The sequence below is a fragment of the Collinsella aerofaciens genome (genome assembly GCF_015553355.1).
Taxonomy (GTDB): Bacteria; Actinomycetota; Coriobacteriia; order Coriobacteriales; family Coriobacteriaceae; genus Collinsella; species Collinsella aerofaciens_V.
The window spans coordinates 52833-110503 of the sequence record NZ_JADNGN010000002.1 but is presented as its reverse complement, the minus strand read 5'-3'; the positions used below and the strand labels follow the sequence as shown (position 1 = coordinate 110503).

General features: G+C 58.1%; 50 protein-coding genes and 1 riboswitch (1 of these 51 only partly in view). Of the genes, 31 read left to right on the top strand and 19 right to left on the bottom strand.

Annotated elements, in window-relative coordinates; translation table 11 throughout:
• On the bottom strand, nucleotides 1-71 hold the 5' portion of the coding sequence (locus I2D57_RS01400) for a hypothetical protein (protein ID WP_195361220.1). Its footprint begins 1237 nt before the window's first position; the window shows 71 of its 1308 coding nt (coding positions 1-71); the start codon lies at nucleotides 69-71; the stop codon falls past the left edge of the window.
• Between the two features lie 138 nt (nucleotides 72-209).
• Entirely contained in the window at nucleotides 210-1154 is a 945-nt protein-coding gene (locus I2D57_RS01395; RefSeq protein ID WP_195361219.1) for a hypothetical protein, read from the bottom strand.
• Nucleotides 1155-1648: 494 nt separating this feature from the next.
• Between I2D57_RS01395 and I2D57_RS01390 the strand changes: the two genes are divergently transcribed.
• The 9 genes from I2D57_RS01390 to I2D57_RS01350 all read left to right on the top strand — a co-directional run bounded on the left by I2D57_RS01390 (nucleotide 1649) and on the right by I2D57_RS01350 (nucleotide 12558).
• Entirely contained in the window at nucleotides 1649-1930 is a 282-nt protein-coding gene (locus tag I2D57_RS01390; protein ID WP_055251466.1) for a DUF2087 domain-containing protein, read from the top strand.
• On the top strand, nucleotides 1908-3092 hold the full coding sequence (locus I2D57_RS01385; RefSeq protein WP_229055561.1) for an MFS transporter: 1185 nt from the start codon (nucleotides 1908-1910) through the stop codon (nucleotides 3090-3092). Before I2D57_RS01390 ends, I2D57_RS01385 begins: the two co-directional genes overlap by 23 nt.
• Nucleotides 3093-3099: 7 nt before the next feature.
• Nucleotides 3100-4059, top strand: coding sequence for a radical SAM protein (locus I2D57_RS01380; RefSeq protein ID WP_195361217.1), 960 nt, complete (start codon nucleotides 3100-3102; stop codon nucleotides 4057-4059).
• A 3-nt stretch (nucleotides 4060-4062) separates the two neighbouring features.
• Nucleotides 4063-5421, top strand: coding sequence for a B12-binding domain-containing radical SAM protein (locus tag I2D57_RS01375; protein WP_324249179.1), 1359 nt, complete (start codon nucleotides 4063-4065; stop codon nucleotides 5419-5421).
• 312 nt (nucleotides 5422-5733) lie between these two features.
• The gene (locus I2D57_RS01370) at nucleotides 5734-7734 is read left to right on the top strand and encodes an NAD(+) synthase (RefSeq protein ID WP_195361215.1); all 2001 of its coding nucleotides are present in this window, start codon (nucleotides 5734-5736) and stop codon (nucleotides 7732-7734) included.
• A 118-nt stretch (nucleotides 7735-7852) separates the two neighbouring features.
• Nucleotides 7853-9016, top strand: coding sequence for a pyridoxal phosphate-dependent aminotransferase (locus I2D57_RS01365; protein WP_195361214.1), 1164 nt, complete (start codon nucleotides 7853-7855; stop codon nucleotides 9014-9016).
• Nucleotides 9017-9217: 201 nt separating this feature from the next.
• The gene (locus I2D57_RS01360; RefSeq protein WP_006234343.1) at nucleotides 9218-10168 is read left to right on the top strand and encodes an L-lactate dehydrogenase; all 951 of its coding nucleotides are present in this window, start codon (nucleotides 9218-9220) and stop codon (nucleotides 10166-10168) included.
• Nucleotides 10169-10282: 114 nt separating this feature from the next.
• Entirely contained in the window at nucleotides 10283-11443 is a 1161-nt protein-coding gene (locus I2D57_RS01355) for a DUF2974 domain-containing protein (RefSeq protein WP_195361213.1), read from the top strand.
• Nucleotides 11444-11553: 110 nt separating this feature from the next.
• Nucleotides 11554-12558, top strand: coding sequence for a nucleoid-associated protein (locus tag I2D57_RS01350; RefSeq protein ID WP_022094136.1), 1005 nt, complete (start codon nucleotides 11554-11556; stop codon nucleotides 12556-12558).
• A 253-nt stretch (nucleotides 12559-12811) separates the two neighbouring features.
• On the opposite strand, the gene dapD is transcribed toward I2D57_RS01350, so the two are convergent.
• From dapD to dapA, 3 genes are read right to left on the bottom strand one after another with little or no spacing between them, the layout of a single operon-like run.
• Nucleotides 12812-13531, bottom strand: a complete 720-nt coding sequence (gene dapD / locus I2D57_RS01345) for a 2,3,4,5-tetrahydropyridine-2,6-dicarboxylate N-acetyltransferase (RefSeq protein ID WP_229055553.1) — start codon at nucleotides 13529-13531, stop codon at nucleotides 12812-12814.
• A 39-nt stretch (nucleotides 13532-13570) separates the two neighbouring features.
• Entirely contained in the window at nucleotides 13571-14311 is a 741-nt protein-coding gene (gene dapB, locus I2D57_RS01340; protein WP_195361212.1) for a 4-hydroxy-tetrahydrodipicolinate reductase, read from the bottom strand.
• On the bottom strand, nucleotides 14304-16613 hold the full coding sequence (gene dapA / locus I2D57_RS01335) for a 4-hydroxy-tetrahydrodipicolinate synthase (protein WP_195361211.1): 2310 nt from the start codon (nucleotides 16611-16613) through the stop codon (nucleotides 14304-14306). Before dapA ends, dapB begins: the two co-directional genes overlap by 8 nt.
• A 65-nt stretch (nucleotides 16614-16678) precedes the next feature.
• Nucleotides 16679-16847: riboswitch (Lysine riboswitch) on the bottom strand.
• Nucleotides 16848-16991: 144 nt separating this feature from the next.
• Here dapA and I2D57_RS01330 point away from each other — a divergent pair.
• The 6 genes from I2D57_RS01330 (at nucleotide 16992) to I2D57_RS01305 (ending at nucleotide 21577) form a co-directional block, all read left to right on the top strand.
• The gene (locus tag I2D57_RS01330; RefSeq protein ID WP_229055552.1) at nucleotides 16992-18179 is read left to right on the top strand and encodes an amidohydrolase; all 1188 of its coding nucleotides are present in this window, start codon (nucleotides 16992-16994) and stop codon (nucleotides 18177-18179) included.
• 163 nt (nucleotides 18180-18342) lie between these two features.
• Complete coding sequence (locus I2D57_RS01325) at nucleotides 18343-18684, top strand: HigA family addiction module antitoxin (protein ID WP_055309779.1); 342 nt, start codon at nucleotides 18343-18345, stop codon at nucleotides 18682-18684.
• Nucleotides 18685-18767: 83 nt separating this feature from the next.
• Complete coding sequence (locus I2D57_RS01320) at nucleotides 18768-19037, top strand: hypothetical protein (protein WP_195361209.1); 270 nt, start codon at nucleotides 18768-18770, stop codon at nucleotides 19035-19037.
• Between the two features lie 164 nt (nucleotides 19038-19201).
• On the top strand, nucleotides 19202-19645 hold the full coding sequence (locus I2D57_RS01315; protein WP_195361208.1) for an FxLYD domain-containing protein: 444 nt from the start codon (nucleotides 19202-19204) through the stop codon (nucleotides 19643-19645).
• Between the two features lie 32 nt (nucleotides 19646-19677).
• The gene (locus tag I2D57_RS01310) at nucleotides 19678-20100 is read left to right on the top strand and encodes an XRE family transcriptional regulator (protein ID WP_195361207.1); all 423 of its coding nucleotides are present in this window, start codon (nucleotides 19678-19680) and stop codon (nucleotides 20098-20100) included.
• 346 nt (nucleotides 20101-20446) lie between these two features.
• A complete protein-coding gene (locus tag I2D57_RS01305; protein WP_195361206.1) occupies nucleotides 20447-21577 on the top strand; it encodes a serine/threonine protein kinase in 1131 nt (376 codons plus the stop codon).
• 37 nt (nucleotides 21578-21614) lie between these two features.
• On the opposite strand, the gene I2D57_RS01300 is transcribed toward I2D57_RS01305, so the two are convergent.
• The gene (locus I2D57_RS01300) at nucleotides 21615-22748 is read right to left on the bottom strand and encodes a coiled-coil domain-containing protein (protein ID WP_195361205.1); all 1134 of its coding nucleotides are present in this window, start codon (nucleotides 22746-22748) and stop codon (nucleotides 21615-21617) included.
• A gap of 234 nt (nucleotides 22749-22982) precedes the next feature.
• Nucleotides 22983-23615 (bottom strand): MOSC domain-containing protein, encoded by a 633-nt coding sequence (locus tag I2D57_RS01295; RefSeq protein WP_229055551.1) that lies wholly within the window; start codon nucleotides 23613-23615, stop codon nucleotides 22983-22985.
• 232 nt (nucleotides 23616-23847) lie between these two features.
• Between I2D57_RS01295 and I2D57_RS01290 the strand changes: the two genes are divergently transcribed.
• Both I2D57_RS01290 and I2D57_RS01285 read left to right on the top strand, forming a co-directional pair.
• Entirely contained in the window at nucleotides 23848-25104 is a 1257-nt protein-coding gene (locus tag I2D57_RS01290; protein ID WP_195361204.1) for a carboxylate--amine ligase, read from the top strand.
• Between the two features lie 84 nt (nucleotides 25105-25188).
• Nucleotides 25189-25935 (top strand): aspartate/glutamate racemase family protein, encoded by a 747-nt coding sequence (locus tag I2D57_RS01285; RefSeq protein WP_229055550.1) that lies wholly within the window; start codon nucleotides 25189-25191, stop codon nucleotides 25933-25935.
• Between the two features lie 125 nt (nucleotides 25936-26060).
• Here the strand turns inward: I2D57_RS01285 and I2D57_RS01280 are convergent, their stop codons facing one another.
• The 6 genes from I2D57_RS01280 to I2D57_RS01255 form a co-directional block, all read right to left on the bottom strand.
• Complete coding sequence (locus I2D57_RS01280; protein WP_195361202.1) at nucleotides 26061-26807, bottom strand: energy-coupling factor transporter transmembrane component T family protein; 747 nt, start codon at nucleotides 26805-26807, stop codon at nucleotides 26061-26063.
• A complete protein-coding gene (locus I2D57_RS01275; RefSeq protein WP_195361201.1) occupies nucleotides 26800-28551 on the bottom strand; it encodes an ABC transporter ATP-binding protein in 1752 nt (583 codons plus the stop codon). The genes I2D57_RS01280 and I2D57_RS01275 overlap by 8 nt, the downstream gene beginning before the upstream one ends.
• A 106-nt stretch (nucleotides 28552-28657) precedes the next feature.
• A complete protein-coding gene (locus I2D57_RS01270) occupies nucleotides 28658-29230 on the bottom strand; it encodes a hypothetical protein (protein WP_117840202.1) in 573 nt (190 codons plus the stop codon).
• A 399-nt stretch (nucleotides 29231-29629) separates the two neighbouring features.
• A complete protein-coding gene (locus tag I2D57_RS01265) occupies nucleotides 29630-30637 on the bottom strand; it encodes a hypothetical protein (protein ID WP_195361200.1) in 1008 nt (335 codons plus the stop codon).
• Between the two features lie 9 nt (nucleotides 30638-30646).
• The gene (locus tag I2D57_RS01260; RefSeq protein WP_195361199.1) at nucleotides 30647-31579 is read right to left on the bottom strand and encodes a C69 family dipeptidase; all 933 of its coding nucleotides are present in this window, start codon (nucleotides 31577-31579) and stop codon (nucleotides 30647-30649) included.
• A gap of 408 nt (nucleotides 31580-31987) precedes the next feature.
• Nucleotides 31988-32905: a diacylglycerol/lipid kinase family protein gene (locus I2D57_RS01255; RefSeq protein ID WP_156597430.1), complete on the bottom strand. Its 918-nt coding sequence runs from the start codon at nucleotides 32903-32905 to the stop codon at nucleotides 31988-31990.
• Nucleotides 32906-33003: 98 nt separating this feature from the next.
• Between I2D57_RS01255 and rnd the strand changes: the two genes are divergently transcribed.
• From rnd to I2D57_RS01210, 9 genes are all read left to right on the top strand, one after another.
• Nucleotides 33004-34137: a ribonuclease D gene (rnd, locus tag I2D57_RS01250; protein ID WP_195361198.1), complete on the top strand. Its 1134-nt coding sequence runs from the start codon at nucleotides 33004-33006 to the stop codon at nucleotides 34135-34137.
• A gap of 238 nt (nucleotides 34138-34375) precedes the next feature.
• Nucleotides 34376-35080, top strand: a complete 705-nt coding sequence (locus I2D57_RS01245) for a zinc metallopeptidase (protein WP_195361197.1) — start codon at nucleotides 34376-34378, stop codon at nucleotides 35078-35080.
• A 115-nt stretch (nucleotides 35081-35195) separates the two neighbouring features.
• Nucleotides 35196-36647, top strand: coding sequence for an exodeoxyribonuclease VII large subunit (xseA, locus tag I2D57_RS01240; RefSeq protein WP_324249178.1), 1452 nt, complete (start codon nucleotides 35196-35198; stop codon nucleotides 36645-36647).
• 42 nt (nucleotides 36648-36689) lie between these two features.
• A complete protein-coding gene (gene xseB / locus I2D57_RS01235) occupies nucleotides 36690-36956 on the top strand; it encodes an exodeoxyribonuclease VII small subunit (RefSeq protein ID WP_006234311.1) in 267 nt (88 codons plus the stop codon).
• 49 nt (nucleotides 36957-37005) lie between these two features.
• A complete protein-coding gene (locus tag I2D57_RS01230; protein WP_022094103.1) occupies nucleotides 37006-37341 on the top strand; it encodes a histidine triad nucleotide-binding protein in 336 nt (111 codons plus the stop codon).
• A gap of 41 nt (nucleotides 37342-37382) precedes the next feature.
• On the top strand, nucleotides 37383-38273 hold the full coding sequence (locus tag I2D57_RS01225) for a LysR family transcriptional regulator (RefSeq protein ID WP_195361196.1): 891 nt from the start codon (nucleotides 37383-37385) through the stop codon (nucleotides 38271-38273).
• Between the two features lie 119 nt (nucleotides 38274-38392).
• Nucleotides 38393-39553, top strand: coding sequence for an MFS transporter (locus I2D57_RS01220; RefSeq protein ID WP_195361195.1), 1161 nt, complete (start codon nucleotides 38393-38395; stop codon nucleotides 39551-39553).
• Between the two features lie 120 nt (nucleotides 39554-39673).
• A complete protein-coding gene (locus I2D57_RS01215) occupies nucleotides 39674-40852 on the top strand; it encodes an acetate/propionate family kinase (RefSeq protein ID WP_195361194.1) in 1179 nt (392 codons plus the stop codon).
• A 163-nt stretch (nucleotides 40853-41015) separates the two neighbouring features.
• Nucleotides 41016-42194, top strand: a complete 1179-nt coding sequence (locus I2D57_RS01210) for an acetate/propionate family kinase (protein WP_195361193.1) — start codon at nucleotides 41016-41018, stop codon at nucleotides 42192-42194.
• A 553-nt stretch (nucleotides 42195-42747) separates the two neighbouring features.
• Here I2D57_RS01210 and pta read toward each other — a convergent pair.
• Entirely contained in the window at nucleotides 42748-43728 is a 981-nt protein-coding gene (gene pta, locus I2D57_RS01205) for a phosphate acetyltransferase (RefSeq protein WP_006234296.1), read from the bottom strand.
• 231 nt (nucleotides 43729-43959) lie between these two features.
• Between pta and glf the strand changes: the two genes are divergently transcribed.
• Both glf and I2D57_RS01195 read left to right on the top strand, forming a co-directional pair.
• On the top strand, nucleotides 43960-45162 hold the full coding sequence (gene glf / locus I2D57_RS01200; protein WP_195361192.1) for a UDP-galactopyranose mutase: 1203 nt from the start codon (nucleotides 43960-43962) through the stop codon (nucleotides 45160-45162).
• Nucleotides 45155-46186, top strand: coding sequence for a glycosyltransferase family 2 protein (locus I2D57_RS01195; RefSeq protein ID WP_195361191.1), 1032 nt, complete (start codon nucleotides 45155-45157; stop codon nucleotides 46184-46186). The genes glf and I2D57_RS01195 overlap by 8 nt, the downstream gene beginning before the upstream one ends.
• Before the next feature lie 369 nt (nucleotides 46187-46555).
• Here I2D57_RS01195 and I2D57_RS01190 read toward each other — a convergent pair whose 3' ends face one another.
• From I2D57_RS01190 to ppk1, 5 genes are all read right to left on the bottom strand, one after another.
• Nucleotides 46556-47557: a P1 family peptidase gene (locus I2D57_RS01190; protein ID WP_195361190.1), complete on the bottom strand. Its 1002-nt coding sequence runs from the start codon at nucleotides 47555-47557 to the stop codon at nucleotides 46556-46558.
• 101 nt (nucleotides 47558-47658) lie between these two features.
• A complete protein-coding gene (locus I2D57_RS01185) occupies nucleotides 47659-48240 on the bottom strand; it encodes a Maf family protein (RefSeq protein ID WP_195361189.1) in 582 nt (193 codons plus the stop codon).
• Nucleotides 48237-48779: a DJ-1 family glyoxalase III gene (locus I2D57_RS01180; protein ID WP_195361188.1), complete on the bottom strand. Its 543-nt coding sequence runs from the start codon at nucleotides 48777-48779 to the stop codon at nucleotides 48237-48239. Before I2D57_RS01180 ends, I2D57_RS01185 begins: the two co-directional genes overlap by 4 nt.
• 178 nt (nucleotides 48780-48957) lie before the next feature.
• On the bottom strand, nucleotides 48958-50286 hold the full coding sequence (rlmD, locus tag I2D57_RS01175; RefSeq protein WP_195361187.1) for a 23S rRNA (uracil(1939)-C(5))-methyltransferase RlmD: 1329 nt from the start codon (nucleotides 50284-50286) through the stop codon (nucleotides 48958-48960).
• A 98-nt stretch (nucleotides 50287-50384) separates the two neighbouring features.
• Nucleotides 50385-52787, bottom strand: coding sequence for a polyphosphate kinase 1 (gene ppk1, locus I2D57_RS01170; RefSeq protein WP_229055548.1), 2403 nt, complete (start codon nucleotides 52785-52787; stop codon nucleotides 50385-50387).
• Nucleotides 52788-53342: 555 nt separating this feature from the next.
• Here ppk1 and arcA (I2D57_RS01165) point away from each other — a divergent pair.
• The 3 genes from arcA (I2D57_RS01165) to arcA (I2D57_RS01155) form a co-directional block, all read left to right on the top strand.
• The gene (arcA, locus tag I2D57_RS01165; protein WP_006234281.1) at nucleotides 53343-54584 is read left to right on the top strand and encodes an arginine deiminase; all 1242 of its coding nucleotides are present in this window, start codon (nucleotides 53343-53345) and stop codon (nucleotides 54582-54584) included.
• A gap of 149 nt (nucleotides 54585-54733) precedes the next feature.
• Nucleotides 54734-55858 (top strand): aminotransferase, encoded by a 1125-nt coding sequence (locus I2D57_RS01160; RefSeq protein ID WP_195361185.1) that lies wholly within the window; start codon nucleotides 54734-54736, stop codon nucleotides 55856-55858.
• A 573-nt stretch (nucleotides 55859-56431) separates the two neighbouring features.
• The coding region (arcA, locus tag I2D57_RS01155; RefSeq protein WP_006234281.1) for an arginine deiminase at nucleotides 56432-57671 on the top strand (1240 nt) is incomplete at its 3' end.

Below are 57671 nucleotides of genomic sequence, written 5' to 3'. Positions count from 1 at the left end.
TCGCGCAGCAGGCGATACAGATAGATGTGGTTGCCCAGCGATAGCGTGGGCTTAACTATTGTCTTGCTCATGGCAAATCTCCTCTTTACACACCAAAGCATCTTACCATCGCGCGGGGCTTGCCATCTCGTCGCCCAAGGCAAACGGGCGCGACCGTTGCCGGTTCGCGCCCGTTATGCAGGTCGGTTATCTATGAGGGGCAAACGTGCTTAGTTGCCCGATGCCGTGTCTTGGCTCGAGCTGTCTGATGCCGTGCCGGAAGCGGTTCCGCTCGAGCTGTTGGTGTTGCTATTGTCGGTAGATCCCGTGCCCGATGCATTGCCGCTCGTCTGGTCGCCTGTGCTCGGTTGAGAGCCGTCAGTCGTTTGGCTTGAGTCGGTCGTGCTGGATTGCGTGCCGCCGCTGTTCGCAGAGGAATCAGCGCTCTGCGACTGATCGGGGGTGTTCGAGGACGAGTCGGTGGATGCGGAGGCGCCCTGCGAGTCGTCCTGCTGGCTTTGCGATTGACCGGTGTTATCCGCGTCGTGCTCGGTCGTGCGCGACGAAAGGATTGGCTCGGGACGCTCGCCCAGACCCTCACCGGCAGTGGTGATAAGGATGGCGCCGGCGCAGGCGATGACCGCGACGATGGCGATGGCGATCGAGAAGACGATGACCTTCTTTTGTGTCTGGCTGCGCTCTGCCGCCGCCTTGGCGCGCAGGCTGTTGGGGGCGACGCGCGCCGTGGTCGCGCGTCCCGCAACCTGGCGCATCTCCTGCGTGGTCGCGGCGCCACCTAGGTGCTCCTCGACATCGGGCTCAACGGGCTCGTAGGCGCCGGCAGGGTAGTCGACAGCGGCATGCGTGCCCTTGATTGCTTCGGCGCTGGCGGAGATAAAGTGGCGATAGACCTGCGAGGACACAACAGTGATGACTGAGCTCACAGCGGCACCAATCACCGAGCCGGCAATGCCGATCTTTGAAGCAAGCGCCACGCTCGTGGCGGCAGCTGCGGCGCCGGCGATGATCTGGGGAATGGAAATGTCGTCGAACAGGCCCTTTTTGGGCGCGATGGCCATGGTCTGTCCAATGGAATGGTTCTCGTGTACGCCGTTGTTGAGCGATGCCGGCGTCATGACGCGCGTGCGCGGCGCGTCGGTGTACTTGGTTGTCATACGGGGTCCTCCCGGTGTAAATCTGCTTCGTTTCGTGTAGCCATCAGGGTACCCACCAGATGTGAATCGTACGTGACATTTAACAGATACCATCAACTCATCAAGGGGGGCTTGCTGTCTTTGGTGCAATAGCTTGATGCTAAACTGGATTTACGATTGCGAGGTGGTTTACGTGATGTACCCATATATGACATTCGAAGACGGTACCGAGGTCGTTCATTCTGACCTGATAACAGATGGGGATATCGAAAAGGTTATCGTGCATTTTGAACGACCGACGGCAGAGGGCTTCGACTCCGCTCGTTGTGAGTTGCCTTCCTGTTCGTGGACTGACTGGGAAGGGCATTTTACTCAGAGTGAAAAACGAGCTTTCGAAGAGTGTTTGAGCAAATCATTTAGATTAGTTCGAGTTTAGTTCGAATATAGAAGCCGAATGAGATGACCTAAAGCGTATGCATTTTTAGTATTAGATGCGTATGAAATGGAGGATGTGAATGGATGAGCTAATAGACTTTAAAAAACGATTTCTCAAGAATGGCGAGCTGGTTTCAATTCCAAAAAAGGAAAGCTATAAAAGAATCATGCTGCTATGGGCCGTCTCTTTCTTTGAATTAAATACAAGTTATACGGAGCTTCAGGTTAATCGTGTGCTGTCACAGCTCTATCCTGATTATGCCGTGTTGAGGCGGTACTTGGTTGATTATGGATTCCTATTAAGGGATGAACGAGGCCTGAAATACGAGGTTAATCGTGATGTTCACGGTATTGAGAGCTAGCCATCCGGTTCGGGTCCTATATATTGCTAGAGGGATAAGCGAAATAGGCAATTGGTGTGCGAATATTGCTTTGCCAATGCTGATTTACGAGGTAACTCACGATGTTTCTGCAACTGCTTTGATGGTCTGCTGCAGATTTGCCCCCTCTCTGTTTTCAGTTGCGCTCGCGCAGCTGCCTCAGAAGATGGGTATCGGGACACTGCAGGCCATGAGATTGGCAGACTTAATTCGCGCGGGATTATTCGTTTGCTATATTTTTGTTGATAGTAAATGGAGTATGTTTGCTATTACGTGCGCGGTATCGCTTTGCCGAACGGTTGAAATGCCCTGCTTTTACTCGTTGTTAAGAGCCAATACGAATAGTATCAATCGCGACGTAATTAATAATTCGTTTGGGTTTCTGCAGAATTTGATGATGGTTCTGGGGCCAGTTGCCGGCGGTTTTGTTGTCGCTCAATTTGGGGCGGAGGCTGTTCTTGCATTAGACGCGCTTTCTTTTGCCGCGTCGTTCTGGTTGCTGCGAGATGTTCCGTCGGTTATCGAGGTTAATGATAAAGAGGGGATAAGCAAAAATGAAAAAAACAGGACTGCATTTAGTGATCTTAGCGCGAAGCACTTGGCAATTGGTTTCCTATTAATCGATATTTCTAGTGGCGTGGCATTCGGCTCTCTGAATTCTCTTTTGCCAGCTATAGCGCAATTGCAATTTGACTCGTCATCGATACAATACGGATTCCTTCAGAGTAGTCTTACAATCGGACTGTTGTTCGGAAATACAATATATGGTCGTTTAATCAGTGGTTCCGATTGCGTTAAATCATATTGTTTTGTGACGTATCTTGCGCTCGGTGCGTATCTGGCGTTTGGCTATCGCTATGCGTCTGGGATATCGTTTATTTTCCTTTTTATCGTCGGTGCCGGAAACGCCATTCAAGATGTGCTTCTCATAACATCGCTGCAGGATTTGGCGAGAGACGGATCTGAATCGATAAGCCTGTTTTCAATTAGGGAGTCTTTGCAATCGGTTGCTGTTGTTATTTCAACACTCCTTGTTTCGCTGTTCACGAGCATCGCGATGTTCTCAATTCTCGTTACAGGACTTGGTGTATTTTCAATTATGATGGTAGTTGTGTTTCAATTGAATTATTTGCGAAAGATGTGACGTTGATATGCCTAAAACGCTTTTAGTATTTCCCCCAGGATGGAGTCCAGTGGGGCCGTATCTTGCCTTGCCTGTTTTGAAGTCATATCTTCAAGAGGTTGAACAATACAAAGTTGACATTGTTGACTTAAACGTGGAATTTTACGATGACCTCCTATCTTTTAGGCATGTCGAAGAGTGCTGTAAAAGGTATCGGGAATCAAAGGATTCGTTTAGTTCGAATGTTCAATTAACAATCGAGTTGATACAAAAGTCAGCACTTAATGTTGACGAAGCAAAAGATATTTTCAGATCAAAGAGATACTTTAATCTAAAAGAAAGACAATATGCTGAAAACATTTTTAGAAATGCACTCTATATCATAAATCACGTCTCATATGGAGTTAAATACACGTTCAACTCCATAGATCTGCCCTATGATTATTATTCGACACCAGAAATAATGAAATCGCTTGCGGATACCTTGCATAATCCGTTTATTTCCTTCTATGAAACTGCCTTTCTTAAGCGTATTCAGAGGGAAAAAATCGAGTTTATTGGGATTTCGGTGAGCGGCTGTTTCCAATTGATTTCTGCAGTTACGTTAGCGAAACTGATTAAAGAAGAATGTCCATCTGTTAAACACGTCTCATTGGGCGGCAATTACATTACTCGTTTAGCAGATGACTGCATGAAAGAATGGCATCCCTTTTTTGAATACATTGATTCGATAATGATGTATGACGGCGAAGAGCCGCTTGCACGTCTTCTTGAGGCTCTTGACTCTGGTGATGACAATCTCGACTGTGTTCCAAACCTTTGCCATGCTAAAGGTGGAAAGATATATAAAAACCATCGGATTGAGCAAACATTTATCAACGATACAGTTCCCGATTTCGATGGCTTCGCCCTTTCTAAATACTTCATGCCTGAGTTAATATTGCCGGTTTATTCCTCTAGGCAGTGTTTTAATCATTGCGCCTTCTGAACCATTCCCGGTGCTACCGGTGGTTGTTACCGAAAGATGCCCATATCGAGAGTATTTGAAATAATGTGTCGGTTAAATGAAAAATACGGCACGAGAGTTTTCTCTTTTGTGGATGAAACATTCGAAGGCAAAAGAATGGAGCAACTCGCGGATGAAATAAACGCATCGGGAAAAACGTTTTTCTGGCATGGAGAAACGAGGTTCTCTCCAACCCTAAGTACAGACGTTTTCAACAAGATATACCAAAGTGGATGTAGGCAGATTCAGTTTGGCCTCGAGTCATACAACCAAAGAGTTCTTGATCTAATGAAGAAGAACACGAGAGTTGATTGGATTGATCGCAATATCCATGATTGTCTCAATGCGGGTATTCCTGTTCATCTATTCTTTATGATTGGCTTTCCGACCGAAACTAAAGAAGAGGCTCTGAACACCTTAGCTTATACAGAGAATGTTTTGAATTATTCAAAACAGGTATGTGGTGTTCCATATTCCACGAGAGGATTTACGAATTTTGGTCTCGTTATGGGGTCGGATGTTTGGAATCATCCCGATAAGTATGGTGTCTCTGTAATGCCGAAGTCCCAATATGAGGATTTGCGCCTCGAAGTGGATTATGTTTCAGGCACTGGTTTAACTTTAAATGAAGCAAAATCCTTATCTGATGAGCATCATATTGATTTTTATATGCAAGAGGTCATAAACGGTAGCGACACAATTGACTTGCCCCAGCGGCTTCATATTTCAGAGGTGACCTGGATCCTAGATTCTATTCACGCTGTCAGGTATAAGGGACATTTGACCAAAGTAAAGCGACGGCTAACTAGTCTAAATCCAGCTGATCGAATCTGGCTGGATTCCAAGACCTCTGTCGTGCTCGTTGAGCCATTTGCCTACTTCTATAATTCTGAATACCATCATGTCTATGCTGTTTCCCAGTTGGTATACCTTAAGTTGGCCCGTTTATTGGAGGCTGATTGTAGCATTTCTCTTATCCTTGATCAGGGCGATCTCGAGCTGACAAGGGCGATAGAAGAACTGTTGCATTATGGATTGCTGAATACAAATATCGATGCCGATTATGTAATGCACGATAATGGTTTTCAATTGGTTAAAAGTTCGTTTGTGAAAGAAGTCGGACGCTCAAAAGAGGGGTTAAGAGTACTGCTGAGTTGTGCCACCCATAGAATGTGTGCGGTTAATGATTTTTCGTTCGCTTTGCTTTCGTTGTTTGAAAAGCCGATTACTAAGAACGAGGTGCGCGACATTTTGAAAAAAGAGGGACTATCGGCAAACGAGGAGCAATTAAACAAGTTGGTTGATAATTGCATGAAAGCAGATATACTACAATTGATTAGATAGAGGAGGTTTCTGCATGGACGTTATTAACAAAGATCTCTTGGAGCAACTGAAAGAGTTTCAGGAAGAGGGCGTCGTGGTAGAAGTGTTCGACTTTGAGGACTACATGGATAAATTCTGCCATTAGTTTCGGAATTTACTCGCCTCGCTTAAAGGAGAAGTCGATTATCGATTTCTCCTTTTTTAATTAAAGATATTTTTGAAATACATGCTCTTAGCACAGGTTGGCCTCTCAGTAAACTGGGAGGTTGCTTTGGCTAGTTAGAGGTATGTGAACGTTCGTTAGACTGAATCTCAGGGTAGAAGGGGCCTCCAGTGTCCAGATCAACAAGGCAATGCTGCGTTTCGGCTAATAAGAACGATGGCTTTTTGCGTGTGGCGGCGGCGTCGCCGCAGATTCGCGTTGCCGATGTCGAGGGCAATGCCGAGGTTGCGTTGGCGGCTGTTCGCGAGGCTGCCGAGCGCGGCGTTCGTGCTCTGGTGCTGCCCGAGCTTAACTTGTGCGGCTATACCGCGGCCGATCTGTTCCATAACCGCACATTACTGCATGCCTGCGAGGCTGCTTTGGTGCATATCCTCGATGTGACTCGTGAGCTGCCGATTGTCTTTACCATCGGTCTTCCCGTTGCAGTTGCCGAGAATATCTACAACTGCGCCGCCGTGTGCTGCGCGGGTGAGCTTTTGGGCCTCACGGCCAAGAAGTATCTGCCCAACTATGGCGAGTTCTACGAGCGCCGCTGGTTTGCTCCGGCGCCCACAGATCCCGTGTGGGTTGAATTTGCCGGTCAGGGTCCGGTTCCGCTGGGTTCGGGGCTTGTCTACCGCTGCTGTGATGAGGGTGCCGAGGATATGGTGCTGGGCGTTGAGGTCTGCGAGGATCTGTGGGTGCCGGCGCCCCCTTCGACCGAGATGGCGCTTGCCGGTGCGACGGCGATTCTCAACCCGTCGGCTTCGGACGAGATTATCGGTAAGGCAGACTATCGCCGCAGTCTCATCTCCAATCAGAGTGCGCGCCTGTACTGTGCCTATGCCTATGCAGATGCGAGCGAGGGCGAGTCCACGACCGACATGGTCTTTGCGGGCGAGAACCTCGTCTACGAAAACGGCTCTAAGCTGGCGGCGACGAAGCTCCTCACTTGCGATATGGCCGTCGCCGACGTTGACCTTGACCGCCTGGTTGCCGAGCGCCGTCGCTCGACGACGTGGACGCGCGCGGACGATGCGCCGGAGGCCACGACCGTTGAGTTTTCGTTTGAGGGCGTGCTGGCCAAAGAGCCTGTTCTGCGCGATGCACTCGACATTGACCGTGTCTTCCCCCGTGCGCCCTTTGTGCCGGCCGACCACGGCGACCTGGCCGAGCGTTGCGAGACCATCCTCGACCTGCAGACCGCCGGCCTCAAGACCCGCCTTGCCCATACGGGCACCAAGGCGGCCGTCATCGGCCTTTCGGGCGGCCTGGACTCCACGCTGGCACTGCTTGTGACCGTGCGTGCCTTCGATGCACTGGGGCTGCCGCGCACCGGTATCACGGCCGTGTCCATGCCCGGCTTTGGCACGACGCATCGCACCAAGTCGAACGCCGAGTCGCTCGCTCGCGACCTGGGTGTGAGCTTCCGCGAGGTTTCGATCCATGCGGCTGTGGAGCAGCACTTCAAGGACATTGAGCACGATCCGGCCGTCCAAGACGTGACCTACGAGAACAGCCAGGCCCGCGAGCGTACGCAGATCCTGATGGATCTGGCCAACCAGGCTGGCGGTTTTGTCATTGGCACGGGCGACCTGTCGGAGCTGGCGCTCGGCTGGGCTACCTATAACGGCGACCACATGAGCATGTACGCCGTCAACGCGAGCGTGCCCAAGACGCTTGTGCGCCATCTGGTGCGTTATGCGGCTGATGTCTTTGGCGGGCGTATTGCCGAGGTTTTGCTCGATATCCTCGACACGCCGGTGTCCCCCGAGCTTCTGCCGCCCACGGGCGACGGCGAGATTGCGCAGAAGACTGAGGATTTGGTGGGCCCGTACGAGCTGCACGACTACTTCCTCTACTACCTGCTGCGTTTTGGCTTTGAGCCGGGCAAGATCTACCGCATGGCGCTCAAGAGCTTCGAGGGCGTCTACGACGCCAAGACCGTCCACACGTGGCTACGTACGTTCTACCGTCGCTTCTTTGCCCAGCAGTTTAAGCGCAGCTGCCTGCCCGATGGTCCCAAGGTGGGCTCGGTGACGCTCAGCCCGCGCGGCGATTGGCGTATGCCGAGTGACGCCAGCTCGCGACTGTGGCTTGCGCAGATCGACGCGCTTAATGCAATTGACTAAGGTTGGCCAAATTGAACCAATACGGGGGTTGCAAGCGTTACACTTTTGCAATCTGATGGCCCGTATCGCGCGGCGCTCTTGTCGGAGCGCCGCGTTTTTTATATCGAAAGGTGGCACCATGCAGGCATCGCAGCGTCTCGACCGCTTTGGCGCGGAGGTCTTCGCCTCGCTCAACAACAAACTGCTTGCGCTGAAGGCTCAGGGCAAGACCATTTATAACATGAGCGTGGGCACGCCCGACTTTAAGCCGTACGACCACGTGGTCGAGGCGCTCACTCAAGCGGCGCAAGATCCCGAGATGTGGAAGTATGCCCTGCGCGACCTGCCCGAACTCAAGCAGTCCGTGTGCGATTACTATGAGCGCCGCTTTGGCGTTTCGGGCATTACACCGTCCATGGTGCAGTCGTGCAACGGCACGCAGGAGGGCGTGGGTCATTTGGGCCTGGCCCTGCTCGATCCGGGTGACACTATTTTGGTTCCCGATCCGTGCTACCCGGTCTTTGAGGCGGGTGCCAAGATCGCCGATGCCAAGCTCGAGTACTATCCGCTGGTTGCCGAGCACAATTACCTGCCCTATGTGGCGGGTATCGATCCCGAGGTGGCCGATCGTGCCAAGTATATGATCGTGTCGCTGCCCGCGAACCCGGTGGGCTCGGTGGGCACGCCCGAGATCTACGAGGAGATCATCGCTTTCGCCCGCGAGCACGACCTGCTCATCGTTCACGACAACGCATACTCCGACATCGTGTTTGACGGCGAGCCCGGCGGCAGCTTCTTGCAGTATCCCGGTGCGCTTGAGGTGGGCGTGGAGTTCTTCTCGCTTTCCAAGTCGTTTAACGTCACCGGTGCCCGCATCGGCTTTTTGGTCGGTCGCGAGGACGTGGTCTCGGCCTTTGCCAAGCTGCGCGGCCAGATCGACTTCGGTATGTTCTTCCCGATTCAGAAGGCCGCCATCGCGTGTCTGAACGGTCCGCGCGATGAGGTCGAGGCGCAGCGTCTGAAGTACCAGGAACGCCGCGATGCCCTGTGCGACGGTCTTGAGGGCCTGGGCTGGGAGCGTCCCAACGCGCATGGCTCTATGTTTGTGTGGGCCAAGCTTCCCGGTGGTCGCACCGATTCCATGGCGTTTTGCGAGGAGCTCATGGAGAAGGCCGGCGTTGTGGTGACGCCGGGCGCGAGCTTTGGCCCTTCGGGCGAGGGACACGTGCGCATGGCGCTGGTCCTGCCGCCCGATCAGATCGCTTTGGCTGTCGAGGCCATTCGCGAGGCGGGCCTGTATTAGAAACCTATTTCGACTCGCCAATAGCTCGAAACCGATTTCGTGCAGTTATTTTACGAATTCTGCAAACAATTTCGGTAAACGGTCGATTTTTGGCTGCGAATAGGAGCATAATCAAAGTCCCGATTGGATGTATTGGGATTACGGCAAGCCGCTCGGGTCGTTCCCGGGCGGCTTGTTTGTGGAGAGAGATGGGAGTTTCTAATGGTTAACGAGAAGAAGGTCGCTATTGTCGGCTGCGGCTTCGTCGGTTCGTCTTCGGCGTTCGCTCTGATGCAGAGCGGTCTGTTCTCCGAGATGGTCCTCATCGACGTGGACAAGAACCGCGCCGAGGGTGAGGCTCTGGATATCGCGCACGGCATGACGTTTGCCGAGCCGATGAAGATCTACGCCGGCGATTATTCCGATGTCGCCGACGCCGCCATGATCGTCGTCACCGCTGGCGCTGCCCAGAAGCCCGGTGAGACCCGCCTGGACCTGGTCAACAAGAACGTTAACATCTTTAAGTCCATTATCCCCGAGATTAAGAAGTCCGGCTTCGACGGCATTCTGCTAATCGTCTCCAACCCGGTTGATGTTCTGACCTATGCTGCCATCAAGATGTCAGGCCTGCCCGAGGGCCATGTCATCGGCTCCGGCACCGTGCTCGACACTGGCCGTCTGCAGCAGATGCTTGGTGCCCACGTCGAGGTTGACCCGCGCGATGTCCAGGCCTATGTCATGGGCGAGCACGGCGACTCCGAGTTTGTCGCTTGGTCCAGCGCTCAGGTTGCTGGCGTTCCGCTGAACACCTTCTGCGAGCTTCACGGTCATCTGGAGCACGAGGCTGCCGAGAAGCGTATCGCCGAGGACGTCAAGAACTCCGCCTACACCATCATCGAGAAGAAGCACGCCACCTACTACGGCGTCGCCATGGCCGTCAAGCGCATCTGCACCGCTGTCATGCGCGATGAGCAGACCGTTCTGCCCGTTTCCTCGCTCATGGTGGGCGAGTATGGCCTGTCCGATCTGGCTATCTCCATGCCGACGGTCGTTGGCCGCGACGGCGTCGTCTGCCGCGTCCCCGTGCCGCTGAACGATGACGAGCAGCATGAGCTCACCGCCTCCGCCAAGGCCCTCAAGGACATCATCGACAGCGTCGACTTCTCCTGCTAAATCAAGCTCGCTAGAGCGAAAAGCTACAATGAAGGCGTCCGGGTCCACACGGCCCGGGCGCCTTTTTGGTGCAAAGTAACCTGACCCCAATGCACCATAGTTGATGGGAGGGCCATGTCGGATTCGCCTAATTTTTTGACCTATGCCCAGACAGCGTTTGATCCGTTTGAGGAACGGCCGTTCTGCGCGGTGGATAGCCTGGTCTTTGCGTGGTTGTCCTATTTGCGTTTGCCGGGTGATATAGCGGAGCTGACGAACTGGCAGGGCCTAGACGTACGCGAGCTGCTGCGCGCCGAGTGCTACCAAGACATGATTGGCGACCTGTGGGATCCGGAGGGGAGTCGTGCCCTGTTGGAGGCTGTGGCAGCAAGCCCTCGCTACCGTGGCGTTCGTGTTTGCGGCTATCGTAGCGTGAGTGATGCCGAGACAACGGAGCAGTTTGCGGCCATGACGTTCCGATTTCCGGCGGGGTTTAGCTATCTTGCCTTCCGGGGGACCGACAGCACGATTGTGGGCTGGAAAGAGGACTTTAACATGGCGTTCCGGTGTCCTGTGCCGGCCCAGGAATCCGCGGCACGTTATGTGGACGAGGCGGCGGATGCGATTGGCGGGCCGCTTTTGTGCGGGGGTCATTCCAAGGGTGGAAACCTTGCGGTGTACGGTGCAGCGATGTGCTCCGATGTTGCCCGTGAACGAATCGAACGGGCGTATTCCCATGATGGCCCGGGCTTCGTCGAGGAGTTTCTGAACGGCAACGCCTTTGCCGATCTTTCCGGTCGAATCGACAAGACGCTACCTCGGTCGTCGATCTTTGGCATGATGTTCGAGACACAGGAGGACTATGCCATCGTTGAGAGCACCGAGTTCAGCCTGCTGCAGCACAATCCCTTTAGCTGGGTGGTTGATGGTCACGACTTCGTGTACTGTGAGCGCCTGTCTGCCGGTGCTCGATACGTTGATGGTTCCATTCGTGAGATGCTGCTTGCAGTGTCGCCTAGCGAACGCGAGCGTTTTGTAGATGCGTTGTTCTCCGTGTTTGAGGCCACGGGTGCTGAGCGGTTTGCGGATATCGCTGGGAATCTGCGCGAGAGCCTGCCCGTGATGCTCCAGGCTGCGCAAGGTTTTGACGAGGATACACGACGCTTTGTCTCGCAGACCATCGTTGCGATTCTTAAGTGTGCGCTGCTGCCCAAACGACCCCAGATCGACGTGCCCGCTGCCGGCAAGAGTTTGGCAGAACAGCTCGAGGCTTGGCAGTCCGAGCTCCTGCGCTAACCATTGGTGCAAGCAACCTGTCCCCGATGCACCAATCTTCGAAGCGCCTGGGGCGGGCTCGACCGCTATACTGATTCGTGCCGAAATCGATCTAGAACGGAATGCCGTATATGAAAATCAATCACGCGATTCTGCATATCCTGGACTTTGACTCTGCCGTCAACGTCATGAGCCAGCGAGAGCTCGATATCGAGAGCCGTACCGTGCGCAACTTCGTGACCACGCATCTGCGCCGCGCACGCACCTCGGCCGACAATAAACGCGCCACGTTTGCCGAGAACTCCGCATTCGGCGGCGAGCTCAAGGGCTATTTCTTTGGTGAGCGTGAGTTCGTGGACCTGTCTCAGCAGATTGCGGAGTTCATCTCTTCCGAACTTACCAAGGCCGAGAAAGCCGAGTCCACTGACGTGCTTGTGGCGGACTTTGATGACGATGAGGATGCCCGCTGGTTTGCCGTGATGCTGCTGGGCTCCAAGCAGGCTTTTATGCACGAGGTAGGTCGCGAAGAGGGCGAGGTGCGCAACGACATTGCGCGCCACTACGCCATTCTGCCGAACCCTTCGCAAAAGGTGCCGAGCTATGCAATCGTGCGTGCAAGCACCATGGAGATCGGCTATGTGGACAAGAAACGCAAGATCGCCGGCGAGGACCGTATGCTTATCCCCGATGGCCTGCTGCAGTGCGACACGGGCGTATCGGGCAAGGAGGTCATCGACACCGTGACGCGTGTGGTCGAGGAAGTCGCCGAGGAGCACGGTGCCAATACGGCCGTAGCGCTCGCCAAGGTTAAGGCTGCTGTTGCCGAGAAGGTCGAGGATGACGAGGAGCTGCCGCCTTGGGATATCGTCGACGAGGTCTTTGAGGACGAGCCGGTCATCAAGGAGAGCGTGCGCGCGGCACTGACCGAGGAGAAGGTGCCTGAGCGTGTGCCCGTGGAGCGCAAGCAGGTCGAACGCGCGGCGGTGCGCAATCATAAGATCCGTACCGACACGGGTATCGAGATCAGCTTCCCGGCCGAGATGGGTTCCAACTCCGAGTACATCGAGTTCGTCAATGAGCCTAACGGCCTCATCTCCATCGAGCTCAAGAACATCGGAAGTATTGAGAATCGATAAACTGCTCTTGGACGTTGCAAAAAACAAAGGCCGAAGCCTTTTGGGACTTCGGCCTTTTTTGTTTTCGGCTTGGTTGCTGACATTGCGCCGCAGGTTGAGCTCACGTCAGCGAAAACGCCCCTAAGCGAGCAAGGTGACGTGAAAGAGGAGGGAAGCGTACTTCGGTACGCGACCGACGATTGAACGTCAGATTGCCGCTTAGGGGCGTTTGCAGCGTCGAGCCGTTACGCGGTTTGGCAAAACCGCGTAACTTCTACAGCTGGCGCAGGCCCTCTTCCAGGCCGGTCTTGCTGTCGGTCTTCTCGTCGCGCATCTTGATGGCGCGGGCGGGGACACCGGCCACGACGGCACCGGCGGGGACGTCCTCGACGCACACGGCGCCGGCGGCAACTACAGCACCCTTGCCCACGTGCACGCCCTCCAGGACCACAGCATTGGCGCCGATCATGACATCGTCCTCGATGATGACGGGCGTGGCGCTTGCGGGCTCCACGACGCCCGCCAACACGGTGCCGGCGCCGATGTGGCAGTTCTTGCCCACGGTGGCGCGACCGCCCAGCACGGCGCCCATGTCGATCATGGAGCCTTCGCCAATGACGGAGCCGATGTTGATGATGGCACCCATCATGATGACGGCGCGATCGCCGATCTCGACGCGGTCACGGATGATCGCGCCCGGCTCGATGCGGGCGTTGATGCCCTTGAGGTCGAGCATGGGCACGGCGGAGTTGCGGCAGTCGTTCTCGACGTCGTAGTAGTCGATGGAGTCGGCGTTGGCGTCGAGGATTGCCTTGAGCTCATCCCAGTCACCAAAGACGGTCTTGCCACGACGACCGCCGTAGACGTGCGCATTGCCCCACTGGACCTTCATGCCCGGCTTTTCGCGCACGTACAGTTTGACGGGCGTTTTTTTGGGCGCGGTGGCGATGTAGTTGATAATCTCCTCTGCATCCATCTCGGCTGCATTGCTCATTTGCTGTCTCTCCTTTGGGTGGATTCGGTTGATACCTGGTTAGGCAAACATGACCTGGTCGAAGGTGTAGAAGCCGGGTTCGCGGGCGACGAGCTTCTGCGCGGCTGCCAGGGCGCCGTTGACGAAGATCTGACGGCTCGTGGCGCGATGCGTGAGCGTGACTTCCTCGTCCTGGCCAAAGAAACTCACTTCGTGCACGCCGGCGACAGTGCCACCGCGCAGCGAGTGCATGCCGATTTCCTTGGGGTCGCGCGCTCCGCACATGCCCCCGCGGCCATAGACGGGGTGGTAGCCTGCCTCGGGCTCGGCTTCGACGACGGCATCGAGCAGCAACTTGGCAGTGCCGCTGGGGGCGTCGACCTTTTGGTTATGGTGCGTCTCGACGATTTCGCAGTCAAAGCCGGGCAGCTCGCGTGTAGCCTGCGCTACCAGATGGCGCAGGGCTGCGATACCGATGGAGTAATTGCCCGAGTGCATAACGCGGGTGTTCTGGCCCAGCTCACGCAGGCGGTCCATCTGCTCGGGGGTGTAGCCTGTGGTGCCCGAGACCAACGCCGCGCCCGTGCGCTCGACATAGGCGACGACGGCATCGAAGGTCGCGACGTTCGAGAAGTCGATAATCACATCGGCAGCCGGTGCGTTCTCGAGCTTGCTCAAATCGAAGCCAATCTGGGCCACGATATCAAAAACGGGTTGACCGGCGGCGTCGACAACGCCCTCGGCGGTGGTGCGGATGAGCGAGCCCATGCGGCCCGTTCCCATAATGACGGTCTTAATCAAGCAGACCAGCCCCCTTCAGAGCATCGGTAAGTGCAGAGCGCGTGTCGTTGGCCATGGGGCACAGCGGCATGCGGTAGTTTGCCTCGATCATACCCATCTGGGCGAGCGCCTCTTTGACGGGGATGGGGTTGACCTCACTAAAGAGGGCATTGATGAGCGGCTGGCCGGCAATTTGGATATCGCGGGCACGCGCCACGTCACCGTCCAAATAGGCGCGGCACATGTCATGCACGAGCTGCGGCTGCACGTCTGCCCACACGCTGATGGTGCCCGAGGCGCCCAGGCTCATGAGCGGCACGGTAAGCGCGTCCTCGCCCGAGTACATGCGGAAGTCGTCTGACAGCAGGTGGGCGATCTTGGCCGCGTAGGCGACGTTGCCCGAGGCCTCCTTAATACCCATGATGTTGGGGTGCGCGGCCAGGCGCTCTACGTTGCGCTCGCTGATACCGCAGCCGCAGCGGCCGGGGATGTTGTACAGGATGCAGGGGATGTCCACGGCATCGGCGACGGTCTTAAAGTGCTGATAGATACCCTCTTCGTTGGACTTGTTGTAGTAGGGGGTAATGAGCAGCAGGCCGTCGGCTCCCAAGCCCTGGTAAGTAAGCGACTTGGTGAGCATGGTCTGCGTGGAGTTGGAGCCCGAGCCGGCAATGACGGGGACGCGTCCTGCAACATGCTTGACCACGGCGGCGACGACGGAGTTGTCCTCGTCGTCGGTCATCGTGGCGCTCTCGCCGGTGGTGCCCAGGGTGAGGATGGCGTCGGTGCCGTTTTGCAGGTGGAAATCGATAAGGCGCTCGAGTGCGTCAAAGTCGACACTGCCATCCTTTTTAAACGGCGTGACGAGGGCGACGACTGAGCCCTCGAGATTGCGGATGTCCATGTTCTTCTCCTTCGCGTCCGCGATCTGGATGCGTTTGTTCCATTGGGCGGCGACTGTCAGGCGCTCGTCTTGGGCGCGACGGCGGGCACTTTCGGCGCGCGACTTGGCCAGCAGCTCTCGGCCGCTCGGCAGCACGTCGAGCGTGGCAAAGTAATCGCCTGGGCGCTCGGCGCGGCGGATGAGGTCGGCCGAGCCATCGGGGCGCAACAGGACCTCGGCGGAGCGCAGGCGTCCATTGTAGTTGTAGCCCATGGAGTAGCCATGCGCGCCGGTATCGTGGATCACAAGCAGGTCGCCCATGTCGATATGCGGCAGCTCGCGGTCGATGGCGAACTTGTCGTTGTTCTCGCACAGATTGCCCGTGATGTCGTAGGTGTCCGTGACGGGCGCTGTGGTCTTGTCGTCGCCACCCGGCTGGCCCATCACCGTAATGTGGTGGTAAGCGCCATACATGGCAGGACGAATCAGATCGACGGCGCTTGCGTCCACGCCGATATAGTCCTTGTAGATCTGCTTCTCGTGGATGGCCTTGGTGACCAGGCATCCGTAGGGGCCCATCATAAAGCGACCCATCTCGGTGCAGATCGCCACATCGCCCATGCCGGCAGGAACCAGGATCTCGTCGTATGCCGCGTGTACTCCCTCGCCGATGGCGCGAATGTCGTTGGCCTGCTGCTCGGGCAGGTAGGGGATGCCGACGCCGCCGGACAGATTGATGAAGGCGACGTGTGCGCCGGTCTCGCGCTCCAGGCGTACGGCAAGCTCAAAGAGGATGCGCGCGAGCTTGGGGTAGTAGTCGTTGGTGACAGTGTTGCTGGCAAGGAATGCGTGGATGCCAAAGTCCTCGGCGCCCTTGGCCTTGAGCATGCGGAAGGCCTCGAAGAGCTGCTCGGTGGTCATGCCATATTTGGAGTCGCCCGGGTTGTCCATGATGCCGTTGGAGAGCTGGAACAGACCGCCTGGATTAAAGCGGCAGCTGACCGTCTTGGGGATGGGCCCCGCAACGCGCTCAAAGAACTCGATGTGGCTGATGTCGTCAAAGTTGACGATGGCACCCAGCTTGTCGGCGAGCTCAAAGTCGGCAGCCGGCGTGTCGTTGGAAGAGAACATGATGTCGTGTCCCGTGATACCCAGTGAGCGGGCGATCATGAGCTCGGTATAGCTCGAGCAATCGCAGCCGCAGCCGTATTCGTTGAGAATGGAGATGAGCGCCGGGTTGGGGTTGGCCTTGACGGCAAAGTATTCCTTAAAGCCCGGGTTCCATGCAAAGGCGTCGCTCACTTCTTGCATGTTGCGGCGGATGCCTGCCTCGTCGTATAGATGAAACGGCGTGGGGAACTGCTCGACGATATGCTCGAGTGTCTCCTTGTCCACAAACGGCTGCTTGGCCGCATATGCCTCGTTGGGGGTCAATGCCATGTCCCGTAAACCTCGCTATCCAGACGGCGCCATCTGCGCATCGAATCCGCATAGCGTGGACCCAATGTCCGGATAGCGCTCCCGCATTGCTGCAGACAGTCCTGTGGGTGTTTCCCACAGGCCCACCAGGTTGTTCGTGCCCGAAAAACCCAGTTCGGCGGGTTTCGCCTCCCCACGGGGTCAAAGCCTGCCGGCTCGCCCGCGGCTCTTCGTGCCCGCGCCTCTATCAAGTGGTAAAGACCCTATCACGTTGCACTTTACCAAACAAGAGTATTCGTATATAACGTTTAAAAAATGCAGCAATATGCTGGAAACATGTGTGCCACAATCCTGTATCACAATAAGTTGCAACAGATGTGCCTCACGAAGGGATTCTCTATGACCGAGCTCCAAGAACTCCGTCGCTATCGCCGCGATCTCCATCGCATTCCGGAGCTCGATTTCGATCTTCCGCAGACTATCGCCTATATCGAGGGCGTGCTGGCACCGCTCACCTGCGAAGTGACCCATCCGTGCCCCAGCTGCGTCTGTGCTTTCTTCGACGCCGGCGTTGATGCCGCGCATGCCACGGCGATTCGCGCCGATATGGATGCGCTGCCCATCGCGGAGGCGACGGGAGCGGCCTTTGCCTCGACCCATCCCGGCAAGATGCACGCTTGCGGACATGATGGACACATGGCCATGGCGCTTGCGGCGGCAACCTTTGTCGACCATACGATCCGTGAGCAGCCGGGCGCCATTAAGCGCAATGTGCTCTTTGTGTTCCAGCCGGCCGAGGAAACGACCGGTGGTGCCAAGACGGTATGTGAGAGCGGTGTGTTCGAATGCTACGGGGTCGACCGCATTTTTGGCTTCCATGTGTGGCCCGATCTGCCCGCCGGCACGTTGGCGAGCTGTTCCGGCCCGCTACTGGCGCGTTCGAGTGAGACACACATTCATATTCACGGGACGAGCACCCATATCGCTAAGACCTATGGTGTGCCGGTTGGGGAGTCGCACGATGCGGCGCTGGCGGCAGCGAAGTTTTTGGTTGCCGAGCGCGGGCTGATGGATGAGCTGGGTGCCGATGAGCCCTGCATTGGCAAGTTCGGCCTGCTGCAGGCGGGCACCGTCTGCAATGCGGTGGCGGGGGAGGCCCATGTTGCCGGTAGCTTGCGTGTGTTTACGGACGCCATGTTCGACCGTGCGCGCGAGGGCGTACGCCGTGTGCTCGACGAGGCGTGCACCGCAACGGGCTGCACGTATGACCTCGACTTTGCCGAGGGCTATCCACCGGTCGACAACGACCCCGAGTTGTTTGCCAGCGTCGCGCCTGCCTTGCCCGGGCTGCAGCTTGTGGAGGAACCGCTGCTGATCGCCGAGGATTTCGCGTTCTATCAACGCCATCTGCCGGGCGTGTTTTTCCTGCTGGGCACGGGTATGCCAGAGGACCAAGACAACCCGAGTGATTCGGATGGCTGTCCCGCCTATGCCACAAGCGCTCTGCATACCGATAGCATGCTCTTCGACGAGGAAATCCTTCTCAAAGGGCTCGATGTCTACAAACGATTGCTTCTGCTTGGTTAATTGGCGAAGGATACCTGCTCTAGAAAATACGAACAAATGTACGCTATAATAGAGATGTAAGTCTATAGAAACGTTTGACGTTATTAACGTAAGGCGATACTATGATTGCATCGTAATGAGCGCTATCGGGTCTGTTTTGAGTGGAGACAGGAGATGGCTTGGAATGTCGAAATCGTCGATTATCACAAGTGATGAGACTTCGGCCGATTTGCTGTCGCCGGTGACTCCTGGTGAGCTTCTCAAAGAGGAGTTTCTTGTTCCCATGGGCATTTCTCAATATCGCCTTGCGAAAGAGACTGGGATTCCGGCTCAGCGTATCGGGCAGATTGTCTTGGGAAAACGTCGCGTGACGGCCGACACCGACCTCCGTCTTTGCCGTTATTTTGGCCTGACGGATGGTTATTGGCTGCGCGCTCAGGTGGCGTTTGACCTTGAGGCCGAGAAAAGGCGGATCGAACCGGAGCTGAATAAGATCGTTCCTGTCCAGCAGGCCGCTGCGTTGTAGTGCTCAAAGATATTGAGGTTGGAGTGACGATGGAACGACGCCGACAGTCTGCCGTTTATAGTCCCGGTGGGTGTGGATGCGGCTTGTTGTTGCTTCCGGTTATTGCTGTGAGCATTGGCGTGATGTTTGCGCTTGCTGGGCTGGCTGCGGCGGCACTCGTACTGTTTATCACTGCCATCGGCGTGACGATTTGGCTCTGCCGCAATCGCGAGCGACGCCGTGCCGGCGGTAAAACCAATGTCGGCTGGGTTGTATTCCTGGTCATTGCGTACCCGCTGAGTGTCAGCTACCTGGTGTTCTTTGTCCTGTTGATGGTCAGTGCCTTTACCGGGGAATCCGTCACGGTGGGTTGATGCGCTGCCGGCAGACGGTCGCGCAAAGTGCGTTTGCTCGGCGTTTGGATAACTGCATTGGCCGTTTACCGCAACCTCAGCTCTCAGCTAATGAATTCAAGTTTAATCCTTCCTACGATGTGCTGTGTGCCGGCACGGTAGCCGGATCGTAGGAAGGATGAATAATGGCAAAAGAGGGAAAGAAGCCGATCGGTAAGATTGTCCTAGGCGTCATCGTGGTGCTGGTTATTGTCGGTGCCGTGGGCTCTATGGGCGGCAACTCAACCGATTCGTCTGCGAGCGATTCGGCAAAACCTGCCGAGGCGACACAGCAGGCTGAGGAGCAAAAAGAACCGCAAGAACCGTATACCATTGCTGACGAGGCTGAAGACACTTCCAATCAGTTTACCTATAAGATCACGGGCACGCTGACCAATAACACGGACAAGGAAAAGAGCTACATTCAGATTGAGTATGTTCTGTATGATGCTGATGGCAACCAGGTTGGAACAGCTCTTGCAAACACCAATCATCTGAAGGCGGGCGGCTCCTGGAAGTTCGAGGCGCTGGGTACGGTGTCTCCCGACCAGGTTGCTAGCTGGGAGCGTTCGGACGTAAGCGGTTTCTAGCATGTTGCATGCACTGGGGGAGGTGAAGTCGTATGCCCGATAAAAAGCTGGCTGACGAGTTACTCAATGAGCTTCTCGACGCGCCAAACATCGATGGCTATATCAAGGAGCACGACTTTGCCACCCCGTCGCTTTCGGACTACCTGAAGCAGCTACTGCAGGAAAAGGGCTTGGAGCGCTCGCGCGTGGTTCGTATGGCCGATCTCAATGAGACCTTTGGCTATCAGATCTTTACCGGTGCGCGTCATCCGAGTCGCAATAAGGTGCTGCAGATTGCCTTTGCGATGGCGCTGACGCTCAAAGAGACCAACCGTGCGCTGACGGCTGCCGGGGTAAGCGTCCTTAACTGCAAGGACCGCCGCGATGCGATTATCATCTTTTGCATCGATCGCGGGTGCAGCCTCCAAAAGGTCAACGAGGAGCTGTATCGCTTTGGCGAGGAGACGGTGAGTTAGCGGCTGATATCTGAGCCGGCGGAGTTGCCGAACAACGATGCAAACGAACGGGGCGCGGATGCCATGGGGTGTCTGCGCCCTGCGCTATGATGGAGGCTATGGATACTCAGAGCCCAACATATTCCGATGACGAGCTGACCGCAGCGCTTGCCGAGCACCTGGCGTCGCTCGATCGCGACGACAGCTATCGCGTGGAGCGTGTACTTAAGCGCTCGTCCGTTGAAGCAACCGAGCTCGTGTCTTTGAAGGAACCGGCGGTGGTTCGCTCGGCCCCTTTGTCCGTAAACGCATCGATGCCTCGGCTCAAATCGGCGGGGCATACGAGCGTCTGTTTGCCGCTCAGCGGGTGGGCAGGCGTTTTGAGCACCTGCCCAGAATCGTCGATTGTCGTCGTGTGGGCGACGAGCTCAACGTGGTTATGGAATACATCGAAGGGGAGACGCTCGGGGCGCTGGTGGACCGTCTGGGAGCCACCCCCGATTATGCGCGTGAATTGTATCCTGCCCTATGCGATGCCGTGGGCGAGCTCCACGCCGGTTTTGCAATAGCGGGGGAGACGTCGGCGCCGGTGATCCATCGCGACCTCAAGCCGTCGAATATCATCGTGACAGGTGCCAACTATACGCCTGATGACGGCCTGACATTTTCATCGCTGGTGATTATCGACCTGGGGATCGCGCGCGTATGGCGCGATGGCGCCGATGCCGACACCGTCAAGTTTGGGACACGGCCCTATGCGCCGCCCGAGCAGTATGGGTTTGGGCAGACGAGTGTGCGCAGCGACGTCTACGCACTTGGCGCTCTGTTGTTCTTCTGCTTGACGGGAGTCGACCCTAAACCAGGGCTCGACATGCGCGAGCAATGCGAGGCGCGCGGCATTCCCACTCCACTTGCCGATGCCGTCTGCATGTCGATGGCGCTCGATCCGGCCAAGCGTTTTGCGAGTGCGGAAGCGTTGGGACGGGCGACGCGCGCGGCATACGATCTGAGTCGCCCCGTGCGGCCTCCTGCGCCTGCGCCTGTCCGTACTCCAGACTCGGAGACGGTGTTGACGCCCCAAGGGTTCCAGAACCCCACAGGGCTTCCTAGGCCTGCCGCCTCCGCTGCATGCGGCCTGCTCTCTCGCGTTTCGGAGTCTCTGGGGCGCATTTGGAATACGCTCGTCTGCTTCTCGCTGCTTGTGTTCTTTGCCGGAAGTCACTTTGCCGTCTTTCACCCCACCGGAGCAAACCAAAGCTACCCGACGTGGCTTCTCATAATCGAGTATTTTTTCTTTGTCGATGGCCTTATGGTGCTTATGCATTTTGCGCTGCTCGATAAGCGCCGTCTTCGTCGGCGATTCGCGCTGCTCGACAGCTATCGCGGCAAGAAACTCGCGAAACTCTGGCTCAAGGCATTGGGTGCGCTGCTCCTATGCATGATCGTCATAGTCGCGGTTGCCAATGCGACCGGCGTCGTCGATACCTCCGCTACCTAAAAGAAAAGGGCCCCATTGGGGCCCTTTGCAGTTGCACTTAGATGCGGTTCATCTGAGCGGCGACTTTGTTGTACCAGTCCTGCCACGTGGGCGGGCAGTACTTTTTGGCTGCTGCCGGGGTAAGGGTGGAGCCGTAGTTGGCGCCCAGATAGGCAACGTGAGCGGAGATGCCCTCGCTCCAGCTGCCAAAGCTGCGCCAACCGCCGCCACGTGCACTCCAGCCCCAGGCGTTGAAAGAATTGGCGCAATAAGCACCCTTGGTGCTCTCGATGCAGGCGATGGCGGGGGACCAACGGGGGTCGACACCGGTATTCCAAGCGGCGACGGCAAAGTTATAGCCCTGGCCTGCCATGGGGGAGCCGGCGAGATAATTGTCGATGCGGCTCGTCCACTCATTAATGAACGAATCGTAATCGGAGCTACCGGTATTGGCGTTGTTCACCGTGGTGTCGATGGTGGTGTTGGTGTTGGTGGCCTGGCTGCTGGAATTGCTGCCACTCACGCCCTCGCCCGAGAGCTTTTCGGCGGCAGCGGCCTTATCGGCCTCAAGCTTGGCAAGCTCGGCGGCATTTTCCTGCTCGGCTTTTGCCTGCGCCTCGCTGCGGAGCTGCTGAGCCTGCGCCAGCGCATCCTCGGCGTTTTTCTGCTCTGCCTCAAGCTGAGACTTGGCCTGCTGGAGCTCAGCCTTGTTCTGCTCGAGTTCGGTTTGCATGTTATTGAGCTCTTCGATCTCGTCGACGCTCGAGCTCGTGATCTGGTTGGTGTATTTGCAGGTCGTGATGAACTCACCCAGGCTCTGCGCGTTGACCAGGAAGCTCACGATGGGATTGGTGCCCTTCTGATACTTGTACAGATCGCGCATGGCGGAGCTTGCCTTGGCCTGCTGCTCGGGAAGCTTAGCCTCGATTTCCTCGATGCTTGCCTCATTGGAGTCAATCTGCTTTTGCAGGTCATCGAGTTTGGTGCGGGCGTCGTTGTAGGCGCTCGTGGCGGCTTCGATCTTCTGCTGGGCTGCGGAAAGCTGGTCCTGCGTTGCCTGCGAGGCGGCATACGCCGCAACGGGGGAGAGCATCGGCGTGGCCGTCAGCGCAACGGCGAGCGCGGCGCTCGTGATGATACGAGCCGGCTTCGACGCAATGAGCGCTGCGGTGCGATGATTCGAATGCTGCATCCAGTCCCTCTGCAATCAATCGTAGGTTATGGTTCGAACGGTATTCTACTACTGCTTTCGACCTCAACTTGAACCTTAAAGGTCCCAAAGGGTCAAGTTGAACTTGAGGCTTTGGCTTTGACCTGCAGTTATGATGAATTGTTGAGAAACCATAGAGTTCAACTTTAACGTTACAGAGCCCTGTTTGAGAGGAGTTTTGGGCTGTAAAAGCCATCTCAACGTGGGGTTTTATAACTACAGCGTGCCCTTCTGGCGAGCCTGCTCAATCTCTTCGAGGGCCTCGGCGGGGGTGAACGAACAGGTGCCGTCGCCGAGTTTGATTACCTGGATATCGTCGCCGGCGTAGACCTCTCCGCCCTTTAGTACCACGCCAAAAACGCCCTCGTGGGGAAAGATGCAGTCGCCGGCGAGATAGTAGATGGCGCAGCGTGTGTGGCAGACCTTGCCGATTTGGCTGATTTCGACGAGCACCTCGCTGCCAAGCTTGAGCTGCGTGCCCAAGGGGAGCGAGAGCAGGTTGATGCCTTGCGTGGTGAAGTTCTCCCCAAAGTCACCCTTGCGCACATCGAGTCCGCGGGCCTGCGCCGTCTGGATGGACTCTGCGGCCAAAAAGGAAACCTGACGGTGCCAATGCCCGGCGTGTGCATCGGTGGCGAGGCCAAATTGCTCTATAACGGTGTCGTGTCCATCGGCGACGGGCGACTTGCGCGTGCCCTTGTGTGCCGACGTGTTGATCGAGACGATGCGGGCGGGTCCGTTGTAAGCATCGTTTGCGGTGCGTAGGGGAGCTGCCGTCTGGGCACGATCTGCAAGTTCGCGCCTGGCGGCGTCAATGATGGGGTTGTTGATCGGATGAGCCTGGGGCACGGTGCACCTTTCGACGGGGCGGGCTACATGTTGAATCCTACAACAATGGTAGGTTCATTGCCCGTTGTCATACAACGGTGAGCGCCGTCTTCGTGCTGGCCTTCGTGCTGGACGATTACGTCGATTGCCATAGATACGGTGGAGCTTTGGGCGCCGGCGGCTTGGCACGCTAGAATAAATCAGTTGCGCAAAGACCGCCCGTTGTGTGGGCAGTTCATGATAGGAAGTTTCCATGGCATTGCAATTTACAGAGCGCGAGTTCATTCCCGTGCTGCTTGGTGGCGACATCAACGCCTATTCGGTGGCGCGCGCCTTCTACGAGGAGTACCAGGTCAAGAGTCTGGTCTTTGGCAAGTATCAGACGGGTCCCGCGTACCGCAGCCAGATTATCGACTACACGCCCAACGTGGATATCGACACCATGCCCGTGATGCTCAAAACCGTCAACGGCATTGCCCAAGCGCATGCCGACAAGACGATTGTCCTTGTGGGCTGTGGCGACAACTATGTTGCCCTCGTGGCTCAGGCCAAGGATGCTCATGAGCTGGCGGACAACATTGTCGCTCCCTACGCGCCCTACAGCATGCTCGAGCAGTGCCAGAAGAAGGAGATCTTCTACGAGCTGTGCGAGAAGCATGGCGTGCCCTATCCGCACACGTTTACCTTTACCAAGGCGATGCTCAATGCCCAGGGTGAGGCGCCTGCCGAAGTGCTCGACCAGATCGATTTTCCTTACCCGATGATTCTGAAGCCTTCTGACGGCATCATGTGGTGGCAGCACGAGTTCGAGGGCCAGAAAAAGGCCTATGAGATTGCCGACCGCGCCGAGCTGGAACAGGTCATTCGCGATTCGTATGCCAGCGGCTACACCGACGATCTGATCTTGCAGGATCGCGTGCCCGGCAACGACGAGTACATGCGCGTGCTCACCAGCTATTCCGACCGCAACGGCAAGGTGCGCATGATGTGCCTGGGCCATGTGCTGCTCGAGGAGCATCAGCCCCACGGTGTCGGCAACCATGCCTGTATCATTACCGAGCCCAACGACGAGCTCATGGACGGCGTGCGCAAGTTGCTCGAGGACCTTCACTTTGTGGGCTATTCCAACTTTGACGTTAAGTACGACGAGCGCGACGGCTCGTTTAAGTTCTTCGATTTCAACACGCGCCAGGGCCGCAGCAACTACTACGTCACTAACAGTGGCTTTAACGTTGCCAAGTATGTGGTGGACGAGTATGTGTTCAACCGCCCGTTTGAGCCGGAGTTTGTGACGGCACAGGACGAGGCGCTGTGGATGGTCGTCCCCATGGGCGTCGTCGACAAGTACGTCAAGGATCCCGAGCTGCGCGCTAAGGTGCATCGCCTGGACAAGGAAGGCAAGGGCGCCGACCCTTCGTTTATGAAGGGCGACTTTGTCTTTAACCGCTGGCTGCGCATGTGGCACACCAAGCTGCGCCACTTTAAGCTGTTCAAGACGTATTACAAGTAGATGAGTGCGGCGCCCGTCCGGTTTACATCGGGCGGGCGCGGGTATGATACGCGCAATCGCGCAAGCGTCACCAAGGAGGCGGCGATGGAAAAGCTGGGAGTTATCGGCGGCATGGGCGCCGAGGCCACGTCGTATTACTACGACCAGGTGGTGCGTCATACGGCTGCTGCCTGCGATCAGGAACATATCGACATGGTGGTGCTCTCCAAGTCGACCATGCCCGACCGCACGCTGGCCATTAAGACCGGCGAGCATGCCAAGCTGCTGGCGACCATGAAAGAGTGTGCCCAGGCACTCGAGTCGCTGGGCTGTGCGCACATTGCCATTCCCTGCAACACGTCGCACTACTTCTACGACCAGATCCAGTCGTTTACGAAGGTGCCGATTATCCACATGCCGCGTGAGTCGGTGCGCTATGCTCTGGCCGGTGCGGTGATGGGGGAGTGCGAGTTCGACCCCAACCTGAGTATGCCGGCCGAGCCGGTGCACAAGATTGGCATCATGGGCACCGACGGTACCGTGGGCGCGGGCGTCTACGGCCGCGAATGTAAGGCTGCGGGTGTTGAGGTTGTCTATCCCAGCGAGAAACGTCAGAACGATGTGATGTCGCTTATCTACGATGATGTGAAGGCCGGACGTGAGCCCGATATGGATAAGTTCGACCGCGTGATGTGGGAGTTCGCTCGTAGCGGCTGCGACCGCGTCATTCTGGCCTGCACCGAGCTCTCGGTGCTGCAGAAGTACCGAGAGATGCCCGAGGTCACCCTCGACGCCATGGACGTCCTGGTGCGCGAATCCATCATCCGCAGCGGCGCCCCCTACCGCCTCTAGCTTCCGACCTGCCAAAAAGAGACAGGTTTATTTTGGTAGGTTTTATCTGGTGAAACAGTAAAGGCCTCGGCTCGTTTGGTGCGAGCCGAGGCCTTTTGCGTTGGGCGGTTGCTGTCGGTGGTGAACTAGAACAGGAAACCGATGGCGATGAGGGCGATGCTGACGATGAGCGCGGCGATGTCCAGGCCCTTGATGGGGTAGCGCTTGTACGAGCTGGCGCGCGTACGCAGGTAGAAGCCGCGCTGTTCTGCCGCCAAGGCTGTGGCATCGGTCTTGCCCACGCTCGAGATGAGCAGTGGCACGCACAGTGGCAGCATGAGCTTAAGCTTCTTGATGGGGTTCTTGGTGTCGTACTCGACGCCGCGTGCGGTCTGCGCCTCCATGATGGCGTTCATCTCCTGACCAAACACCGGCACAAAGCGCAACGCCGTGGTAAAGGTGAAGGCATAGCGATACGGCACGTGCAGCACCTCGACGCAGGCGTTGGCAAGGTCGTTGAGTTTGGTCACCATGAGCATGAGGATGAGTGGTAACGCCACGCCCAGTAGGCGCAGACAGGCCTTCGATCCCGTGATGAGGCCCGTGTCGGTGATAAAGCCCCACACCACGTTGCCATCGCGCATAAAGGCCAGCTGGAGCACCAGCATGATAAGCGCGAGCGGGACCAGCAACTTGAGCAGCGAGAACAGACGGTCGACGACGCCGGCATAGGCACCCAGCGCAAGGGTGAGTGCCAAAAAGCCCAGCAGCGCCACGTAGGTGTCGGACAAGAAGATGCCGACGATGATGGCGGCGGCGAGGCCCAGTTTGACGACGGGGTTCAGGCGATGCAGCAGCGTGTCACCCGGCATGTAGTCGATGACGTTAACCACGGTGGACCATCTCCTTGGTAATTCGAACGACATCGGAGACCTCGCTCACCTGTGTAAAGGCGGGTGAGACGTTGGATGCCAGACGGCGCGAGAGTTCGATGACCTGGGGCGGCTCAACGTAGGCACGCCGCATGAGATCGATGTTCGAGAACAGCTCGTGCGTGCGGCCGCGGTCGAGGATGCGACCGTCGGCCATTACCACAATGCGCTCGGCAAAATCCGAGACGACTTCCATATCGTGGCAGACCATGATTACGGCGCAGCCACGCTCGGCCATGGTACGCACCGTTTCCATGACGGTCATGCACTCGCGGTAATCAAGGCCGCTCGTGGGCTCGTCGAGCACCACGATCTTGGGTTCAACCACTACGACGGAGGCGAGTGCCACCATTTGTCGCTGGCCGCGCGAAAGTGAGAAAGGCGCCTCATCGGCCGGCAAGCCAAAGCGGTCGATGACGAGTTGGGCACGACGCAGAGCCTCGGCGCGGTCCATGCCGCCAAGCTCCAAGCCAAAGGCGACCTCGTCGAGCACGGTGTCCTTGCAGATTTGACGGTCAGGGTTTTGGAAGAGGGTTGCGACCTCGCGGGCAATGCGGCTCGTGGGGACGGTTGCAGTATCCAGTCCCGTGACGCGCACGCTGCCCGAGGCGGGCTTGAGCAGACCCGTGAGCAGCTTGGTGAGCGTGGTCTTGCCGGCACCGTTCTGGCCGACGATGCCCACGAGCTCGCCGGGATAGAGCGTCAGGCTAAGGTCGTGTACGGCGGCGCCGCCATTGGGATAGGCAAACTCAGCATGGTCGAAGGTGAGTACGGGTTCTGCGTCCTTGGCATGAGGGCGCAACGACGGTGCATGCGGGGAACCGGCAGGCGCCTGGGCTTCGATGGCCGCGTGTGCGGGGTCGACGATGCCCGAAATCAGGCGCTCGGCCTCATCGACATCCAAGCAGGGGGTACCGCTTACCAGGCCATCGGCCTCGAGGCTATTGAAGATACGCGTGACGCGAGGGCAGTCGACGCCGATGGCACGGAGCTCGTCGGTATGCGCGAAGACCTCGTGTGGCTCGCCCTGCAGCGCGATTTCGCCATGGTTGAGCACGAGCACGCGGTTGCAGTACTCCGAGAGCAGGGCGACCTTTTGCTCAACGACGACGATGGTGATGCCTAGTGCACGGTTGGCCTCACGCAGGGTCTCGAAAACCAGCGTGGAGCTGGCGGGGTCGAGTGCCGCGGTGGGCTCGTCGAGAACCAAGACGCGCGGGCGCATGGCGAGGATGGCGGCGATGGCTACCTTTTGCTTCTGTCCGCCCGAGAGGGTTGCGATCTCGCGGTCGCGCAGGTCGCTGATGCCGACGGTCTCGAGCGTTTCGCTCACGCGCTGCTCGATCTGGTCGTGGGGAACGCCAAAGTTCTCGAGGCCAAAGAGCATCTCGTCCTCGACGACCGAAGCGACCATCTGCGTGTCGATATCCTGCAGCACACTGCCGACGATTTGCGACACGTCGGTGAGCGAGGCCTCGCAGGTGTCGTGGCCGTCAACCATGACGGACCCAAAGAACGTGCCGGTGTAGTGGTGGGGCACGGCGCCCGACAGGCAGGCGGCAAGCGTGGACTTGCCGGCGCCCGAGGGCCCGATGATGCCGATGAAATCTCCCTTGTTCACGCTGAGCGAGATATGGCTAAGCGCCTGCTCGGTCTGCGTGCCATAGGAGAACGAGACATCGTCGACGTTGATGATCGTTTCCATGGATACCTTTCATAGTCATTGGGGACGTTCTTTAATGACTAGTCGTTTAAGAACGTCCCCAAAAGCTAGCCGTTTGGGACAGTCTTTACCGATGGGGCACTGTGGGTTAGTTGAGCTTCAGGGCCTTCTGGATGGGCAGATAGAGGGCGCCGACCAGAATGGCGTTAAAGACGGCGGTCATGGCGACGACGGGCAGCATGGCGGCGGCGAGTTCGCCTACCACGCCGAGCATGGCCATCTTGATGACCATGAAGATGACGCCGGAGACAAAGGTGGTCAGGAAGGTTGCGACAATGGCGATCGCGGGCTTGACCTGACCGTTCTTGCCGGCGGCGTTGACGATGCCGGCCATGAGCATGGCGGCGATGCCCTCGGCGGCAAAATCGACGAACGGCGAAGTGGTGGTGATCTGGATCACGGCAGCCGAGATGAGGCCAATGACGAGCGCCTGACCGATGTTGGGGCGAACGACCAGGATGGTGAGGCAGAAGGCCGAGATGATGAACTCGGGGCTGATCATGCCGCCCGAGATGCCCGAGATGGCCTTGCCGACGGTGAAGTTGAGGATGAAGCCGGCGGCGAGCAGGATGGCAAGCAGGACGAGGGCGCGGACATCGAGTTTGCCACGGTCGGCGGTCTGGACGGTGCGGGGCTGGGTGGCGGTGGTGTTCTGAGACATGGTGAAAATCCTTTCGGAATGGGAGTGCAAGAGAAAAGCGGAGGCGCGTGATGCGAATGCGATCGGGCTCGAGATAGAAAAAGGCCCCCGGTCGAAACCGGAGGCCTTCCAATCACCTAGAGCGCAAAAACAGGCGTGAGGGACTCACTGTCGACCGATCGTATTCGCATCACGCCACCACCAGTTGTTGAGAGACTTCATCGTGTTCTTCATGTTGGTGGCTCCTTTCGTGATGCCGTGGCGCGGTCGCACCTAGTTGCTGTTGCGCTGCACTATAGCACAGCGAAGTGTGTGCGGGGAAATCTTTTTTGAAAAGATTTCAGGTGGGTTTCCCGCCGGTCAAAAGAGCGGGCTGAGCGGGCGTGGTGACTCATGTGCCCCGCCCGCTCAGCTAGGACGTTACTCCTTATTGCGACGGTAGAGGAAGTAACCGCCCGCGGAGATGACGGCAACGCCAGCGATGGCGAATGCGGCCACCATGCGGCCATCAAAACGATCGCCAGTGGTGGGCAGGCCGCCCTTGGTGTTCGTCTTGTTAGTGGTTACCGTGGTCGTGGTGTCGGACTTGCCAGGCTTCTCAGGCTTGGCGGCCGGCTGCTCGGGCTTAGCGGGCTGCTCGGGCTTAGCGGGCTGCTCGGGCTTAGCGGGCTGCTCGGGAGTGCCGGGCTGATCCGGGGTGACCGGATCGGTGGCAAGAGCGTCCTTGGCGTAGGTGATGGACACCTTGAGGCCGTTGGTCTCGGTGTCCAGGTCGCTCGGGGTGAAGGGCTGGTCGAAGTTTTCGGCCTTCTGATAGGCGCGCATCTCCTGGAGCAGTGCCTTGCACTTCTTGTAGGTGTTCTCGGTGGCAGCCTTGCCGGCCTTGTTGGCCAGGGCAGTGCGGCCCTCGGTGGTCGTCTCGGCCAGCATGGCGGCGTCAACTTCCTTGTTCTGCTCGATGAGCTCGTTCTGGAGCGCATCGAGGTAGGCGCGGACGCTGATACCAAGGGTGTCAGGGTTCTCAAAGCAGAGCGAGCTGATGTCCATGAGGACGTAGTTGATTGAGTTCTCGGGCTCTTCGTTGTACACGACGTCAGTCTGTTTGCAGTGATCGAAGGAGACGGTCTGATCGCTGAAGTACGGGCTGACCTCAGTTATCAGAGCGGAGTACAACGGGATGGCGACGGAGTACGCGGCGCGGGAGAGCATTTCCCACTGGATGGTAGCGACTTCGGGGTCATACCCGCGACGAATCTGGAAGAGGTTGATCTCGGTGTTGCGCTCGCTGCCGATGCAATAAACACCATCAGTGTTCGCGTTGAGGCCAGGGACGTTCTCGCCGCGGTTGCCGAAGGCGCGAATCAACTCGAAAGTGCTCCAACCAGACTTGCCAGGCTTGAAGAACAGGGGCTGGATTTCGCTGACCATGGCTCCCTTTTAGTCGGGTTTTCCTTCCTTCTCTACTGTGATAATGTCGTAATCTGTGCCTTCGGTCAGCTGATTACCAAAATAATAGCGGCCTTGCACATAGCGGGACCACTGGTTTACGCCGGAATCGGCGAGGCTTTCGCCATACGTTTGGGCGACATCGAATTTGCCGTCAGCGGAGTATTTGGCGAAGCCCTTCTCCACGGGCATGGACTCGATGCCCTCGGAGTGTAGGCAGTTCTCGTCGTCATCAAGGTTGACATCGTAGTTGAGGCTCCCGATATTAGGGTTGAGCGACGCGACGTCGTCAGCAAGCTTCATGGCGATCCACTGATGGGCGGAAAGTGTGGCGAACAGCCAGGTCTCGTTGTTGTCGGCGATGATGATCTGGTCGTTGGTGCAGACGCCTTGATCATCGATCAGTCTGCCGAGAAGCTCGACGCCCTCGCGGGCCGTGGCGCTCTCGCCCAGGATGATGCTGCCGTAACTGTACTCGCCCAGACCCACTTCCTCATCGATGTGGTCTGCTGCATCGGCCTCCTCGTTATAGGAAGTGCTTAGCGTGGCAGAGCAGGAGACGCCCTTCTCGTTGATTCCGGCCTCGGAATAGGCGTCGGTGCGACCCATCCAGTTGGAGGGGTGGTCGCGTACATAGCTGTAACGATAGGTAGGCTTGTTCGAAGTGTATTCAAAAGCAGATTCAATCGAGCTGTACTTAAAGCCAGGTTCGTGGGCAGGTTCGATGCCGTAGTGCTTAAGATAGCGCTTGCCAAAGTCCTCGGCGCGGCCGTAGTACGTGTTGCCGTCGGCCGTAAGGTTTTTGCCCATGTATATCTGCGTGCAGGCGAGCGCAGATGTCGGCATGGACATGATGGTTGCAGCTCCAAAGGCGAGGCCTATGCCTAGCTTCTTGAGCGCGTTGACGGGGTGAGTTTTCCTCATTTTCCCTCCCAGCGTGCGAAAGCCCTCTGTCGCCAGAGGGCTTCAGCCAATAAAGACACCCCATTAGCGTAACGAACTGGAAACAATATTCATCTATGAAAGACACTTACTCGATAAGCGTGATGAAATATGCGACGAGCGGTTAATTGTACTCAGTTTGTAGCTTTACTTTAATAAAGACGCCCTGTAATTACTGTAGCCGAATAAAGTAGCTGGGAATGCCTGAAATGAAAATCCCCTGCTGTTTGGCAAATGCATAAACAGCAGGGGAGACGATAATTGGATGAATATCATACCAATGTGGAGTTACTTCTTCCGGCGGTGGATCACGTTGATCGCATAGCCGACGAGCATGGCCAAAACGATGATGATAAAGCCGAGCAGGGGATTGTCGTTCATAGGGTCCTCCTATTTTCCGAGCGGGGAGAATTCGTCGACGATGAGGTCGAGGCATTGCGGAAGCGCGCGGGCTCCAAAGACGCCCGAATTGCTGGAGATGATCTCGCCATCGAACTGCATGCCCAGCGACGGGGTGCAGGTGATCTTGGCTTCCTTGGTCTGGATGATCTTGAACTGCGGGCGGCCGAGTACCTTGCCGGCGGGGTCGAGTGCGGCGGTGATCACAGTCGGTAGAAGCTGCACAGTTTTTACGGGTTCGATGACCGCAATGTCGACCATGCCATCGTTCATACGGCAGTCGGGGAACAGGTTGATGTCGTTTTGGATGACCGAGGTGTTGCCGGCCATGCAGCAGATGCCGTCGAGCTCCTCGACAATGCCGTCATGCTCAATCGTAAAGTGCGCCACCGTGGGATTGGGCGTGGCGAGCGCGGAGAGGAAGTAAGCGATCTCGCCGATGTCGTTTTTGGTGGGGGCGGCCTTCATCATGATCTCGGCGTCGAAGCCCGAGCCGGCGATGATGATAAAGCCGTGGCGCTTCTCGTTGCCGTTCTCGTCGAGCCAAAAGAGCTCACCCATGTCGACTTTGACCGTGCGACCGGCACGGCAGGCCTTGGCGAGCGCCGCTGCCTCGGGGGCATTACCGATGTTGTTAAAGAATAGACAGGCTGTGCCGGAGGGGAAGACGAGCGTGGGGACACCGCACCCGCGCATCTGGTCGAGCACGTTGGAGACGGTGCCGTCGCCGCCCGAAACGACCACGCGATCAAACTCGCGCACGTCTGCCACGGCATCCTCGGGCTCCATGCCATCGCCGATAAAACGCATCACGACCTCGTCGCCGCCCTGCGCGAGGGCGTGCGTGAATGCGTAGATTTCATCTGAGCTGGGGCCCGATGCCGGGTTGTGGATGATAAGGCAGCGCATACTTACGTTCCCGTTCTGTGACTAACCGAGTATAGTTGTAAGGCAATGCCGATATCCTACCCGTGTTTTTCGGGCCTAACCTTATTCGATGGGTTGATATGTACATTTCCACACATCAGGCTCTACTCGCCTTTTGCCAGCGCGCCCGTGAGTTCGACGCGATTGCCGTCGATACCGAGTTTTTGCGCGAGCGCACATTCCACCCGCGTCTGTGTTTGGTTCAGATTGCCACCCCTGCCGAGAGCGTCGCGGTCGATCCCCTGGTAATCGACGACCTATTGCCGCTGGCCGAGCTTATGGCCGACGAGAGCGTGACCAAGGTCTTCCACGCGTGCTCGCAGGATATGGAGGTCATGCTCCATACCGTGGGCGTGCTGCCACGACCGATTTTCGATACGCAGGTCGCCGCCGCCTTTTTGGGCGAGCGCCAGCAGATTTCGTATGGCGCGCTTGTTCAGACGTTCTGCGGCGTATCGCTGCCCAAGACCGAGTCGCTGACCGACTGGTCGCGCCGCCCGCTGACCGATAAGCAGATTGAGTATGCGATTGATGACGTCAAGTACTTGATCGTCGCCTATACCGAGATGATGAGCCGCCTGCGCGAGCTGGGCCGTGTGGACTGGGTGCTCGACGAGCTGCGCCCGCTGGCTGACGAGTCGCACTATCGCGCCGATCGCCACGAGGCGTTCCGCAAGGTCAAACGCATCAATTCGTGCAGCCGTCACCAGTTGGGCATCGCGCGCGAGCTCGCCGCCTGGCGCGAGGACCGCGCCGAGCGCCGTAACATCCCGCGCAAGTGGGTCATGTCCGACGACACGCTGCTTGCGCTCGTTAAGCGCAATCCCGTGCGCGTTGAGGAGTTCCGTAGTATCCGCGGTACCGATCAGTTGGGGGAGCGCGACGTGGACGGTGCGCTCATGGCCATCAAGCGCGGCGCGAGCTGCCCGCACGATCGCCTGCCGCTCATGGTGCGCGGGCACCGTCAGATTTCGCCGGAGTTGGAGAGTGTGACGGACCTGATGTACGCGCTCATCCGCCTGGTTGCCGAGCGCTCGGGCGTGGCGACTTCGGTCATTGCCTCGCGCGATGACCTGGCCGACTATATTGAGCATCCCGAGCAGAGCCCCTTGCGCGAAGGCTGGCGCTTTGAGCTTGTGGGCTCGCGCCTGGACGATCTGCTTTCCGGCAATATGGGACTCACCGTGAAGGACGGAAAAATCGAATTGCTGTAGGTATATAGTTACGCGGTTTTACCAAACCGCGTAACAGCTCGACGCTGCAAACGGCCGAGAGCGGCAATCTGACGTTCAATCGTCGCTCGCGTACCAAAGTACGCGTCGCTTCTCTTTCACGTCACCTTGCTCGCTCTCGGCCGTTTTCGCTGACATTGCCAAAACATTGATGTTGATTTGCTGGTCAGTCGAATGGGTAAAATGCCTCCAACGTGTAACTCGACTCGGAGGAATTCGCATGCCTTATTACTATGGATACGGCTTTGTCATCGACCCGCTGTACCTGCTGGTTGTTCTTGTCTGCACGGTGCTTGGCCTTGCTGCGCAGAGCTATATCAATTCGACGTACAAGACCTGGTCCAAGGTTCGCTCGGACGGCGACACGGGCGCCACGGTTGCTCGCCGCATGCTTGACGCCAACGGTTGCAATGCCGTGGGTATCAAGGGTGTTGCCGGTGAGCTCACCGACCATTACAACCCGCAGGATAACAACCTGTATCTGTCGGATGCCAACCGTTCGGGCGGTTCGGTCGCAAGCGTTGCCGTCGCCTGCCACGAGGCGGGCCATGCCGTCCAGTGTCAAAGCGGCTATGCCATGATGAAAGTACGTACCGCCCTCGTGCCGGTCGTCAACTTTACCCAGAACACCTGGACCATCGTGTTGCTCTTGGGCCTGTTTATGAACATTGCCGGGCTCACGACCCTCGCGCTGATCTTCTTCTCGTTTAGTGTGTTGTTCCAGTTGGTTACGCTGCCGGTCGAGATTGATGCCAGCCGCCGCGCCGTGGCATATATTGAGCAGTCGGGTATGAGTTCCAAGCAGGTCAACGGTGCCAAGAAGGTGCTGACGGCCGCCGCGCTTACCTATGTTGCCGCTGCGCTCACCTCGATTATTCAGCTGCTCTATCTTATGGCTCGCTACAACAGAAACTCCAACCGATAACAAATTGGGTCGCTGGGCGCCGCGGGGATTCGTGTCCCCGCGGCGCTGTACTATGTGTTGGACTTGAATTTGCGCAGGGCCGAAGCCCTTGTGCACGATAACGAAAGGAGGCTGCGTGGCAGGCTGGAATCTAACCGGCAATGCCGTTTCCGCCGAGTTTGACGGTTCGGATGAGCAGGAGCGCAAGGAGCTCAGCGTGAGCCAGGCGGTGGAGATCGCCGCTGGTGCGCTCGATGCCATTCCGCAGCTGAGTGTCCTGGGCGAGGTCACGGGTTTCCGTGGTCCCAACGCCCGAAGCGGCCACTGCTACTTCCAGATTAAAGACGACTCGGCCGCCGTCGACTGCATCATCTGGAAGGGCGCCTATCTCAAGCGTACCTTCGATCTGCGTGACGGCATGCAGGTGAGCTTTAAGGGCAGCTTCAACCTCTATAAGCCCACGGGTCGTATGAGCTTTGTCGCTCGCTCGTTTTCGCTGGCGGGGGAGGGTCTGCTGCGTCAACAAGTGGCGCAACTGGCCGAAAAGCTACGCCGCGAGGGCCTGATGGACGAAGCGCGCAAACGCCGCATCCCGGTGTTCTGCTCACGCGTGGCGGTTGTCACCTCGCTTTCCGGTGCGGTAATCGACGACGTCAAGCGTACGCTGCGCCGACGCAACCCGCTCGTCGAGCTCGTCTGCGTGGGCGCAAAGGTCCAGGGCGAGGGTGCGCCGGCAGAGCTTATTGAAGGCTTGCACCGCGCCGCTGCCATTACGCCAGCGCCCGACTGTATTTTGCTGGTGCGTGGTGGCGGTTCCTTCGAGGACCTCATGACCTTTAACGACGAGGAGCTTGCCCGTGCGGTGGCGGCTTGCCCTGTGCCCGTGGTGACCGGCATTGGCCATGAGCCCGATACCTCGATTTGCGACATGGTGAGCGACCGCCGCGCCTCCACGCCCACGGCGGCGGCCGAATCGGTGGCGCCGGCCATGACGGAGTTGGCCGATGTGCTCGAGGCGCGCCATCAGCGTCTGGGTGCCGCGATGGCATCGATGATTGGGTCGGCCCAGGTCGACCTGGAGATGCTCGATCAGCGTGGCCGTCGTTCCTGGGATACCTATACGGCTCGCTTGGGCGACGCGCTCGATGCGGCCGCATGCCGCCCGTGTCTCAACGATCCGACATTTATGGTCGAGCGTCGTGAGTCAGAGCTTGCCTTGACGGCCGATCGTTTGTCCGGTGCCATAACGCGCTCGGTCGGGGCGTTCCGATCCAGCTTTGAACGCCTGCCCGAGCGTCTGGCTACAAGCACCTCGGGACTCGATGGCAAGCGCCATGCGCTCACGCTTGCGAGTTCCCGTCTGGAGCATCAGGGACGTACGATGCTCAGCAAGCCAGTGTCCGACCTGGGCCGAGCTGCCGCGTCGCTCGATGCCCTGTCGCCGCTCAAGGTGCTTGCCCGTGGCTATTCCATCGCATACAGCGATGATGGTGTGGCTACGAGCGCCAAGACCTTTAAGCCCGGCGACGCCATCCGCGTGCGCATGGCAGACGGCAACGTGGCAGCAACGGTCAATACGGTCGAGTAGACCGCGTTTCATAGCGATAAACCTTTAGGAAAGGAAACAGATATGGCAGAGAAGACCCCGGTCGAGCAGCTTACGTACAAGCAGGCTTCGCAGGAGTTGGAGCTCATCATACGCAGCTTGGAATCGGGCGATATGGAGCTCGAGGAGTCGCTTGAGAGCTATACCCGCGGCGTCGAGCTCCTCAAGAGCCTGCGTACCCGCTTGTCCGATGCCGAGCAGAAGGTCTCGGTGCTCCTGAAGGACGTCGACGGCAACGACGTGCTCGCCGACGGCGAAGCCGCCAACACCGACGACAACCTTTCGTTCTAACCACCCCGACCAAATATAATTACCTTGGTCTGCGAGAAAGGAACCAACCATGTGTGATTGCATCTTCTGCAAAATTGCCAACCACGAGATCCCCTCGACCGTCGTTTACGAGGACGACCAAGTCATCGCCTTCGACGACCTCAATCCCCAGGCGCCGGTCCACACGCTCGTGATCCCCAAGAAGCACTACAGCGACATCGCCGATAACGTGCCCGCCGAGACCATGGGCGCCATGGCCCACGCCATCCAGGAGGTCGCCAAGGTCAAGGGCTTGGAGGACGGTTTCCGCGTCATCTCCAACAAGGGCGTCAACGCTGGCCAGACCGTAATGCACTTCCACATGCACGTCCTCGGCGGCAAGAACCTGGGCGAGAACCTCATCTGAGGACGCACAGCCCGTCGCCTTGGCTGCCTTTGGAGTAACCTATGCAGCTTTCTCAACTCGAATACCTTCAAGCGGTAGCGAACTATGGCGGCGTGCGCAAAGCGGCTCGCGCCGTTCACGTGAGTCCGCAGGCCGTTTCGTCGGCAATAAAAAAGTTGGAATCTGAGTATCAGATTGTTTTGCTCGACCGATCGGCGGGGGAGGCTGTTTTGTCTCCGGCGGGCAGAGAATTTGCGCATCGTGCACGCGTGATCCTGGCGCAAGTCGACGATCTCAAAAAGTACGCTCAATCGGGGAACGGCGGCGTTTCGCCCGACGGCCATTTCCGTCTTTACGCCCCCTGTCTTCACGGGCGGGGGCGTCTTTTTTCCGAAAACTGGTACGACTCGTTTGAAAGCTCGCACCCTCAGATTCACCTTGATGTTTGGCATCAGCCGACGGCTACATGCTTTGAATCACTTGTGCTTGGCATTTCGGATGCGGCCATCTCATTTGAGGAACCAAGGGACAGTGTCCTTTCTTCGAAATACTTGGGTGAAAAGGAGCTCAAGGTTCTTTCGTGCCCAGCGGGTCATCAATCTGTGGGTGCTATGACCGTTCGTGAGTTACTGGGCGGCAGGTTAGCTGTTCCCATTAATTTGTCGCCCTGTCTCAATGCAGTCAATCAATGTCCCGAAGCTCAGCTGGTTAATTTCCGCTTTCGCGATGTCGAATACGGAAACAGGGCGCAGACTGAGTTTCTTCAAGCCGGGGGATTGATATTGAGTTTTTCTGGCTCTTCTCTCGCATCAGATGGACTGGAAGTGAGCGAGTGCTCCATTGAAGGCTCGCATGACGTAGCCTTGCCCATCTACTTTTGCTATCGACAAAATGCCTGGACCGATCGACACCAGACGGTTTTTCTGCACCTATTGCGTCATCTTGCTTCGTGAGATTAATTGGCTTCGAGACGTCAAGTGATTATTGACGCCTTGCAACACATAGCTGACAGTTTTGCCCTCATGCTTTTCTAAGATTCCGATTTAGATTGCTGACTCTTGGAGGGCGGGGCATGAAAAACCGTACGATTTTGCTTTATATGATGTTCGTTTTCCTGTCGAACTTTAGCACCATCTTGTATTTTCTAACCGTCTACCTTGAGTTCGTCGGGCTTTCGATGGTAGCGATTTCTAGCATGATGATTGCATATCAAATGAGCAAGTTCATCCTTGAAGTTCCCACTGGCTATATTGCCGATAGGTTTGGACGAAAGACAAGTGGTCTCGTTGGCGTCGTGGGGATGCTTGGATACTATGTCGCCCTGCTTCTCGTCCGTTCTCCTCTGCTTTTAATCGGCGCGTTTGCTCTCAAAGGTTTTGCCGTTGCATGTGTGAGCGGATCCATAGAAGCGATTTACATTGACAGCGTCTCTCAGGACCAGCTCGTAAGACTTAATGTCGTTGAGCGATTTGTTTTCTATGCCTCTTATGCCATCTCCGCTTGCGTGGGCGGTTTCATTTCGTCCGTTGGCGCGTATCTCATTGGGCTTTCGGTCGATATCATCACAATGGTGCTGACATTGGTTGTCGTTGTCTGTATTCCTGAGGCGAGAAGAGAGGGCGCTGCGGTGACACCTGGGCATGGAATGAGCCCGAAGATGATCGGTGCTGCTATTGCGGGTAATGGCATTCTTCGGTCAGCGTTCATCATGGACTGTTCTCAGGCATTTGCTTTTGTCGCCCTGGAAGACTTCTTCTCACTGTTGCTTGCAGGCCGCGGAATGAATGCTGTCGCTTCGGGCGCGACCATTGCGGTCCAGCTCCTTGCCTCCGCCTCCATAGGATTTATTGTGCCCAGTGTGATTGCTCGTGTCGACAAGGGCCGTTTTGCGCGTATTTGCGGCATCATTCGCTTAGTATTGACAGCTTTGTTTTTGATTCCCCTTACTCCGGCTAATTTGATGCCCGTGTTCTATGTGCTGCAGACGGTTGCGTACTCGTTGTTTGCCCCAATCAAATACTCGATTTTTCAAAATGCTGCCGATTCTTCGATGCGCTGTTCACTGATTTCGGTTCAAAGCCAGATGGTGGCGGTGGGTGCCATCCTTTTCTATCTGTTCAATGCTGCGTTGAGCAGCATCGCGGACATTCGAGTCATATTGCTTGTTGCGCTCGGGATTTCTTCTCTGGTGTATATCCCCGCGCTCTTTCGTCTTACAAGCCAAAGGCCATGAGTATTTAGGCACCGATAACTTATATATCAACGCAATAAACCCGAGCGTGAGGGCGTTTGGGTTTATTATTGAAACGTATGTAACCTGGCGGCGCCACACCGCCTGTTAGTAGGGAGACACATGAACGTTCTGGTCGTCAACGCAGGATCTTCGACGCTTAAGTATCAGGTCATCGATACCAAGTCCCACAAGGTGTCCGCAAAGGGCTCCTGCGAGCGCGTCTGCTTTACCGGCGGTACCTTCACCCACGCTGCCAACGGTTCCAAGAAGGTGACCGAGAACATCGAGTTCCCCGACCACAAGGTCGCCATCGAGGTCGTTCTGAAGGATCTCGAGGCCAACGGCGTCAAGATTGAGGGCATTGGCCACCGTATCGTTCAGGGCGGCTGGTACTTTGGCGATTCCTCCCTTGTCGACGAGGACGTTCTCGCCAAGATTCGCGAGGTCGCCCCGCTGGCGCCGCTGCACAACAACCCCGAGGCCAACGTTATCGAGTACTGCCTGGAGCAGTATCCCGACCTGCCCAACGTTACGGTCTACGACACCGCTTTCCACTTCAACATGCCCGAGGTCGCCAAGACCTACGCCCTGCCCAAGGACGTTTGCGACAAGCTGCACATCCGTAAGTATGGCGCTCATGGCACCAGCTACCGTTACATCTCCAAGAAGGTCGCCGAGATGACCGACGGCGAGGCCCGCAAAGTCGTCGTGTGCCATATCGGCTCCGGCGCTTCCCTGTGCGCCATCGAGGACGGCAAGTGCATGGACACCACCATGGGCCTCACCCCGCTCGACGGCGTCATGATGGGCACCCGCTGCGGCTCCATCGACCCGGCTACCGTGTGCTACCTGCAGCGCGAGGGCGGCTACACCTTCGACGAGGTCGACGAGATGATGAACAAGAAGTCCGGCCTTTTGGCTGTGACCGGTGGCAAGACCAACGACTGCCGCAACGTCGAGGAGCTTGCCGCCGCTGGCGACCCCGAGGCTCAGCTCGCCTTCGACATGTTCGTCTACAAGATTGCCGCCAAGGCTGCCGAGATGGCCACTTCCATGTGTGGCATGGACACGCTGGTCTTCACCGCCGGCATCGGTGAGCACGCTCCGGCCGTTCGCGCCGGCGTTGCCGACCGTCTGGCCTTTATGGGCGTCAAGATGGACCATGCCCGTAACGCCCTGCGTGGCGATGGCGCTTGGTGCCTGTCTGCCAAGGATTCCAAGGTCAAGATTTTCGTCATCCCCACGGACGAGGAGTTCATGATCGCTTCCGACGTCGAGCGCATCGTCAACGGCAAGTAATTGCAAGAGGGGAGGGGCTGGACGACCGAGCGCCGTTCGGCCCCCTTTTATGCTCGTTGGGCGATATGCCTGATAGCTATTTATTAAGTTGTGATAACTTCTTATTAAAATGCGGCCGCCTTAAGGGGTCTGCGTCGACCGTATTGCACTGCAAAGGAGTCTCATGAACGTACTTGTTGTCAACGCCGGCAGCTCAAGCCTTAAATATCAGCTTTTGGATACCGATACCCGCAAGGTTTTCGCCAAGGGCAACTGCGAGCGTATCGGATCGGACATGGGCATCTTTGGTCACTCCGAGAACGGTGGCGCCAAGCAAACCGAGGAGGTCCCTTTCCCCGATCATCGCTCTGCTATCGCTCGCGTGCTCGAGGAGCTCGAGAAGACCGACTTTACGATTGATGGCATTGGGCATCGCATCGTTCAGGGCGGCTGGCACTTCGATGATTCCGCAGTTGTCGACGACGAGGTTATGGCCAAGATTCTCGAGGTGGCACCGCTTGCTCCGCTGCACAACTACGGCGAGGCCGCAGCAATCGAGTATTGCCGCGAGAAGTATCCGGAGCTGCCCAACGTCGCCGTCTTCGATACCTCGTTTCACATGACCATGCCCGAGGTCGCCTATACCTACGCGCTGCCCAAGGACGTGTGCGACAAGTACCACGTGCGCAAGTACGGCGCCCACGGCACGAGCCACCGCTATGAGTGGATGATGGCCAAGGAGATCCTGGGTTCGCGCTGCCACCGCCTGCTCTCGTGCCATTTGGGCAACGGCGCCTCGCTTGCCGCCATCGAGGACGGCGTGTGCCGCGACACCACGATGGGGCTCACGCCGCTTGACGGCCTGATGATGGGAACCCGCTGCGGCTCCATCGACCCGGCTACCGTGTGCTACCTGCAGCGTGAGGGCGGCTACAGCTATCAGGAAGTCGACGACATGATGAACAAGCAGTCTGGTCTGCTTGCTATCTCGGGTATCTCCAACGACGCCCGCGACATCCGCACGCGCGCTTCCGAGGGAGATGAGCGCTGCCTGCTTGCCTTCGATATGTTCGCCTATAAGGCTATGCAGCAGGCCGGCTCCATGATCGCTTCCATGGCGGGCGTGGATACCATCACCTTTACCGCCGGCATCGGCGAGAACGACTGGTCGATCCGCAAGGCCTTCTGCGACTGCTTTGAGTGGCTGGGCGTGCGCATCGACAACAACAAGAACCGCGAGGCCGTGGGCAACGGCCCGCAGGTCATCAGCGCCGCCGGTTCTGCCGTCACGGTCATGGTCATCCCCACCGACGAGGAATACATGATCGCCCACGACGTCGAGCGTCTGACCAAGAACAACTAACGCGCGCATTTGCAAGTAAACGAAAGGCCTCCAGAGCAACAGCTCCGGAGGCCTTTTTGCTGACAGGCGGACGGCGGAAACTCCATCCCATTTCGAGCGCAAATTCTGGGATACGCTTTCCAGTTGAGGCATGTTGCGGAAAGTGTGACCCACAATAAAGCATAATTCCGTCCCACGGTTTCCCAAACAGGCCCCAAGCGGAAGCTGCATCCCACAATCCGCCTCCAAACCGGGACACACTTTCCGGCGGGCTAGACATCAGACCGCAGCCAACATTTCGGTCCCAAAGTGACCATATCTGCATCGTTTGACCCTCCAGCAACGGCACTCATCCATTCAGTTTTTCAGCTCCAGCTCGTAGCCAAGCCGCCGTCCACCCCAGATACCCTGATTGCTACGTGGCGGTAGAAGGCCGTACGGGCAAACCCCTGAAAACAATCCGCAGACCAGAAACGCCCCCGTTCGTAGCTCCGGAGGAGCAGAACGGGGGCGCTTCATTGGTCGAGGACGTTTTCAGGGGTTTGCCCGTACGGCCTTCGGGCGAGTGCGTACGCTACTCAGCCATCTGAGCCTGGACGGCGGTGATGGCCACGACACCCACGATGTCGTCGGCAGAGCAGCCGCGCGAAAGGTCGTTAACCGGCTTGGCGATGCCCTGCAGGATGGGGCCGTAGGCGTCGGCGCCGGCGAAGCGCTGGACCAGCTTGTAGCCGATGTTGCCGGCCTCGAGGTCGGGGAATACGAGCACGTTGGCCTTGCCGGCGACAGAGGAGCCGGGAGCCTTGAGCTGGGCGACGGTGGGGACGATGGCAGCATCGAGCTGCAGGTCACCGTCGATGGCGAGCTCGGGAGCCTTCTCCTTGCAGAACTTCACGGCCTCCTGGACCTTCTTGGCGACCTCGCCACCGGCGGAACCCATGGTGGAGTAGGAGAGCATGGCCACGTGCGGCTCAACGTTGCCCATGAAGGTGGACCAGGAGTGAGCGGAGGCGATGGCGATCTCGGAGAGTTCGTCGGAGGACGGGTTGATATTGAGACCACAGTCGGCGAAGATCAGCGTGCCGTCGGTGCCGAACTGCGGGGTGTCGGTGCACATCACGAAGAAGGCCGAGACCAGCTTGGTGCCCGGGGCGGTTTTGAGGATCTGCAGCGCGGGGCGCAGGGTGTCGGCGGTGGAGTGGCAGGCGCCGGAGACCAGGCCGTCGGCATCGCCCATCTTGACCATCATGGTGCCAAAGTAGGTGGCGTCCATCACCTGGGCGCGAGCCTGCTCGATGGTAACGCCCTTCTTGGCGCGGAGCTCGGCAAACTTCTGTGCGTACTCCTCGTGCTTCTCGGCATTGCGTGGGTCGATAACGGTAGCGCCGGGAACGTTGATCTCGTCGGGGTTGCCCAGGATGACGATCTTTGCCAGGCCCTCCTCGATGATTTTGGTGGCCGCGACGATAGTGCGCGGATCCTCGCCCTCGGGCAGGACGATCGTCTTAAGGTCGGCCTTGGCGGCAGACTTCATACGGTTTAGGAAATCACTCATGTTACTCCTTACAAGCGTTTCGCTAAGCTCCAGGCGCCCGGCTGTTCACGAATAAACCCGCTGCTAGCGGGTCTACCTTTCAATTATGTTCGCCGCTGTGCTTGAGCTTTCCTTGTGTGGCAAGCTCATTATAGGACGCATTAGCGCTATAATCGCTCTGATAAATATGTCTCGAAGAATGTTCGAGAAAAGCCCAGCTAACGAGCCCGTGGCTTTTGACAAGGAGTATCGATGCAGATTACCTCAGGCCTGCCTGAAGGCTTTAACGCCGGCGCGTACGACATGATTGTCGTCGGTGCCGGATATGCCGGTGCCGTTTGTGCCCGCCGTCTTGCCGAGACCATCGGCTATCGTGTTGCCGTTTTGGAGCGCCGTAGCCACATTGCGGGCAATGCCTATGACTGCACTGACGAGGCCGGAATCCTGATCCACGAGTACGGTCCGCATATCTATCACACTTTTAACGAGCGCGTGCACAATTTCCTGTCGCGCTTTACCAAGTGGACGGATTATCAGCACAAGGTGCTCGCCAACATCAACGGTACCCTTATGCCCGTGCCCTTCAACCATGCGAGTCTCAAGCTCGCCTTTGGTGACGAGCGCGGCGAGGAGCTGTATCAGAAGCTCGTGGAGACCTTTGGCAAGGATGTCAAGGTGCCCATTATGGAGCTTCGTAAGAAGAACGACCCCGACTTGGCCGAGGTCGCCGATTATGTCTACGAGAACGTCTTTTTGCATTACACCATGAAGCAGTGGGGCCAGACGCCCGATCAGATCGACCCCTCGATCACCGGCCGCGTTCCCGTCTTTGTGGGTGATGATGACCGCTACTTCCCGCAAGCTCCCTTCCAGGGCATGCCGCAGGAGGGCTACACGGCGCTCTTTGAGCACATGCTCGACCACGACCTAATCGACGTGTTCTGCGACGTGGACGCCCGCGATCTCTTTGAGATCGACGAGACTACCGTCAAGATCGACGGCAAGGTCTATGGCGGCGAGATCGTCTACACCGGTCCACTCGACGAGCTGTTCAACCTCGACCTGGGCGCGCTGCCGTACCGCACGCTCGATATGAAGTTCGAGACGCTCGATATGGATCAGTTCCAGCCCGTGGGCACCGTCAACTACACCACGAGCGAGGACTATACGCGTATTACCGAGTTCAAGAACATGACCGGTCAGGTCCTGCCCGGCAAGACCACCATCATGAAGGAGTACTCCAAGGCCTATACGCCCGGCTCGGGCGAGACGCCGTACTACGCCATTCTTGAGCCCGAGAACCGTGAGCTCTATGAGCGCTATCTTGAGCGCGTCCAGAACCTGACGAACTTCCACCCGGTGGGTCGTCTGGCCGAGTATCGTTACTACGATATGGACGCCGTGACCAATTCCGCCCTCGATCTTTCGGATGAGATTATCGCCTGCCATGCATAAAGTCATAACATTCGGTATTCCCTCGTATAACGCCGCCAAGGACATGGACCATTGCATCACCTCCATCTTGGAGGGGAGCAATTACGCCACCGATATCGAGATTATCGTGGTGGACGACGGCTCCAAGGACGAGACGGCCGCCAAGGCCGACGAGTGGGAGGCGCGTTATCCCGGTATCATTCGCGCGGTACACCAGGAGAACGGCGGCCACGGTATTGCCGTCCTTTCGGGTCTGCGCGAGGCACAGGGCACTTACTACAAGGTCGTCGACTCGGACGACTGGCTCGACGCTGCGGCTCTTTCGACTATGCTGTCGATTCTGCGTGGCTTTGAAGAGCGCGATCAGCGCGTTGACCTGTTTATCTCGAACTACGTGTACGAGAAGGTTTACGAGGGCACGCATACCGCTATTGGCTACAAATTTGCCCTGCCGCGCAAAAAGATCTTTTCCTGGGATCAGATCGGTCATTTCCGCCTGGACCAGAACCTACTCATGCACAGCCTGTGCTATCGCACGGATGTGCTGCGCGAGTCCAACCTTCCCATGCCGCCGCACACGTTCTATGTGGACAACATCTACGCCTATGTGCCGTTGCCGCGTTGCAAGACCATGTACTACGCCGACATCGACCTCTATCGCTACTTTATCGGTCGCGAGGGCCAGAGTGTCAACGAGGCCACGATGGTCAAGCGTCTGGACCAGCAGTTCCGTGTTACGCGTATCATGATGGAGTCGTACCACCTGTACAGCGATGTCGAGTCGTCGCGCCTGCGTTCGTACATGATGGGCTACTTCACCATGATGATGGCGATCTGCTCGGTTCTCACCAAGCTTTCTGAGGAAGATTGCGCCGACGAGCGCCTAAAGACGCTGTGGAATGATTTGAAGGCCTACGACGAGCGCATGTATCGTCGTGCCCGCTACGGCGTGGTCGGGTTCTTCACCAATCTGCGCGGACGGGCCGGAGACAAGACCACACTCGGCCTATACCGTCTTGCCTCAAAGATCTTCAAATTCAACTAGCTGCTGAGTAATCGCTGCTGATAGGTTGACTGGGCCCCTTGGCCTTTAGTTTGCTACTGCGAACAGTTCTGCTCGCACGGAAAGCACATTAAGTGCTTTCCGGTTCGTGTGGAACTTGTATCAAACTAAAGGCCAAGGGGCCTCTGCTATAAATCGATTGTCAGATAGGTGAATTTGAAGATCTTCGACGCGCGGTACACAGGGGCCTGGGCTGAAAAGAATCTGGTTGGTAGGTTGCCCGGTGGGGCTTGGTTATGTTTGTCGCGAGTTCCGCACGAGCCGAAGAGCACTTAATGTGCTCTTCGTGCGAGCCAGGACTGTAGAGCAGCAAACATAACCAAGGCCCACCGGGCAACCGGACGAGCTAGTTTACTTTGCGGCACCGGGGATGCCGTGGGAGGTTTTGGCGGTTTTGGCTCCGTTTACGATGGCAGTTTCCAGGGCCCTTACTGCGAGCATGCCCAGCAGGTCTAGGGGAACGGTGGCGCTTGCCTGGGCGCCCAGTTTGCCGCTGGCGAGGGTGTAGATAGTGTCGCCGTCGTTGGTGGTGTGCGTGGGACGGATGGCGTGTGCGTAGGCGTCTGCGGCCATCTGGGAGACCTTGGTGGCTTGTGCCTTAGTGAGTTCCACGTTGGTGACGATGCAGCTGATGGTGGTGTTGGTGCGGTCGAGCGGCATCTGCATGGATCCGGCGGCGGCAAAGGCTGCGAGTTCCATGTCGACGATCTGGTCGCTATCGGCTGCGGCGCGCATACCGGCAACCCACTCGCCGGTGAAGGGGTCGACAACGTTGCCGCAGGCGTTGACCGAGACCACGGCGCCCACCTTGATGGGGCCGAGCGCCACGGCGGCAGCGCCAAGGCCGGCCTTCATGCAGGTAGCGGGGCCCATGAGCTTACCCACGGTAGCGCCCGTGCCGGCGCCTACGTTGCCCTGTTCGAGCTTGGTGGGGGTGTTGTCGAGTGCTTCGCGCACGGCGGCGATGCCGGCCTCAATGTCGGGGCGAACGGTGGGGTTACCAAAGGCGAGGTCGAAGATACAGCTCGAGCACACGATAGGCACCTGCGTGGGGCCGACAGGAAGGCCGATGCCGCGGCTCTCAAGCTCGCGAGCGACGCCGCTTGCAGCCTCGAGGCCAAAGGCCGATCCGCCCGAAAGGCAGACGGCGTGGACCTTGTCGACGGTGTTCTCAGGTCGCAGCAGGTCGGTTTCGCGCGAAGCGGGAGCACCGCCGCGAACGTCAACACCGCCGGTGGCGCCCTCGGGTGCCACGATTACGGTGCAACCGGTGCCGGCCTCCTCGTCCGTATAGTTGCCATAGCAAAAGCCATCGACATCGCAGACGTCAATGGCCTCGAGCAGTGTATCCATGTTTAACTCCTATCGGTTTTCCGCCGCGCCTTGTGCCCGGTCGGGATCCGTACGGTACGCCAAAATTGTAGGCGCTGGGGGACACCCGGCGCCAGATGCAATTACGAGAGTTTTTGAATGGCACGTGCGACGCGGGCGATGGGTAGGCCCACCACGTTATAGAAGTCGCCCGAAATATCGTTCACGAGCATGCGGCCGCCTGTGCCCTGGATGCCGTAGGCGCCTGCCTTATCCATGGGCTCACCCGAGGCAACGTAGTGCTCGATCTGCTCGTCGGTGAGCTCGTAGAACGTCACGTTGGTCACATCGACAAAGGACAGGCTCTCGGCGGCATGCGGGGCGGCCGTATCGCCTGCCTTAACGATGCAGACGCCGGTTGCGACCTGGTGCGTGCGGCCCGAAAGCTCACGGAGCATGGTGCGCGCCTCGTCCTCGGTTGCTGGCTTGCCCAGAATCTTGCCGTCAAAGGTGACGATGGTGTCGGCCGCGACCGTCAGCTCATTGGGTTCGGCATACTCGGCAGCAACGGCAGCCGCCTTGGCGCGTGCCAAGCGCTCGACAAGCGTGAGCGGGGCCTCGCCATCAAAGGGCGTTTCGTCGATATCCGCGGGAATCACGCGAATGTTGTAGCCTGCCTCGCGCATCAACTCGATGCGGCGCGGCGATTGCGAAGCCAAAATCATAGTTGGATGCCCTCGGCGACCTTCTCGACGGCCTTGTCGCCGGCGAGCGTGCGCAGCAGCTCAAGCGCAAAGGGGAGCGACTGGGCCATGCCGCTGGCGGTGATGATGTTGCCGTCTTGCGTAACCTTCTCGCCGGTATAGGCGCCTTCGGGGAAGCTTTTCTCAAAGCCAGGGAAGCACGTGGCATGGCGTCCCTCGAGCAGGTCGAGCTCGCCCAGGATAAACGGGGCGGCGCAGATGGCGGCGACGTACTTGGTCGCGGCGAACTCGCAGACCACGTCGCAGACGCGCTGATCGGCGCGCAGGTTGGTGGCACCGGGCAGGCCGCCGGGCAGCACGACGCAGTCGTACTCGTCAAAGTCGATCTCATCAAAGAGCGCATCGCAGGTCACGGGGATCTGCAGCGAGCTTACGACCTCACGCGTGGGCATGATCGAGACGAGCGTGGCGCGCACGCCGCCGCGACGCATGACATCGACCATGGTCAAGCATTCAATAGTTTCAAAGCCATCGGCGGCGAGAACGGCAACGCTGGGCATGAGGGTTCCTTTCATAGACGGCATACAATTAGCCGTCTTATACCCCGAAGACCTCCGCTTGCCACGCTCGATTTCCCAATGTTTAAAAAGGGACGGGGATTAAATAATCATTCGGTGCAAATTGATTATTTAATCCCCGTCCCAGAAAAATCATCGGGCGTGGTCTTGGGCAAACAGTCTAGTTGCGCTTGAGGTGGACGACGGTTTCGCAGTGGAAGGTTTGTGGGAACAGGTCGACTGGCGTGATTTTTACGGGGGAGAAGGTGCCTTCCTCGACAAAGCGTTTGAGATCTCGCGCCAGGGTGGCCGGGTCGCAGCTCACGTAGGCGACGTCGCGGGCACTCGTGCTGGCGATAAGGTCGATCGCCTCGGGGGCGAGGCCTGCGCGCGGCGGGTCGACCACCAAGACGTCGGCATCCTGGTCGGGGAACTCGCGTACCGCGTCTCCGCCAATGACGTCGACGTTATCAAGCTTGTTGATCTCCAGGTTACGGCGCAGGTCGCGCACGGCGGGGCCGTAGGCCTCGACGGCGGCGACAAAGTCGCAGCGGCGGGCGAGCGGCAGGGTAAAGGTGCCGGCACCGCAGTACAGGTCCACGGCAAGCTCGTCTTCCTGCGGGTCGAGCGCTTCCATGACAAGCTCGATCAAAATCTCGGCACCCTTGGTGTTGACCTGGAAAAAAGACGGGGCAGACAAGCGCATCTGACCCTCGGCGATATTCTCGGTCCATGAGCCCTCTCCGGCGAGCATTTCGACCTTGGAGACACGGCGGGCCTTCTTTTCGCCCTTGCTCATCACGCGCACGACACTTGTGGGGTGCACGGCGTCTGCCAACACGCGCGAGACTTGCGAGCGCGGGAAAGAGCCCGTAGGCGTCCAGAGCGCCACCTCGAGTGCCTTGGTGCGACGCGAGGCGCGAATGCCCACGCGCTCAAGGCCCAGGTCGTGGCTGCCGCTCAGATAATTGAGCGCGCCGACGACCGATTTGAGTGCCTTGGGGAAGCGTTTGTCGAACAACGGGCACGAATCGACGGTCACGATCTTGCGAGGATCGACACCGTGCATGCCAAGGCGCACGCGACCGTTGACGACGGTCGGTTCGAGCTCGATTTTATTGCGGTAGCCCCAGTCGTCCTTGGTGTGGCAGATGGGCTGTACCAACTCATCGACCTGCTCAGGAGCGAACTTGCCGATGCGCTCGAGCGTGGAGCGCAGGTTTTGCTCCTTGGCGGCGAGCTGTGCCGTGCGTGAGAGATTGCCCCACGAGCAGCCGCCGCAGATGCCCACGAAGGGGCAGGGAGGCTGAATGCGATCGGGGCTTGGCTCCAGAATCTCGGTGGTGCGGCCACGCATGAACGACTTGCCGTCCTGTACGACCTCGGCCTCGACGGTGTCGCCTGCCACGGCGCCCTGCACAAAGACGGCCTTGCCGTTGTCGGCGTGTGCCAGCCCGTCGGCGCCGTAGGTCATCGATTCTATAGTGAGCTTCATATTCCTGCCTGTCATTCGCGTTGTTGTTCGCACCATGGTAGCAGGGAAAAGCGCCCCGCATCCGAGGCTTTCCTCAAATGCGGGGCGCTTCTACAAACTGCTTCTACAAACGACTATTTCGTCTTGCCGGTAATGAGCGTCTTAAGACCCAGGCCGATTAGACCCAGGCCCATGCGCACGCGGCCGGGGCGATGGCGCTCGATGGCCTTGGTCTTGCCGGCGGGCTTATCGCGACGGGCGCTCGTCTCGGGTGCGGGCTTGGTGACCTGCGGATCGGGCTGAGGTGCAGGTGCAGGCTCGGGCTCAATGACGGTCGCCTGGACCTCTTGGACCTTGGGTGCTACTGGCTGCGGCTCGGCCTCGGGGGCAGGTTCCGCCTCAATGACGGGCTCGGGCGCGGCCTCGGCGTTGCGATAGGCGCGCTCCAGCAGAGCCTCCTGCGAGTTGAAGGGTTTCTCACCCTCTGCACGCTCCACGGGGACCCAGGTGCCGTCGCTCGTGAGGCTGCGGGCCTTCACGTTGTCCCGCAGCTGCATGCCCATGTACTCGTGTACCAGGGCGCGGCAGGTGGGGTCGAGCACAGGGAAGGCGATCTCCACGCGGTGCTCGGTGTTACGTGTCATCATGTCTGCCGAGCTCAGGTAAATCATGTCCGAGTCCACGCCAAAAGCGTAAACACGGGCGTGCTCCAAAAAGCGTCCGACGATGGAGCGGACATGTACGTTCTCGGTCTTGCCCGGAACACCGGGCTTGAGGCACGAGATGCCGCGGATGATCATGTCTACGCGCACGCCGGCACACGATGCCTCGGCGATCTTGTCGATAACCTCGCGGTCGGTCAGCGAGTTGAGCTTAAAGAACACGCGGGCGGGCTCGCCGGCAAGGGCGCGCTGGATCTCGCGGTCAAGCCCGCGCATGATGAGCGGTTTCAGTCCGACGGGCGCCACACCCAGGAAGCGGTAGTCGCCGCGCAGGTTGCCCAGCGACAGATTGCGGAAGAACAGGTTGGCGTCCTCGCCGATGCCGGGATGGGCTGTCATGAGCATAAAGTCGCTGTAGAGTTTGGCCGTCTTCTCGTTAAAGTTGCCGGTGCCCAAAAGCGTGAGGCGCGTTAGCGCCATGCCCTCGCGATAGGTGAGCTGGCAGATCTTTGAGTGGCATTTAAAGCCCTCGGAACCATAGATGACGGTGCAGCCGGCCTCTTCCAGGCGCTCGGCCCACTCGATGTTGTTCTGCTCGTCAAAGCGGGCACGAAGTTCCATGAGCACCGTGACCTCTTTGCCGTTCTCGGCAGCATCGATCAGCGACTCGCACAGGCGGCTCTGCTTGGCCACGCGGTAGAGCGTGATGCGCAGCGAGATGCACTCGGGGTCGTAGGCGGCCTCGTGCACCAGATCCAGGAAGGGGTTCATGGCCTCGTAGGGATAAAAGAGCAGCTTGTCGTGCTGCAGCACCTGCTCGCGGATGGAGCGGGTCATGTCGATGGTGGGATTGGGCTGCGGCCTAAACGGCGTAAAGAGCAGCTCGTTGCGCAGGTGCTCGGGAATCTTGCCCTCAATGCCAAAGACGTAGCCCAGGTCGAGCGGGATATCGCAGGTAAAGACAGAGCGGCGCGAAAGCTCGAGCGCCTTGCGGATGGTCTTGAGCGTTGCCTTCTCGAGCGACCCCGAGACCGCGAGCACTACCGGCTGCAGACGCAGGCGCTTCTTGAGGATGCGCTTCATGTGCTGGCGGTAGTCCTCTTCCTCTTCGACGCCCTCGCCGTCCGGATCGATGTCGGCGTTGCGGGTGACGCGGATCAGCGCACGATCCAGCGGCTTATAGGAGCCAAAGCAGCTGTCCAGGCAGGCGAGGATGACGTCCTCGAGCAAGATGTAGGAGTAAGTGCCGGTGGGCGAGGGGATCTCGACCACGCGGTTCATCGAGGCGGGAATCTCGATAAGGCCCAGCAGGCTCTCCTCGTCGGTGGCGCCGTCCAGACCACAGGCCAGATAGAGCGCGCCATTGCGTAGGTTGGGGAAGGGGTGGCGAGGATCGATGACCAGCGGCGAGATGACCGGCGACACGTAGGCCTGGAAGTAGCGGGTTACAAAGGTGCGCTCCTCGGGCGTAAGCGAATCGATGCGGGCGCGGTGAACGCCCAAGGTGTCGAGCTTGCCCTCGATGCTCTTAAAGATGGACTCCCAACGGGTAAGGAGCCCGGGCATTTCGGCCATGACAGCATCGACCTGTTCGGAGGCGGTCATATTGCTCTTGTTGTCGACAGGTTGCTTTTTGAGCTCTGCCAGATCGGACAGGCCGCCCACGCGCACCATGAGAAACTCGTCGAGGTTAGACTCGAAAATCGATACGAACTTTAGACGCTCGAACAGCGGAACGGTCTCATCGAAGGCTTCGTCAAGCACACGGTTGTCAAAGCGTAGCCAGCTGAGCTCTCGGTTCTGCGTGTACGAGAAGTCGCGAGGCGGTTTGCGCAGCTTTGCGGCGGCTTGCTTTTTTTCGATTTTGCTCGGCATATGCATCTGTCCGTTCAGTCCCCGCAGGGGACGGTAGCCTAACCCTATTCACTATTGTCTCAATTTAGTCGACTTGTGGCACGGACGTATTGTGCGAACGGTATCTTTACCTACTTCTTACGCTGACAAGTCATAGGACTGACGCCCTGCTCGTCTGCAAGCGGTCTATATCCTCACTCAACTGGTACGTAAGTGTGAATAAGAATGATGGATAGCTGAATATCATTGAATGCAGGCGGAAACGTAAACAAACATCATTTATATACATAAAACCGATTTAGCTATGCAATTCTGAATCAAAAGTTTAGAGATGCAATTGCAAATAGTTTTTAGGAAAAAAGAGCGTTTACCTTAGAAAAGTTACTTTAGAACGCCGAAGTACATTATGGGGGAATCTCATGCGATATACCGTTCATCGCACTTTGTTGACCGTTCGGGGGCGAGGTGGAATTGCGGGTGGAATTTGGATATAACTAGAGCTGTCAGCAAGCAGCGTCCGCTATGGAAGGGCGCTGAGAGATTCGGCCGAAAGGCCCGAAAGAAAGGTAGGAGGCCATGACGAAAGGTCTGCACGTGCCTTCCGAGATCGGCAAGCTCAGGAAGGTCTGCCTGCACCGTCCCGGCGACGAGCTCCTCAACCTGCCGCCCGACGAGCTCGAGCGACTCCTGTTCGACGACGTCCCGTTCCTGGAGGTCGCGCAGCAGGAGCACGACACCTTCGCCCAGATCCTGAGGGACCAGGGCGTGGAGGTCCTCTATCTCGAGAACCTCGTCGCCGAGGTGTTCGACCAGGTCCCCGGCGCCCGCGCCGAGTTCACCGACCAGTACATCGCCGAGGCCGGCATCCGCGGCCAGCACATGCCGCAGATCGTCCGCGAGAAGCTGGACTCCATCGAGGACAACCTCGAGTTCGTCAAGAAGACCATGGCCGGCATGACCAAGTCCGAGATCGACATGCCCCTCACGGCGTCCACGACCCTCGACTCCCTGGTCAACTCCGAGTCCGAGTCCGACCTGATCATCGACCCGATGCCCAACCTCTACTTCACCCGCGACCCGTTCGCGGTCGTCGGCGAGGGCGTCAACCTCAACCGCATGTACTCGGTCACCCGCAACCGCGAGACCCTGTACGGCAAGTACGTCTTCAAGTACCACCCCGACTACAAGGACGTCTCGCTGTACTTCCGCCGCGACTGCCAGTTCCACACCGAGGGCGGCGACGTGCTGAACATCAACGAGAAGACCCTCGCCGTCGGCATCTCCCAGCGCACCCAGGCCGCCGCGATCGACGTCATGGCCCAGAACATCTTCTGGAACTCCGACTCCAAGGTCGAGCGCATCCTGGCCTTCGATATCCCGGTCTCGCGCGCCTTCATGCACCTCGACACGGTCTTCACCCAGATCGACGTCGATAAGTTCACGATCCACCCCGCCATCATGGGCACCCTGCGCGTCTACGAGCTGACCGCCGGCAAGAACCCGGGCGACGTGAACATCCGCCTGATCGAGGACACCCTCGAGCACGTCCTGGAGGACGCCACCGGCGTCGACCAGGTCAAGCTGATCCCCTGCGGCGGCGGCGACCCGATCGCGGCCTCCCGCGAGCAGTGGAACGACGGCTCCAACACCCTGTGCGTCGAGCCCGGCAAGATCTGCGTCTACGCCCGCAACACCGTCACCAACGACGTGCTGTACAAGGAGGGCCTGGACCTTCTCGTCGTGCCCTCCGCCGAGCTCTCCCGCGGCCGCGGCGGCCCGCGCTGCATGAGCATGCCCTTCTGGCGCGAGGACCTCTAAGGTCTTCAAGGACCCGTACAGGTCATAATACATACATCTAGCTGCCATTAGATGTCTCCCATTGGGGCGGTGCGGGTTTTCGCACCGCCCCAATCTTGTATGAGGAACGTCAACACGATTGGATGACTGCTTTTGTAAGGAGCTTGGCCATGGACATCAAGACGATTGGCGTTGAGGAATGGCTCAACGTTTGGGAGAAGAGCGCCACGTGGGACATCGCCCAGTCGACGATCTCGTCGCTCACCATGGGCGAGCTGCGCGCGCTCGATGAACAGGACGGCGCCACGTTCTACGAGCGCCTGGACCGCGAGAAGATGAACTACGGCTGGATCGAGGGCTCGCCGGAGTTTAAGGCCGAGGTTGCCAAGCTGTATCGTCGCGAGGTCAATCCCGATCACATTCTGCAGACCAATGGCTGCACGGGCGCTAACCTCAACGCCATCATGGCTGTGGTCGAGCCCGGCGACCATGTTATCGCCGAGTGGCCCACCTACGCGCCGCTCTACGAGATTCCGCGCACGCTGGGCGCCGAGGTCGAGTATTGGGAGCTTCGCGAGGAACTCGGCTGGAAGCCCGATATCGAGGAACTCAAGCGCTTGGTGCGCCCCAACACCAAGCTTATCTGCATAAACAACGCATCGAACCCCATCGGTACGGTGCTCGATGCCGATATGCTCGGCCAGATTGCCGAGATCGCCCGTTCGGTGGGCGCCTACGTGCTGTGCGACGAGGTGTATCTGCCGCTCGAAAGCACTGAGTCCTTTATGTCGATGGTCGACGTGTACGAGAGGGCCATTGTCACCAACTCGTTGTCGAAGACCTATTCGACGCCTGCGGCCCGCGTGGGCTGGGTCCTGGCCGACGAAGAGGTGTCCAACCGCATCCGTACCTATCGCGATTACACCATGATCTGCGGCGGCGTGTTCAACGATGCCCTAGCGACCTATGTGCTTGAGCACAAGGATAAGATTCTCGAGCGCAATCGCAAGATCGTGTTTGGCAACCGCGATATCGCGCAGGCTTGGATCGATACGCAGCATCGCGTTTCCTGGACGGCCCCGCAGGGCGTGTCCACCTCGTTTATCCAGCTGGATATTCCCGAGGACGACGAGGAGTTCTGCGAGCGCCTGCTGTCCGAGAGGGGAGTGCTGCTGGTACCCGGCAGCCGCTTTGAGCTTCCCTGTGGCGCACGCCTGGGCTACTGCGCGAGCGAGGACGTTCTGCGCGAGGGCCTGAGGCTTTTGGGCGAGGCGCTGGCGGAGTTCGATCGCTAGGATTCCGATGATCTTCGAGGGCGTTATCTAAATTGGCCGAAGATAATCGAAAACGGACCCGTTTCCCTAGTGAAGCGGGTCCGTTTTTCTGTACCGAGAAGTCAAGTTGTTACAAATGGGGCCGTAAAGCGAGCCGGTATCCGCTGGGCCTTATACTGAGTTTCCGGTGAACGGTATCAAGCGTCTGGTAAACGGTAATTTATTTACCAGAAATGAATAGGACAAACTTTTTTCTGAATAAAAATGAAAATGGTTGAGACGCGGTATGAACCGCTAATTCTATTCATAGCTTTAGTGGAAATATGCAATTTGAGGATGGTTTAACAAAGTTAAGTTCCATTTGATTTTAGGATTGAAAACGCGTTTAAGCACGTAAATACGCTTTATTAAGATGAAGTGTGCCATGCGTGAAGTATATGTGTATGCCGTTCACCCCCTATAAAAAACCGTTCGGGGGCAAGGTGGAAGTATGAGCTGATTTTGGATATAAATATGTCGTCAGCAATAACGCCTCACACGGAGGGGCGCTAACGAATCGGCCCTGACAAGGGCCCGAAAGAAAGGTAGGAGGCCATGACGAAAGGTCTGCACGTGCCTTCCGAGATCGGCAAGCTCAGGAAGGTCTGCCTGCACCGTCCCGGCGACGAGCTCCTCAACCTGCCGCCCGACGAGCTCGAGCGACTCCTGTTCGACGACGTCCCGTTCCTGGAGGTCGCGCAGCAGGAGCACGACACCTTCGCCCAGATCCTGAGGGACCAGGGCGTGGAGGTCCTCTATCTCGAGAACCTCGTCGCCGAGGTGTTCGACCAGGTCCCCGGCGCCCGCGCCGAGTTCACCGACCAGTACATCGCCGAGGCCGGCATCCGCGGCCAGCACATGCCGCAGATCGTCCGCGAGAAGCTGGACTCCATCGAGGACAACCTCGAGTTCGTCAAGAAGACCATGGCCGGCATGACCAAGTCCGAGATCGACATGCCCCTCACGGCGTCCACGACCCTCGACTCCCTGGTCAACTCCGAGTCCGAGTCCGACCTGATCATCGACCCGATGCCCAACCTCTACTTCACCCGCGACCCGTTCGCGGTCGTCGGCGAGGGCGTCAACCTCAACCGCATGTACTCGGTCACCCGCAACCGCGAGACCCTGTACGGCAAGTACGTCTTCAAGTACCACCCCGACTACAAGGACGTCTCGCTGTACTTCCGCCGCGACTGCCAGTTCCACACCGAGGGCGGCGACGTGCTGAACATCAACGAGAAGACCCTCGCCGTCGGCATCTCCCAGCGCACCCAGGCCGCCGCGATCGACGTCATGGCCCAGAACATCTTCTGGAACTCCGACTCCAAGGTCGAGCGCATCCTGGCCTTCGATATCCCGGTCTCGCGCGCCTTCATGCACCTCGACACGGTCTTCACCCAGATCGACGTCGATAAGTTCACGATCCACCCCGCCATCATGGGCACCCTGCGCGTCTACGAGCTGACCGCCGGCAAGAACCCGGGCGACGTGAACATCCGCCTGATCGAGGACACCCTCGAGCACGTCCTGGAGGACGCCACCGGCGTCGACCAGGTCAAGCTGATCCCCTGCGGCGGCGGCGACCCGATCGCGGCCTCCCGCGAGCAGTGGAACGACGGCTCCAACACCCTGTGCGTCGAGCCCGGCAAGATCTGCGTCTACGCCCGCAACACCGTCACCAACGACGTGCTGTACAAGGAGGGCCTGGACCTTCTCGTCGTGCCCTCCGCCGAGCTCTCCCGCGGCCGCGGCGGCCCGCGCTGCATGAGCATGCCCTTCTGGCGCGAGGATCTCT

Bases quoted from the DNA above. Each gene is read 5' to 3' on its own strand.
- I2D57_RS01395 (WP_195361219.1), bottom strand. From the start codon at position 1,154: ATGACAACCAAGTACACCGACGCGCCGCGCACGCGCGTCATGACGCCG.
- I2D57_RS01390 (WP_055251466.1), top strand. From the start codon at position 1,649: ATGGATGAGCTAATAGACTTTAAAAAACGATTTCTCAAGAATGGCGAG.
- I2D57_RS01385 (WP_229055561.1), top strand. From the start codon at position 1,908: ATGTTCACGGTATTGAGAGCTAGCCATCCGGTTCGGGTCCTATATATT.
- I2D57_RS01380 (WP_195361217.1), top strand. From the start codon at position 3,100: ATGCCTAAAACGCTTTTAGTATTTCCCCCAGGATGGAGTCCAGTGGGG.
- I2D57_RS01365 (WP_195361214.1), top strand. From the start codon at position 7,853: ATGCAGGCATCGCAGCGTCTCGACCGCTTTGGCGCGGAGGTCTTCGCC.
- I2D57_RS01360 (WP_006234343.1), top strand. From the start codon at position 9,218: ATGGTTAACGAGAAGAAGGTCGCTATTGTCGGCTGCGGCTTCGTCGGT.
- I2D57_RS01355 (WP_195361213.1), top strand. From the start codon at position 10,283: ATGTCGGATTCGCCTAATTTTTTGACCTATGCCCAGACAGCGTTTGAT.
- I2D57_RS01350 (WP_022094136.1), top strand. From the start codon at position 11,554: ATGAAAATCAATCACGCGATTCTGCATATCCTGGACTTTGACTCTGCC.
- dapD (WP_229055553.1), bottom strand. From the start codon at position 13,531: ATGAGCAATGCAGCCGAGATGGATGCAGAGGAGATTATCAACTACATC.
- dapA (WP_195361211.1), bottom strand. From the start codon at position 16,613: ATGGCATTGACCCCCAACGAGGCATATGCGGCCAAGCAGCCGTTTGTG.
- I2D57_RS01330 (WP_229055552.1), top strand. From the start codon at position 16,992: ATGACCGAGCTCCAAGAACTCCGTCGCTATCGCCGCGATCTCCATCGC.
- I2D57_RS01325 (WP_055309779.1), top strand. From the start codon at position 18,343: ATGTCGAAATCGTCGATTATCACAAGTGATGAGACTTCGGCCGATTTG.
- I2D57_RS01315 (WP_195361208.1), top strand. From the start codon at position 19,202: ATGGCAAAAGAGGGAAAGAAGCCGATCGGTAAGATTGTCCTAGGCGTC.
- I2D57_RS01310 (WP_195361207.1), top strand. From the start codon at position 19,678: ATGCCCGATAAAAAGCTGGCTGACGAGTTACTCAATGAGCTTCTCGAC.
- I2D57_RS01300 (WP_195361205.1), bottom strand. From the start codon at position 22,748: ATGCAGCATTCGAATCATCGCACCGCAGCGCTCATTGCGTCGAAGCCG.
- I2D57_RS01290 (WP_195361204.1), top strand. From the start codon at position 23,848: ATGGCATTGCAATTTACAGAGCGCGAGTTCATTCCCGTGCTGCTTGGT.
- I2D57_RS01285 (WP_229055550.1), top strand. From the start codon at position 25,189: ATGGAAAAGCTGGGAGTTATCGGCGGCATGGGCGCCGAGGCCACGTCG.
- I2D57_RS01275 (WP_195361201.1), bottom strand. From the start codon at position 28,551: ATGGAAACGATCATCAACGTCGACGATGTCTCGTTCTCCTATGGCACG.
- I2D57_RS01270 (WP_117840202.1), bottom strand. From the start codon at position 29,230: ATGTCTCAGAACACCACCGCCACCCAGCCCCGCACCGTCCAGACCGCC.
- I2D57_RS01265 (WP_195361200.1), bottom strand. From the start codon at position 30,637: ATGGTCAGCGAAATCCAGCCCCTGTTCTTCAAGCCTGGCAAGTCTGGT.
- I2D57_RS01260 (WP_195361199.1), bottom strand. From the start codon at position 31,579: ATGAGGAAAACTCACCCCGTCAACGCGCTCAAGAAGCTAGGCATAGGC.
- I2D57_RS01255 (WP_156597430.1), bottom strand. From the start codon at position 32,905: ATGCGCTGCCTTATCATCCACAACCCGGCATCGGGCCCCAGCTCAGAT.
- rnd (WP_195361198.1), top strand. From the start codon at position 33,004: ATGTACATTTCCACACATCAGGCTCTACTCGCCTTTTGCCAGCGCGCC.
- I2D57_RS01245 (WP_195361197.1), top strand. From the start codon at position 34,376: ATGCCTTATTACTATGGATACGGCTTTGTCATCGACCCGCTGTACCTG.
- xseB (WP_006234311.1), top strand. From the start codon at position 36,690: ATGGCAGAGAAGACCCCGGTCGAGCAGCTTACGTACAAGCAGGCTTCG.
- I2D57_RS01230 (WP_022094103.1), top strand. From the start codon at position 37,006: ATGTGTGATTGCATCTTCTGCAAAATTGCCAACCACGAGATCCCCTCG.
- I2D57_RS01225 (WP_195361196.1), top strand. From the start codon at position 37,383: ATGCAGCTTTCTCAACTCGAATACCTTCAAGCGGTAGCGAACTATGGC.
- I2D57_RS01220 (WP_195361195.1), top strand. From the start codon at position 38,393: ATGAAAAACCGTACGATTTTGCTTTATATGATGTTCGTTTTCCTGTCG.
- I2D57_RS01215 (WP_195361194.1), top strand. From the start codon at position 39,674: ATGAACGTTCTGGTCGTCAACGCAGGATCTTCGACGCTTAAGTATCAG.
- I2D57_RS01210 (WP_195361193.1), top strand. From the start codon at position 41,016: ATGAACGTACTTGTTGTCAACGCCGGCAGCTCAAGCCTTAAATATCAG.
- pta (WP_006234296.1), bottom strand. From the start codon at position 43,728: ATGAGTGATTTCCTAAACCGTATGAAGTCTGCCGCCAAGGCCGACCTT.
- glf (WP_195361192.1), top strand. From the start codon at position 43,960: ATGCAGATTACCTCAGGCCTGCCTGAAGGCTTTAACGCCGGCGCGTAC.
- I2D57_RS01195 (WP_195361191.1), top strand. From the start codon at position 45,155: ATGCATAAAGTCATAACATTCGGTATTCCCTCGTATAACGCCGCCAAG.
- I2D57_RS01190 (WP_195361190.1), bottom strand. From the start codon at position 47,557: ATGGATACACTGCTCGAGGCCATTGACGTCTGCGATGTCGATGGCTTT.
- I2D57_RS01185 (WP_195361189.1), bottom strand. From the start codon at position 48,240: ATGATTTTGGCTTCGCAATCGCCGCGCCGCATCGAGTTGATGCGCGAG.
- I2D57_RS01180 (WP_195361188.1), bottom strand. From the start codon at position 48,779: ATGCCCAGCGTTGCCGTTCTCGCCGCCGATGGCTTTGAAACTATTGAA.
- rlmD (WP_195361187.1), bottom strand. From the start codon at position 50,286: ATGACAGGCAGGAATATGAAGCTCACTATAGAATCGATGACCTACGGC.
- ppk1 (WP_229055548.1), bottom strand. From the start codon at position 52,787: ATGCCGAGCAAAATCGAAAAAAAGCAAGCCGCCGCAAAGCTGCGCAAA.
- arcA (WP_006234281.1), top strand. From the start codon at position 53,343: ATGACGAAAGGTCTGCACGTGCCTTCCGAGATCGGCAAGCTCAGGAAG.
- I2D57_RS01160 (WP_195361185.1), top strand. From the start codon at position 54,734: ATGGACATCAAGACGATTGGCGTTGAGGAATGGCTCAACGTTTGGGAG.